General features: G+C 66.4%; 44 protein-coding genes and 2 tRNA genes. 32 read left to right on the top strand and 14 right to left on the bottom strand.

Annotated elements, in window-relative coordinates:
- The 3 genes from E6K79_01305 to E6K79_01295 all read left to right on the top strand — a co-directional run.
- The coding region (locus tag E6K79_01305) for an IMP dehydrogenase (protein TMQ66917.1) at positions 1-116 on the top strand (116 nt) is incomplete at its 5' end.
- Positions 117-494: 378 nt separating this feature from the next.
- Positions 495-944: a DUF3237 domain-containing protein gene (locus E6K79_01300; GenBank protein TMQ66916.1), complete on the top strand. Its 450-nt coding sequence runs from the start codon at positions 495-497 to the stop codon at positions 942-944.
- Positions 945-946: 2 nt separating this feature from the next.
- On the top strand, positions 947-1,498 hold the full coding sequence (locus tag E6K79_01295; GenBank protein TMQ66915.1) for a DUF3237 domain-containing protein: 552 nt from the start codon (positions 947-949) through the stop codon (positions 1,496-1,498).
- A gap of 224 nt (positions 1,499-1,722) precedes the next feature.
- Here the strand turns inward: E6K79_01295 and E6K79_01290 are convergent, their stop codons facing one another.
- A complete protein-coding gene (locus tag E6K79_01290; GenBank protein ID TMQ66914.1) occupies positions 1,723-2,424 on the bottom strand; it encodes a hypothetical protein in 702 nt (233 codons plus the stop codon).
- Positions 2,425-2,638: 214 nt separating this feature from the next.
- Between E6K79_01290 and E6K79_01285 the strand changes: the two genes are divergently transcribed.
- A tRNA-Lys gene (locus E6K79_01285) sits at positions 2,639-2,711 on the top strand.
- An 87-nt stretch (positions 2,712-2,798) separates the two neighbouring features.
- On the opposite strand, the gene E6K79_01280 is transcribed toward E6K79_01285, so the two are convergent.
- Genes E6K79_01280 through E6K79_01270 form a run of 3 tightly spaced genes read right to left on the bottom strand, consistent with a single transcriptional unit; the run spans position 2,799 to position 4,298 of the window.
- Positions 2,799-3,185 (bottom strand): DoxX family protein, encoded by a 387-nt coding sequence (locus tag E6K79_01280; protein TMQ66913.1) that lies wholly within the window; start codon positions 3,183-3,185, stop codon positions 2,799-2,801.
- Positions 3,186-3,237: 52 nt separating this feature from the next.
- The gene (locus E6K79_01275; protein ID TMQ66912.1) at positions 3,238-3,996 is read right to left on the bottom strand and encodes a bacillithiol biosynthesis deacetylase BshB1; all 759 of its coding nucleotides are present in this window, start codon (positions 3,994-3,996) and stop codon (positions 3,238-3,240) included.
- Entirely contained in the window at positions 3,993-4,298 is a 306-nt protein-coding gene (locus E6K79_01270; GenBank protein ID TMQ66911.1) for a hypothetical protein, read from the bottom strand. Before E6K79_01270 ends, E6K79_01275 begins: the two co-directional genes overlap by 4 nt.
- Positions 4,299-4,711: 413 nt before the next feature.
- Here E6K79_01270 and E6K79_01265 point away from each other — a divergent pair, with 413 nt between their 5' ends.
- From E6K79_01265 to E6K79_01230, 8 genes are read left to right on the top strand one after another with little or no spacing between them, the layout of a single operon-like run.
- The gene (locus E6K79_01265) at positions 4,712-5,329 is read left to right on the top strand and encodes a tetratricopeptide repeat protein (GenBank protein ID TMQ66910.1); all 618 of its coding nucleotides are present in this window, start codon (positions 4,712-4,714) and stop codon (positions 5,327-5,329) included.
- 27 nt (positions 5,330-5,356) lie between these two features.
- Positions 5,357-6,439, top strand: coding sequence for a redox-regulated ATPase YchF (ychF, locus tag E6K79_01260; GenBank protein ID TMQ66909.1), 1,083 nt, complete (start codon positions 5,357-5,359; stop codon positions 6,437-6,439).
- Between the two features lie 36 nt (positions 6,440-6,475).
- On the top strand, positions 6,476-7,399 hold the full coding sequence (locus E6K79_01255; protein ID TMQ66908.1) for a DUF4097 domain-containing protein: 924 nt from the start codon (positions 6,476-6,478) through the stop codon (positions 7,397-7,399).
- 17 nt (positions 7,400-7,416) lie between these two features.
- Positions 7,417-7,989 carry a hypothetical protein gene (locus E6K79_01250; GenBank protein TMQ66907.1) on the top strand — a complete coding sequence of 191 codons (573 nt, stop codon included), beginning with the start codon at positions 7,417-7,419 and terminating at the stop codon, positions 7,987-7,989.
- Between the two features lie 42 nt (positions 7,990-8,031).
- On the top strand, positions 8,032-8,313 hold the full coding sequence (locus E6K79_01245) for a hypothetical protein (protein TMQ66906.1): 282 nt from the start codon (positions 8,032-8,034) through the stop codon (positions 8,311-8,313).
- Positions 8,310-9,698 (top strand): replication-associated recombination protein A, encoded by a 1,389-nt coding sequence (locus E6K79_01240; protein TMQ66905.1) that lies wholly within the window; start codon positions 8,310-8,312, stop codon positions 9,696-9,698. Before E6K79_01245 ends, E6K79_01240 begins: the two co-directional genes overlap by 4 nt.
- A gap of 48 nt (positions 9,699-9,746) precedes the next feature.
- Complete coding sequence (locus tag E6K79_01235) at positions 9,747-11,009, top strand: MFS transporter (protein TMQ66904.1); 1,263 nt, start codon at positions 9,747-9,749, stop codon at positions 11,007-11,009.
- A complete protein-coding gene (locus E6K79_01230; GenBank protein ID TMQ66903.1) occupies positions 11,006-12,142 on the top strand; it encodes a hypothetical protein in 1,137 nt (378 codons plus the stop codon). Before E6K79_01235 ends, E6K79_01230 begins: the two co-directional genes overlap by 4 nt.
- 41 nt (positions 12,143-12,183) lie before the next feature.
- On the opposite strand, the gene E6K79_01225 is transcribed toward E6K79_01230, so the two are convergent.
- From E6K79_01225 to E6K79_01215, 3 genes are all read right to left on the bottom strand, one after another.
- Positions 12,184-13,350 carry an acyl-CoA dehydrogenase gene (locus E6K79_01225; protein ID TMQ66902.1) on the bottom strand — a complete coding sequence of 389 codons (1,167 nt, stop codon included), beginning with the start codon at positions 13,348-13,350 and terminating at the stop codon, positions 12,184-12,186.
- Between the two features lie 190 nt (positions 13,351-13,540).
- Positions 13,541-14,197 carry a hypothetical protein gene (locus tag E6K79_01220; GenBank protein ID TMQ66901.1) on the bottom strand — a complete coding sequence of 219 codons (657 nt, stop codon included), beginning with the start codon at positions 14,195-14,197 and terminating at the stop codon, positions 13,541-13,543.
- A complete protein-coding gene (locus E6K79_01215; GenBank protein ID TMQ66900.1) occupies positions 14,194-14,925 on the bottom strand; it encodes a hypothetical protein in 732 nt (243 codons plus the stop codon). Before E6K79_01215 ends, E6K79_01220 begins: the two co-directional genes overlap by 4 nt.
- Positions 14,926-15,334: 409 nt before the next feature.
- On the opposite strand from E6K79_01215, the gene E6K79_01210 reads away from it, so the two are divergent.
- The 3 genes from E6K79_01210 (at position 15,335) to E6K79_01200 (ending at position 17,693) form a co-directional block, all read left to right on the top strand.
- Positions 15,335-15,412, top strand: a tRNA-Glu gene (locus tag E6K79_01210).
- Between the two features lie 179 nt (positions 15,413-15,591).
- Positions 15,592-17,025: a PDZ domain-containing protein gene (locus E6K79_01205; protein ID TMQ66899.1), complete on the top strand. Its 1,434-nt coding sequence runs from the start codon at positions 15,592-15,594 to the stop codon at positions 17,023-17,025.
- Between the two features lie 146 nt (positions 17,026-17,171).
- A complete protein-coding gene (locus E6K79_01200) occupies positions 17,172-17,693 on the top strand; it encodes a ferritin (protein ID TMQ66898.1) in 522 nt (173 codons plus the stop codon).
- Positions 17,694-17,817: 124 nt separating this feature from the next.
- Here E6K79_01200 and E6K79_01195 read toward each other — a convergent pair whose 3' ends face one another.
- Positions 17,818-20,694 (bottom strand): insulinase family protein, encoded by a 2,877-nt coding sequence (locus tag E6K79_01195; protein ID TMQ66897.1) that lies wholly within the window; start codon positions 20,692-20,694, stop codon positions 17,818-17,820.
- Positions 20,695-20,965: 271 nt separating this feature from the next.
- On the opposite strand from E6K79_01195, the gene E6K79_01190 reads away from it, so the two are divergent.
- Positions 20,966-22,324 (top strand): hypothetical protein, encoded by a 1,359-nt coding sequence (locus E6K79_01190; protein TMQ66896.1) that lies wholly within the window; start codon positions 20,966-20,968, stop codon positions 22,322-22,324.
- Here E6K79_01190 and E6K79_01185 read toward each other — a convergent pair.
- The 4 genes from E6K79_01185 to E6K79_01170 all read right to left on the bottom strand — a co-directional run bounded on the left by E6K79_01185 (position 22,281) and on the right by E6K79_01170 (position 25,536).
- Positions 22,281-23,345, bottom strand: coding sequence for an ATP-grasp domain-containing protein (locus E6K79_01185; protein ID TMQ66895.1), 1,065 nt, complete (start codon positions 23,343-23,345; stop codon positions 22,281-22,283). The two genes, E6K79_01190 and E6K79_01185, sit on opposite strands and share 44 nt — an antisense overlap.
- 44 nt (positions 23,346-23,389) lie before the next feature.
- Entirely contained in the window at positions 23,390-23,764 is a 375-nt protein-coding gene (locus E6K79_01180) for a hypothetical protein (GenBank protein TMQ66918.1), read from the bottom strand.
- A 126-nt stretch (positions 23,765-23,890) separates the two neighbouring features.
- A complete protein-coding gene (locus E6K79_01175) occupies positions 23,891-24,751 on the bottom strand; it encodes an alpha/beta hydrolase (protein ID TMQ66894.1) in 861 nt (286 codons plus the stop codon).
- Positions 24,752-24,753: 2 nt separating this feature from the next.
- Positions 24,754-25,536: an SDR family NAD(P)-dependent oxidoreductase gene (locus E6K79_01170; protein TMQ66893.1), complete on the bottom strand. Its 783-nt coding sequence runs from the start codon at positions 25,534-25,536 to the stop codon at positions 24,754-24,756.
- Between E6K79_01170 and E6K79_01165 the strand changes: the two genes are divergently transcribed.
- Both E6K79_01165 and glpK read left to right on the top strand, forming a co-directional pair.
- A complete protein-coding gene (locus tag E6K79_01165) occupies positions 25,472-27,160 on the top strand; it encodes a glycerol-3-phosphate dehydrogenase/oxidase (protein ID TMQ66892.1) in 1,689 nt (562 codons plus the stop codon). The genes E6K79_01170 and E6K79_01165 overlap by 65 nt on opposite strands.
- Positions 27,157-28,728, top strand: coding sequence for a glycerol kinase GlpK (glpK, locus tag E6K79_01160; GenBank protein TMQ66891.1), 1,572 nt, complete (start codon positions 27,157-27,159; stop codon positions 28,726-28,728). The genes E6K79_01165 and glpK overlap by 4 nt, the downstream gene beginning before the upstream one ends.
- Here glpK and E6K79_01155 read toward each other — a convergent pair.
- A complete protein-coding gene (locus E6K79_01155; GenBank protein TMQ66890.1) occupies positions 28,682-29,554 on the bottom strand; it encodes a lysophospholipase in 873 nt (290 codons plus the stop codon). The genes glpK and E6K79_01155 overlap by 47 nt on opposite strands.
- A gap of 30 nt (positions 29,555-29,584) precedes the next feature.
- Between E6K79_01155 and E6K79_01150 the strand changes: the two genes are divergently transcribed.
- The 14 genes from E6K79_01150 (at position 29,585) to E6K79_01085 (ending at position 46,232) form a co-directional block, all read left to right on the top strand.
- Entirely contained in the window at positions 29,585-30,628 is a 1,044-nt protein-coding gene (locus E6K79_01150; GenBank protein TMQ66889.1) for a trypsin-like serine protease, read from the top strand.
- Positions 30,629-30,678: 50 nt separating this feature from the next.
- Positions 30,679-32,304 (top strand): TolC family protein, encoded by a 1,626-nt coding sequence (locus tag E6K79_01145; protein ID TMQ66888.1) that lies wholly within the window; start codon positions 30,679-30,681, stop codon positions 32,302-32,304.
- On the top strand, positions 32,264-33,487 hold the full coding sequence (locus tag E6K79_01140) for an efflux RND transporter periplasmic adaptor subunit (GenBank protein TMQ66887.1): 1,224 nt from the start codon (positions 32,264-32,266) through the stop codon (positions 33,485-33,487). Before E6K79_01145 ends, E6K79_01140 begins: the two co-directional genes overlap by 41 nt.
- Positions 33,484-36,723: an efflux RND transporter permease subunit gene (locus E6K79_01135; GenBank protein TMQ66886.1), complete on the top strand. Its 3,240-nt coding sequence runs from the start codon at positions 33,484-33,486 to the stop codon at positions 36,721-36,723. Before E6K79_01140 ends, E6K79_01135 begins: the two co-directional genes overlap by 4 nt.
- Positions 36,724-36,812: 89 nt before the next feature.
- Entirely contained in the window at positions 36,813-37,589 is a 777-nt protein-coding gene (locus E6K79_01130; protein ID TMQ66885.1) for a cytochrome c oxidase subunit 3, read from the top strand.
- Complete coding sequence (locus tag E6K79_01125) at positions 37,559-38,017, top strand: hypothetical protein (protein TMQ66884.1); 459 nt, start codon at positions 37,559-37,561, stop codon at positions 38,015-38,017. The genes E6K79_01130 and E6K79_01125 overlap by 31 nt, the downstream gene beginning before the upstream one ends.
- 10 nt (positions 38,018-38,027) lie before the next feature.
- Positions 38,028-38,738: a tetratricopeptide repeat protein gene (locus E6K79_01120; GenBank protein TMQ66883.1), complete on the top strand. Its 711-nt coding sequence runs from the start codon at positions 38,028-38,030 to the stop codon at positions 38,736-38,738.
- Positions 38,735-40,051 (top strand): hypothetical protein, encoded by a 1,317-nt coding sequence (locus tag E6K79_01115; GenBank protein TMQ66882.1) that lies wholly within the window; start codon positions 38,735-38,737, stop codon positions 40,049-40,051. The genes E6K79_01120 and E6K79_01115 overlap by 4 nt, the downstream gene beginning before the upstream one ends.
- Before the next feature lie 82 nt (positions 40,052-40,133).
- Complete coding sequence (locus tag E6K79_01110) at positions 40,134-41,396, top strand: Glu/Leu/Phe/Val dehydrogenase (protein TMQ66881.1); 1,263 nt, start codon at positions 40,134-40,136, stop codon at positions 41,394-41,396.
- Positions 41,393-42,556, top strand: a complete 1,164-nt coding sequence (gene hppD / locus E6K79_01105; GenBank protein TMQ66880.1) for a 4-hydroxyphenylpyruvate dioxygenase — start codon at positions 41,393-41,395, stop codon at positions 42,554-42,556. Before E6K79_01110 ends, hppD begins: the two co-directional genes overlap by 4 nt.
- Positions 42,557-42,563: 7 nt before the next feature.
- Positions 42,564-43,532 carry a fumarylacetoacetate hydrolase family protein gene (locus E6K79_01100; GenBank protein ID TMQ66879.1) on the top strand — a complete coding sequence of 323 codons (969 nt, stop codon included), beginning with the start codon at positions 42,564-42,566 and terminating at the stop codon, positions 43,530-43,532.
- A 21-nt stretch (positions 43,533-43,553) separates the two neighbouring features.
- A complete protein-coding gene (locus tag E6K79_01095; GenBank protein ID TMQ66878.1) occupies positions 43,554-44,744 on the top strand; it encodes a homogentisate 1,2-dioxygenase in 1,191 nt (396 codons plus the stop codon).
- Between the two features lie 4 nt (positions 44,745-44,748).
- Positions 44,749-45,405, top strand: coding sequence for a flavin reductase family protein (locus E6K79_01090; protein ID TMQ66877.1), 657 nt, complete (start codon positions 44,749-44,751; stop codon positions 45,403-45,405).
- Between the two features lie 32 nt (positions 45,406-45,437).
- A complete protein-coding gene (locus tag E6K79_01085; protein TMQ66876.1) occupies positions 45,438-46,232 on the top strand; it encodes a sulfur transferase in 795 nt (264 codons plus the stop codon).
- Here the strand turns inward: E6K79_01085 and E6K79_01080 are convergent.
- Positions 46,222-47,433 carry an aminotransferase class I/II-fold pyridoxal phosphate-dependent enzyme gene (locus E6K79_01080; GenBank protein ID TMQ66875.1) on the bottom strand — a complete coding sequence of 404 codons (1,212 nt, stop codon included), beginning with the start codon at positions 47,431-47,433 and terminating at the stop codon, positions 46,222-46,224. The two genes, E6K79_01085 and E6K79_01080, sit on opposite strands and share 11 nt — an antisense overlap.
- Positions 47,434-47,458: the final 25 nt, after the last annotated feature.

Below are 47,458 nucleotides of genomic sequence, written 5' to 3'. Positions count from 1 at the left end.
CAGGCACGCTCGACCCCTCACCCGTCTTCGACATGACGGTGGATCTGGACGGCGTACCCGGTGGATACGCGGCGATGGACAAACGCCAGGCCCTCAAGGTCATGGTCAGGGTGTGAGGCTGTGGTAACTATGCGGCCGGCCGCCTCGGGCCCCTTCGCGCGTTGCCCAGCAAGACTAGGTACGAAGTCGGCGCCCGCGGCCTTGGACCCTCCGAACCGGGAAGAAGCCGGGAACAGGGCCAAACTGCCGCCGAAGCAGCACTTCGCAGAAACCAGAGATGGCGGGTCAAGCCCCGGCGGACTTCCCGGCGGGGTTGGGGCGCCAAACGCGCCTTCTTGGGCCGTAAGCGGGGACAAGGCTGGAGGTTCTCGTCCTATCCACGCACCTCGTGGGCTTCGCAAAAGCACTCATCAATACCATCGTCCAATAGACCACCGAATCCAGCGGGTGTGATCTAGCGTCACAAGGTCATAGTTCCAGGAGGAGAACCGCGCATGACGTGCCGTCCTTTGATGAGGGTTGAGGTCGTGGTTCCGCCGCCGCAGAAGCTCGGCGTGGTGCCTCAGGGAACGCGCGTGATCGCGGCGATCGCGGGCGGGACCTTCGAGGGCCCTCGACTGAGAGGCAAGGTCCTACCCGGCGGAGGTGACTGGACGCTCCTACGGCCCGACGGTGTTCTCGAGCTCGATCTGCGGATCACGCTGGAAACCGATGACGGCGCGCTGATCGGCATGTCGTCCTTCGGCCTACGTCATGGTCCTGCCGAGGTGCTGGCCGCACTGTCCCGAGGAGAGCCGGTGGATCCGTCAGAATACTACTTTCGTACGGCTCCGAGGTTCGAGACCAGCGCGCCGCAATACGCGTTCTTGAACCGGGTGCTGGCCATCGCTTCGGGCGACCGCCGCGCAGGCGGACCGATCTACTCGATCGAGGAGATCCTTTAGCAATGCACGATGGGCGCCGCAGAGACGTTTTGAAGGCCGTGGCGGTCACGGCGGCGAGCGCGCTGGCCGGATTCGCGCCGGGTGTCGACGCCGAGGGCCGGGCTATCAGGTCGCGGCCCCTCATGACGGTAAGAATCAGCGCGGCCACGCGCCAAACGTTCGGTCCGGTGCCTCACGGCATCCGTACCTTCGTGCCGGTCTCGGGAGGCAACTTCGAAGGCCCACGACTTCGCGGCCGGATCGTGCCCGGGGGAGGGGACTGGCTGTTGCTGCGCTCGGACGGCGTTCTGGAGCTGGACCTGCGCATCATCCTGGAGACGGACGATCACGCCCTCATCTACATGACGTTCCAGGGACTGCGGCACGGTTCCCCCGACGTGATCGCGGCCCTCGGACGGGGAGAGGTCGTCGATCCCGCGCGTTACTACTTCCGGACGCTGCCGCGGTTCGAGACCTCGGCGGAGCGATATGCTTTCCTGAATCGCATCATCACGGTCGGCTCGGGTGAAGCTCGTCCGGACGGAGCGATTCACAGGATCGAGGAGATCCTGTGACCGGTGGTTTCCGAGGTCCCCGCTCGTCATCTGCCGCTGCATGTTGCTGGGCTTTCTCTCCGACCTGCTCGCGTGGCCGCTAGCTAGGTCTCGGGCCGAAACCCGGCAAACCGGGCACATTAAGTGAGGGAAATCCACCGCCGGCGCCGCATTTCCGATAGTGAGCACCTGCCCATTCGGTAGGTGCTCTGTGCTAAGTTACTCTACTTCCTCAGCATGGGCCGTTAGCTCAGGAGGTAGAACACCTGCCTTTTAACAACAAGACCCACAAACGAGCCCGCTCGGCCAAGCCGCACAACGCCAACGAAATACAAAGCGCCCCCGCGAGTTACCACTCTCGGGGGCGCAGCCCTTTGGCGCCCTTTGCGGTCCCTTGAACCCTCTGAAAGCCCTTTCAAACCGGGAACACCGGGAACGCCTTCTGCGGTGACAACCGCGTTCGACGGAACTAGAGCATCCTTCGTATTGAGGGCTGGCTGATACCCCCAACCAAGGATCCTCTGCCCGTCGTCGAGGGAGTTGGACACACCGACCTCCCCCGATGATGTTCGCCAGAAGCGAGACTTCACGAAGTAGGGCGAGTCCTGTCCATCGTCAACGAGAGGGCTTCCAAATCGGCCCGTATAGAACTTGTTCAAATTGTCGAACAAGGAGTCTCCGGAATCTGCAGGGAGCACCAGAGGTCCGAAGTTAACCGCATAGAGTGTGTCGTTGCGGAAATTGAATTCTGCGCGCGTGTGGTATCCGAGAACGTCGAGGGCGACCTCAGCGTCAGCAAGTCCTCGCGCCGGAAACCCTTCGACGCGGGGGGTCCCGAGGCCAGGCGCGACCCCCTTCACTTGGGGAAGAGTAACACCTAGCGGCACGTACTCGAAAAGCATCAGCTTCTGCTCGTCGGTCATCTGTGAGAGGGGTGTCTGAACCATTCTTCCGGGTCGCCCGCCTTGTTCGGGTGCGCTCCTCGAGCAGCCCTCGGTGATGGGAAGCAAGGCCACCAGGACCACGATAGCGATGACAGGCGGTCGCATACGAACTCCCCTCTTGGCCGAACCTCGTTGGACCGGTTCACCCAGCGGATCGATCACCCCACCCAAAGCATATCTCAAGAAAACGTGCTAGGTTACAAGTTGCAGTCTAGTTGGGCCGTTAGCTCAGGTGGTAGAGCACCTGCCTTTTAAGCAGGGAGTCGATGGTTCGAGTCCATCACGGCCCACACCTTCAAAAACGAGACGCGCCCTGGCCCTGCATCGGGACCAAGGCGCGCCCGCGCTACCTCACAGAAGGAAGCCGCTCGCGCTGCTCACCCCTTCTTCTTCATCAAGCTCTTCACGCTCAGCGTTCCCGACCCCATTGATGCGAAATACAAGAAGAGGAAGCAGTAGACCACCGCAAGCTCCCCGTGGTTCACGATCGGATAGAGGCCGCCCTTCGCGTGCACCATGAAATAGGCCACGGCCATCTCGCCGCTTGCGAGGAAGGCGGCGATCCTCGTCCCGAATCCCAACCCGATCATGAGCCCGCCGACGAACTCGATGATCGCGGCCGTCAGCATCATGGGGTTCCCGGTCATGGCGGGACCGGTGGGCCACCCGAACAGCTTCTCCGCCCCGTGCATCGCGAACATCAAGCCTGTGACGATGCGAAGCAGGCCGTAGATCTGCGCGGAGAACCTCGAAAGGATGATCATCGTCTCTCCTCCTGATACAGGGACACTCCGCCCCGGCGGCGTCGGGGTCAGGCTACGGCCGCGGTTCTACTCCTCGAACCAGCTCCATAGGGTCCTTGACCTTGAGTGCGGCGATTGAAAGAAAGGACTGCGCGTGGCCGGCCCCGACCATGAAGCCGGTCGCACGCGACGCGGCATCCACCAGCTCCGTCACGCCGGGGCTCTCTCCCTTCGGCTTGGGTTTCTCAGGATTCGAAAACTGCGTGCGGTGAACCGACAACGCCCGCATCCAGTCTTTGAAATAGGGCGAGACATCGACCATAAACGTGGGCCGCATCCCGGGCGGGATGAAGTAGTAGAAGATCGCCTTCACCTGGTACGGCTCCCCCTCGATCGGAGCCTTCCGCAAGTGGGCGAGGTTGAACGCCTGCGATACCAGAATCCCGGTCTTGAAGTGATCGTTGTGCCCGAGGCCGCGCCCGATCGGGAGGTCGTAGTAGGGGGCGAAGATCATCTCGGGGCGGTACTTTCGCAGGATCGCGGCCACCTTGCAGCGGTTCTCGAAGGTGTCCTCGATCCGGTTGTCCCCGAGATCCATGTTCTCGCGAACGTCGAGTCGGAGAATCTTCGCGGCCTCCTCGCTCTCCTTATCGCGCTCCTCGGGCGTGCCCCAACCCTCGCGCTCCTCGGGCGTGCCCCAACCCATGTCCCCGCGCGTCATGTCAATGATGCCGGTCGTATGACCCAAATCCTTCATCTTGAGCAAGAGCCCGCCGGCTCCGATCTCGGCGTCATCCGGATGCGGGCCGAACACGAGGATGTCGAGTTTCATTCGGGATTAGGCTCCTTGGGCTTGAAGAGCTGATCGAGCTTCGTTCGGGCGTCTTGGGCGCGGTTTGTTTTGATTCCTGTAGAGACCGCCGAATTCAAAGAAAAGTAGTCGCAGAAGTTCCGGCGGTCGCGGTCGGTGACCCACTCCGCATTGGGCTCGCGACACTGGTTGTGGGCGTTCCGATCGAAGTGGCGGCACTGGACACAGGCGTGGAGGTCGCGCTGGCAGCTGGGGCAGACGCTGTCGCGGACGATCCGCAGCTTGGGATCGAGCGACGTGTGGCAGAAATAGCAGGCACTCATACCGCGTGTCCCCCCTGCACGATACCCACATGATAGGGAGGGGACAGGCGCGCGGGCCAGCGGTTTCTCCGGGCAGCGCGGGCCCCCTCCAACCCGGGCCGCCGGGCCCGACCGGCCGCTTGACAGGGCACCGACCGCGGTTCCATCATCCCGCCATGAAGACAGCCTGTGGATGGATGGCTGGCGCGATGGCGTTCACGCTGATCGCCGGCGGCTGCGCGACCGCGAAAAGGGAAGCGCCGGCGACGATCACGTGGAATACCGCGATGGACGCCGCGCTTGCCGACGCGGGGAAGAGCGGACGGCCGATCCTCCTCGACTTCTACACCGACTGGTGAACTTGGTGTAAGGCTCTGGAAGAGTCTACCTACACCGATCCCAAGTTCATCGAGTTCTCCAAGCGGTTCACCTGCGTGAAGCTGAACGCGGAGGTGGACACGGCTACGTCCGCCCATTACCGCGTGCGGAGCTACCCGACGGTCCTCGTCCTGAGATCGGACGGCGTCGAGATCGATCGCGTCGTGGGGTACTACCGCGCTCCTGAATTCACGGGGCTGGTGGAGGACTACCTCGACGGAAGGAACACGCTCGCCTCGATGGCGGGGGCCGAGTCGACGCAGGGCTCTGACCCTGCGTTCCTGGCGAAGCTGGCCGACCGCTACTTTGAGCACGGCCTTTACGCAGACGCCAAGGCTAGGTATCTACGCCTCGTGGCGCTCGACCGGGCGAACAAGAGCGGCCTGGTGGACGACGCGCTCATGAGTCTTTCGCGGATGAGTCGGAAGGACGGGGACTATGCGACCGCGCGGAAATACGCGCAAAAGGTACTCGACCGATACCCGGACAGCGACAACATGAGATCCGCGTTCCTCCAGGTAGCGATCAACTGGAAGAAGGCTGGCGATCTCGCGAAGGCACGAAAGGTATTTCTGGACTACGCAGGCAAGTTCCCCGAAGACGAAGACGCTCCCTATGCCAAGGAGCAGGCAGACACCTTGGCCGTCCAAATCGCCCGCAAATCCGGCGCCTGACGCGCCGCTCGTTCCGACCCCCACGACATGAAACTCGGCATCCTGGGTCCGCCCCAGAGCGGTAAGACGACGCTCTTCACCGCGGTCACGCGCGGGCAGGCGGAGTCGGGCTCGGCGCGCGGGGAGAAGGTCCATCTAGGCTCGGTGCGGGTGCCCGACGCCCGTCTCGAAAAGCTCCGCGAGATGCACCAGCCGAAGAAGTTCACCCCCGCCAAGGTCGACTACGTGGACGCTCCGGCCCTCGAGACCGCTCGGGGCGAGCGCGGCGCCCTCTCGGCCCTCACAGCGCTCCGAGACGTCGACGCGTTCGTGCTCGTGATCCGTGCGTTCGAGGATCCTGCCGTGCCGCACTTCATGCAGACGGTGGACGCGGCGCGCGATGCGGCATGGCTCGCGGGGGAGCTTCTACTCGAGGACCTCGCGGTCGTCGAGCGACGCGTCGACCGGATCGAGAAGTCGCTCAGGGTGGGGAAGAAGCCCGAGGACGCGAACGAATACGAGGCGCTGAAGAAGGTCATGGCGGCCCTCGAATCGGAGCGGCCGGCCCGCTCGGCCGGGCTCAACGCGCCCCAGGAGCGATCGCTGCGCGGCTTTCAGCTTCTCTCGGCGCGACCTTGGATCGTCGTCGTGAACGTGGATGACGCGGCGCTCAAGCTGGGGGAGGACGTGGTCTGCGATCCGATCCGCCGCCGCCTCCCGGAGCCGACGCCCCCCGTGATCGCCCTCTCGGCGAAGACCGAAGCGGAGTTGGTCGCGCTCCCGGAGGCGGACGCGGCCGAGTTCATGGCGGACCTCGGCATCCAGGAGCCCGGACTCACGCGGATGATCCGGCTTTCCTACACCGCCCTGGGCTTGCTCTCGTTTTTCACCGTCGGACCGGACGAGGTCCGCGCGTGGACCGTGCGCGACGGCGCCCTGGCGCCCGAGGCGGCGGGCGCGATCCACAGCGACCTGGAGCGCGGCTTCATCCGGGCCGAGGTGATCGGCTACGACGATCTGATCGATGCCGGCACAATGGCCAAGGCCCGGGAGCGGGGCCTCTTGCGCACCGAGGGGAGAGACTATAAAGTTCGGGACGGTGACATCGTGAACATCCGCTTTAGCGTGTGAGGGAAACATCCAGGGACGGTCGAACGTAGGGATTTTATGGTGATTTTCGTTCGGAACCGGCCCAGGAGGAGCGGCATGTTCGGACCAGTGCGGATCGCATCGGCGCTCGCGGCATGGCTTTGCCTTTGCGTCTTTGGGTTGGCCCCGGCCGCCGAAGCGGCCCAGCTGCGCGAGGTGACGGAGCGTGTCTTCCCCTTCAAACCGGGGGGCGAGCTCGACATCTCGAGCCAGAACGGCCGGATTACCGTCGAGGCGTGGGACCGCCCGGAGGCGCGAATTCAGATCACGCGCACCGTCCGCGCCAACAGCGAAAGTCGGGCCGCGGAGCTGATGAAGGAGCTTCGCGCCGACGTGACGGTCGGCGACGGGCGGATCGAGATCGAGAGCCAGTACCCGAAGCGCTCCGAAAGCGTCGGGATCTGGGACGTGCTCGGGCAGCGGGTTACGTCCTTGAACATCCACTATTACGTGCAGGTGCCGGCGGACACCCGGCTCCACCTCGAGACTTCCAACGGGGAGTTGCAAGTCCGAGGCACTTCGGCGGCGCTCGTCGGGCAGACCGTGAACGGCAACGTGGAGGTGACGTCGACGAGCGGTTCGGTCGATGTCAGTACCACGAACGGGAACGTCCATCTGGTCGGGACTCGCGGCGCGGCCCAGGCCAGCACGACGAACGGCGCGATCGAGGTGGAGATCCGGAAGCTCGACCCGGGCGCGGGCGTCGAGCTCTCGACGACGAACGGGAACTTGACGGCCATGCTCCCGGCGGAGCTCAAGGCGCAGCTGGATGCCGAGACGACGAACGGGCGCGTCAGCATCGGTTACCCGATCGAGATGGTCGGGAAGTCGAGCTCGAAGATGGTGCGGGGCCGGATCGGCGGTGGCGGCGCCGTCGTGAGCCTCACGACGACGAACGGAAACATCGTGGTCACGCGGGTCGGCGAGAGCCGCCGCAACTGATCGAGGAAGGGGACTTCGTGGCCAGCACGATACCGCACAGCAACATCACCGCCACCGGGCCGATGACCCGTGGCGATTTCCTTTTGATGCTCTACTGGTATGCCGACACCAACGCGGTCCCGAACGTGGTGGGGATCCGGGGGCTCTCCGTCCTCACCCGCCTCGCGCTCATTCTGGGGAGCGAGGAGGGGCTCGACCGCGTCATCAAGCCGTTCTTCACGTTTCACGCGGCACCGAACGGCGGGGTCGCGAGCGCCGACGTCTGGACCGAGCTTCTCGGTCTGCGCGCCTATCAGATCGTCGTTCCCCTGCCGGTCGACGAGCCGATGCCGGCGGAAGAGCTGAGCGAGCGGCGGTTCATGCTCGACAAGCTCATCCCGGTCCATGAGAGGGCGCTCTACCCGATGCCCACCCAGTACGAGCGCGACGCTCTCACGAACAAGGGCACATTCTTCGCCGCGAAGCGGGAGGACCAGATGGTCGCGCGGCAGATCGCCGTTTTCAAGACGGTGGCCGACCTCGCCCGGCTTCCGCTGGTGGAGCTGACCGGGCGGGCGGTCCCGTACCTGCGCGTTCCGGCGGCGCGGTAGCGCCGCGCGGCGCGCCCGTCCCGACGCCGAAACGAGCCTGCGATGCTTCGATCCATCCTCTACGCGCTCTCCGTCCTTCTCGCGCTGCGCTTCGTATCGGTCATCGCAAGGATGATCACCGCGGGAAAGGGGCCGGGACCCCAGGGTAACGGGGGATCTCAGGGCAACGAGGGGTCTCAGCGCAACGAGGGGCCTCAAGATCGCGGGGAGGGGCCGCTCCGAACCGGCGAACGCCCGCCGCGCTCACGTGTCCAGCGCTCGGACGCGGTCGATGTGCCGTTCACCGACATTCCGCCCGACTCACCGCCCGACTCCCCGCCGTGAGCGACGACAAACCGCTCGACCTCTTTCCCGATCGCGCCGGCGGCCGCCGCGCCGCCCAGACGCCTCTCGCGGATCGAGTCCGCCCCACGACACTCGATGAGTTCGAGGGGAGGGAGGCGTTTCTTGGGCCGGGCTCGCTCCTCGGCTCGGCCATCGAATCCGGAGTTCTACCTTCCCTCATCCTCTGGGGCCCTCCAGGGAGCGGGAAGACCACGCTGGCGCGGCTCCTCGCCAAGGCGAGCGGCGCCGACTTCGTAGCGTTCAGCGCGGTCACATCGGGCGTGAAGGACGTGCGCGAGGTGATCGAGCGCGCGCGCGCGTCGCGGCGCGCGACCGGGACGGCGACACTCCTCTTCATCGACGAGATCCACCGCTTCAACAAGGCGCAGCAGGATGCCTTCCTGCCACACGTCGAGGACGGAACGATCGTGTTGATGGGCGCGACCACCGAGAACCCGTCGTTCGAGGTGAACAACGCCCTCCTCTCGCGGATGAAGGTGATCGTGCTCCCGATGCTGGAGCCGGACGCCCTCGTCCGGATCCTCCGCCGCGCGCTCGAGGAGAAGGAGCACGGGTTGGGCCGCTCCGGGGTCACTTCTTCCGAAGACACCCTGAAGCTCATCGCATCGATCTCGGGCGGGGACGCGCGGATCGCCCTTCAGACGCTCGAGATCGCGGCCGGGTTGGCTCTCGGGGCGAAGCGGAAGGAGATCGCCGCGGAGGACGTGCGCGAGGCCGCGCAGCGACGCGCCCTCCCCTATGACCGCGTGGGGGAGGAGCACTTCAACATCATCTCGGCGCTCCACAAGTGCATCCGTGGGAGTGACCCCGACGCGGGGCTCTACTGGCTCGCGAGAATGCTCGAGGCGGGGGAGGATCCGCTTTACGTGGCCCGCCGGCTCGTGCGCTTTGCCTCGGAGGACGTCGGGCTGGCCGATCCCGACGCGCTCCGGCTCGCGATGGCGGTTCGCGACGCCGTCCATTTCCTCGGGATGCCGGAGGGGAATACCGCTCTCGCGCAGCTCGTCGTTTACTTGGCCCTCGCGCCCAAGAGCAACTCGATCTATACGGCGTATCAGCGCGCCTCGCGGGATGCGCTCGAGAAACCACCCTACCCGGTGCCGCTCTGGATCCGGAACGCCCCGACGAAGCTCATGAAAGATCTGGGCTACGGCGAGGACTACGAGTACGCGCACGATTACGACGACGCGATCGTGACGCAGCGCTACCTACCGGACGAGCTGGGGGAGGCGCGCTACTGGAAGGGCGTTCCGCGCGGGGCCGAGAAGGAGCTGCTCGAGCGGTTGGAGCAAATCCGGGCGGAGAAGGCGCGGCGCGGCCAGGGGAAGCCGGAGCGCAAGGGCAAAGAGAAGGGGAAGAAGTAGCCGCCACGGCGTTGCCGCCTCCGCGCCGACCTGATAGGCTCCCGCCGCGTGACGCTTCCTCTCGATCGCCACTGGAAAAACGTCTCCTCGCTCCTCGGCGTCGAGGGTTTCTACGGCGTCGCCCTGTCGCTCATCTCGATGGTGGCGGTCCTCCCCGTTTTCCTGAGCCGGCTCGGCGCGACCAATACTGTCATCGGCGCGCTTCCCGTGATCTGGCTTCTCGCCACGAACTTCCCTGGCGCCTTCGCGGCCCACTTTACCGGCGGCCTCGCGCATCGCAAGCGGGCGGTCATCATCCTCCACCTGCTCGCTGGGATCCCGTGGCTGTTCCTCGCCGCGTGGTTCGGCATCCTCGGACGCCCCTCCGGAGCGGTGGATATTCTCGCTCTCCTCATCGGCTGGGGCGCGTCGTGGATCGTCATGGGCTTCACGATTCCAGTCTGGATCAACTTCATCGCAAAGGTGACGCGCCCCGAGCTGCGCGCGCGAACATTCGGGACGATCTTCTTCTTCCAGACGCTCATGGGCGCGATCGGAGGGTGGGTCGGGAGCCGGTTGCTCGGCTCGAGCCTTCCGTTCCCCCTGAACTACGCACTCGGATTTCTGGTCGCGGGCATCTGCATGAGCATCGGGAGCTTCTTCTTTCTCCCGGTCCGCGAGGACGCCGGCGGGACAACGAAACCGAGCCCCGCGTTCGCGACCGTGCTTCGCTATACCCGCGAGATCCTCGCCGACCGGACGGGCCTTCGGGTTTACCTCACGGTCCTGCTCCTCTCCGTGGGCCGCTTCATGCTGATCACGTACTATCCGGTCTTCGCCGAATCCCGCTTCTCACTCCAGCCGCGCGACTCGGCCATCTACACCTCCATTTGCATGGCGGGACAGATGATCGGTAGCGTTCTCGTGGGGACGATCGGGGACCGGTTCGGCTACTCGCGCGTCGCGGTGGTCGCGATGGCGGCTCTCACCCTCGGGCTCTCGCTAGCGATCTGGGGAAGCCATCCGGCTTTCTACTACTGCACCGCGTTCGTGCTCGGCATTTTCATCGTGTCCGACGTCCTGGCGCTCTTCAACCTATCGATGGCGTTCTCCCCGCATGAGGACAACACCGCCTACATCGGCATCATTCCCGCAATCGTGACGCCGTTCACGGCCCTCGTCGCCGGCTCCTCGGGAGCATTCATCGATCGCTTTGGATTCATTCCCATCGCGTGGGTTGGGCTTGCGGGCGCGGTGGTGTCGCTCTATCTTGTGATCTTCCGTCTTCCTGAGCCTGCCTACTCCCTAGCCGGAAGGAGGGGAACCTCGTGATCCGTCGACCACTCACTGTTCGGACAAATCTTGCGGCCCGGATCCTAGGGCTGCTCCTCGCCACTGCTGCCGCAGCCGCGGCCTTCACGACCCCCGCGCAGGCGCTTCCGCTCTACGCCTCGAGGGAGGGCAGGAACTGCATCTCCTGCCACTTCGATCCCAACGGCAGCGCGATGCGGAACGAATTCGGGTTCAACTACGGGAAGAACCGCCATTCGATGGGGGAAGAGGAGCGCTGGTCCAAGGTCACCGTGAATCCTCAACTCAACGACTGGATCCGTTTGGGGTTGGATACGAGGTTCATGTACTACGCGTCCCACCAAGAGGGGGTGTCGAATTTCACGGCCTCGACCTTCTTCCCGATGGAGGGAAACCTACGTATAGCGATCCAGCCGCACGACTACCTCACCATCGTCGGAACGCACGGGCTGGTGATTGAATATGCCAGCTTTCCGGCCCCCTACGTGGCCCGGGAGCTTTACGGGCTGTTCCACGGATTTGCAAAGGATCTATATATTCAGGTGGGCCGCTTCCGGCTCCCCTTCGGGCTTCGCCAGGAAGACCACACCTCGTTCACGCGGACGACCCTCGTGCTTCCGTACGACTCCCAGATGGAGGACGCTGGCATCGAGGTAGGCGCGATCGGGAACAATTGGTTTGGGGAGGCCTCCTTCACAAATGGTGGTGATCCATTTGGGCAGAATGCGAGCACTTACGCTGCGAAGTTCGGCCGGGCGTCCAGGGCATTCCAGTTCGGCCTGTCTGGGTACGACAGGGAATCGGCCTTCACGCCGGACATATACCGGTGGTCGCTCTATGCGTCGACCACGCGCGGCCGCTGGACGTTCCTGGGCGAATATGTCTCGAACGATTTCAATCCGGACGTGAGTCGCAAGGCGGCGTTCACGGAGGTCGTCTATCGACTGTCGCGAGGACTCGATCTCCGCGCGAAGATGGATTACTACGGGCCTCCGTCTGGGGTGATATTCAACGAAATCTGGCGCCGCTATCTCGCCGAGGTGGACATCTGCCCCATGCCGTTCACCGACATCAAGGTGTCGTACCGCCGCTACAACTATTCCATTAACAGGGACCAGGACGAATACTTCGCGATGCTCTTCATTCCGTTCTGAGAGGAAGGCGCGGTAGCGCGGGCGGGCCGAGTCCGGAAGAACTACTTGTACGCGGGGATCCCCGTGACGGCTTCGCCGAGCACGAGGGTGTGGATGTCGTGGGTGCCTTCGTAGGTGTAAACGCTCTCCAAGTTGCACATGTGGCGGCCGCACTGGTACTCGTCGGTAATCCCGTTGGCCCCGAGGATCGAGCGCGCGAGCCGCGCGCACTGTAGGCCAACGTCCACGTTGTTCATCTTCCCGAGCGAGACCTGGTGCGCCTTCACCTTGCCGGCGTCCTTGAGCCGGCCGAGCTGGATCGCGAGAAGCTGTCCCTTGGTGATCTCGCGAATCATCCAGGCGAGCTTCTCCTGCACCATTTGAAAGCCCGCGATCGAGCGATCGAACTGGATACGTGACTTCGAGCACTCCAGCGCCACGTGGTAGCAGGCCATCGCGGCACCAAGTCCGCCCCACGCGATCCCGTATCGGGCTTGGTTGAGGCAACCTAGCGGCCCTTTCAGCCCCTCGACGCCGGGTAGGATGTTGTCGAGGGGGACACGGCAATCCTGAAACGTCAGCTCCGAGGTCACGGAGGCGCGGAGCGACCACTTGCCGTGGATGTCCTTCGTGGAGTAGCCGGGCGTGCCCTTGTCGACGAGGAACCCACGAATCACGCCGTCCAGGCGTCCCCAGACGATCGCCACGTGCGCGATCCCGCCGTTCGTGATCCACATCTTGCTTCCGTTCAGGATGTAGGAATTGCCGTCTTTGCGGGCGGACGTGCGCATGCCGGACGGATTGGAGCCGAAGTCCGCCTCGGTGAGCCCGAAGCAGCCGATTACCTCTCCCTTCACCATCCCCGGGAGATACTTCTCCTTCTGCGCGTCCGATCCGTACGTGTAGATCGGATACATGCAGAGCGCGCCCTGGACGGAGACGAAGGAGCGAATGCCGCTGTCGCCGCGCTCCAGCTCCTGCATGATGAGCCCGTACGCGACGTTGTTGAGCCCGGCGGCGCCGTAGCCCTGCAGATTCGCTCCCAACATGCCCAGCTCGGCCATCCCTGGAATCAAGTCCGCGGGAAACGTGCCTTCGCGATTGTGCTTCTCGATGACGGGGAGCACCCGGTCGCTGACAAATCTCCGGACGGAATCGCGGACGAGAATCTCCTCGTCGCTGAAGAGGCCGTCGATCTCCAGGAAATCGACTCCGTCGAACTTCTGCATGATTCCTCCGGGTGAACCGAAGCGGGGCCGACGCTGCTTCGGAGCCGACGAGCATAGCGGCGGGGACCAGGGGGCGCAACGAGGGAGTTCGCGTCTCGGCGGCCCGAACGGCCGCCGCATCCCGACCGGAAATGTATAAGGCCGCCGGGAGGGGTGCCGGCGGCCTCGTTTGCGGGGAGGTGGCTTTCGCCTACCAGCCCGCCTTGCCTGCCGAGTAGCGGGAGAAGTGCCTGAGCTCGGTCATGACCCCGCACATATTCGCGGGGTAGGGCGCGGCGGCGGTCTCGGGGTTGTTGCTCAGGTCCTTGTCGCACACCATGTCGACCCACGCTCTGCCGGTCTCGTCGTACCAGTAGATCGAAAGCGTGTCGGTCGAGGTGTCGGTGTTGTTGATGGAGAGCGCAAGCTTGACCGGCTCGTGGAACTGGTTCAGCGAAGCAGGGAAGATGCTCAGATCGCAGATCATCACGGTCGAGTCTTCCATCGACATCGTCACCGATCCGCGTCCGTCGAACGCGCCCGGCGGGATCATGAGGTAGAACCTTCCGCAGCGCATCTTCGCGCCGACCGAGCCGTCCACCTCCTCCACAACGTCCACCATCCTGCTCGACGATCCGGAATCCGGGAGGACGCCGGCGGGTTTCGGTCCGCCGAGCGGGGACGCCGTCCAGCTCGTGGTGCCGTCCGGATGGACCACAAGGACATCCGGACCTGACCGGAAGGAAGGTTCGCCGCCGCCGCCGCCACCGATCGACGCCGGGCCGACCGGGGAGTTCCCGCAGCCTGAGAAGGCAGTGATTGCGAATGCGAGTAGAGCCCAGGTGGCGATCTGCCTGGAGATTCTCATGACGTCGGCCTCCGGTCGGGTGCGGGGGCCGCAGGACGGGCGGCCGCTTCGGTCTGGGCGACGTAGCGAATGTAGGCGTCGCGGATGAAATACGTGGCGATGACTGCCAGGAACGCGCTCATGTAGCCCCACGTCAGGAACAGGATCGCGAACAGGTATCCAAGGAGCTTCAGCACCACCGCGCCGACGAGCTCGTACGAGAAAGCGAAGCTCGTGCGCCAGACCGTCCAGATCGCCTCACGGCGATGGAGCGCCACGACGCCCGAGACCAGCCAGGTGTTGAGCAGGAAGTAGGTCAAGCCGGACAAGAGGAGCGGCACCGCGTTGAGCGGCGACAGGATCGCGTCCACGCTCGAGCTCATCCCGCCCGTATGCGAGAAGACCAGGGAGGCGGCGGCGACCGTCAACGCGCACGCCGCGGAATTGAAGAGCGCCTGGTACCACGCCCTCCGCCGGAACAGGAGGTCCGCGATGAGACCCGCCGTCGCCGTCACCGCGATCGCGGAGGAGGGCGACAGGAGGATCAGCGTGGCGAAGTTCGCGGCGTTCGCCATGCTGAGGTATCCACGCCCCTTGGGCGCCGGGAGCCAAAGCACCTCGCCCAGCAGGTTGGCCAGCAGCCAGAACCACAGAGACAGCCAGCCGATCGTAGGATCGGGAGCGCCCACACCCCAGAGCGCGATCCCTCCCGCCGCGACGACAAGTGCGATGTAGCCGGTGAGGAGCATCGTTTCTCCCTAGAAGGAGACGAGCCCGATCAACGTCGCGGCCGCAGCCGCGATCCGGAAGAGCACTTTCTTCGGCAACCGTGTCATCTGAGCCTCCCTTTTGTGCCCGGCCGAGCCCACCGGGCCGCCGGTTCTCACCCACTTACCCAATCCCACGACTACGTGGACGCATGGGCCGTGCCGGGAGGGGGTGTTCGCACAACGTATTTATTTACAGTAGGTTACGATATACGCCCGGAGATCGCCCGAGGGGCGGAGGGCGGAATCTCGCAGGGAGTGGTCGGATCGAACCAGGAACGGGGGCGGGGGCTGGGCCGTCTGGCGGGGTGCGCTTCGAATACGTTATAGTCCCACGCGCGTTGGCTAGGGATCATACCCGCCCGCCGTTGGACCTCGTGCAACCAAGGTTGTCCCCATCGTCTAGCCTGGCCTAGGACACCGCCCTTTCACGGCGGCAACAGGGGTTCGAATCCCCTTGGGGACACCACAATCAAACAGCAGTCGCTTGTCTTCCAGCCGAACTATGCCCATCGGATACCGTTTGTAGTTGGTGTAGAGCCGTGGATCCGCCTCGTTCGAGATTCGGGCTAGCGCGACAGACGGTCGGGGAGTAGCCTTCGCCCTCTCCCCCCACGATTTGGAGTAGCCAGCCCTTCGGAGGTGCCAATGCCTCAGATCCGGTCAGCGCTCGCGCGCCTCTCTTTATCGGCGATTCTTTTCATCCTCCTTGACCTGATGATCCCGTCATGCGCCCCTACGCTGAAGCAAATGCCCGTCAGCGAATCGGCCGCGCGGTCTGAAGCCGAAAAACAGCGGGAAATGGCGCTCGAAGTCTGGGTTAAGAAGCAGGACCGCTTGGGAGCGGTTTCCTACCGCCTGACTCGGGCATCAGCAGAGCTTTGCGGCGAACAGCGTGCCATTTATGGATTCGTTGCGCACGATGTCGGCTCCTATTCCAAGGACTACCGTGAAGCCGCTATCAAGTACTTCGGGTTGGGTGACTGCCCCGTGGTGCGCAACGTACAACCCAATTTCCCGGCTGCCCTGGCGGGTCTTCAGCCGGGCGACTCACTCAAGGCGATCAATGGAAAGAGTGTTGAGGGGAAGACGACTCTACAGGCCATGGAGATGCTCCTTAAGGCGTCCTCGAGTACTGATTCGCTAAAGCTCGATGTACGACGAAAGGGCCAGATTCTTAATCTCTCGATGCTCGGTGTGCCCGCGTGTGACTATCCGGTTCTCGCAACAGAGGACGACGTGGTGAACGCGTATGCGGATGGAGAGAAGGTCTTCATCGCAAGCGGAATGCTGCGGTTCACCGAAGACGATGACGAGCTGGCCTTCGTCGTCGGGCATGAGCTTTCCCATGATGCCCTCGGGCACATCGGGAAGAAGAAGGGGAACTCTCTGCTCGGTGCGATCCTGGACGTCGCCGTCGCTGCCACAACCGGGGTCAATACCGGGGGCATGTTCAGCAACGCCGCTGCAAATGCGTTCTCGCAGCGGTTTGAGGCAGAGGCTGACTACGAGGGTCTGTACATGGCCGCCAGGGCTGGATTCGATATCACGAAGGCTCCCAATTTCTGGCGACGGATGGCCGCCGAGCACCCCGGGAGTATCAAGAAAAACTTCACGGCATCTCATCCGAGCACGCCGGAGCGCTTCATAGCCATGGAGAACGCTGTCACCGAAATTCAATCGAAACGCAATAGGGGAATAGCTCTCGTCCCAGAGAAGGCCAGTGAAAGGGGCCCATCAACTTCGCGTCCCACGAGCACAATACCTACCCGACCGGACTCCGCGGAGCAGTCCAACGCCGGATCCTCCAGGGTCCCTTCGGATACCCTGACCACGGCACGTGCGACGAGGGACTCCACAAAGCAGCACGGCGACGCGCCTTTCAAGGTCATCCTGGGGGACGGCTCAGTGATCCCAGCGCGATCAGTCCGACCTTGGGGCGTTGGCCAGGTCAAAGTGACGAGCCCCATGGGTCAAAGTCAATACATTGACTCAAGTAGTATCAGGTCAATCTTGGACCAGGATGGTCATGACTGGACAGAGGATGTCGTGGATCGCGGCAAGCGGTTGCCGCGCGAGTAACCCTTACAACGGAGCCCCTTGAGGATCTCCCGATCGGGGTTCCAATTCCACCTGCACCGTGGCACTCTCACCTCCGCTCGAGAGCCCAACCAAGCTGACCATCGGGGGCGGTGAAGCCGCGCCCTCACCTCAAGTTAGGAGAACGCATGCTGATCAGCGACAAGATGGCGGCCGCCATCAATACGCAGATAGGAAACGAATTCGGGGCTTGCCTCCAGTACGTCTCGATCGCAGCCCACTTCGGCACCGAGAATCTGCCCGAACTCTCGAAGCACTTCCACAAGCAGGCGATGGAAGAGAAGGATCACGCGCTCCGGTTCGTGAATTACGTGGTCGACGCGGGTGCCCGCGTGGTGATCCCGGCCATCCCGGCGCCGAAGTCGGGATTCAAGACCGCCGAGGAGGCGGTTCAGCTGTCGCTGGATTGGGAGGAGACGGTCACGAAGCAGATCAGCGGCCTGGTCGATCTCGCGATCAAGGAGAACGACCACATCACGCGGAACTTCTTACAATGGTTCGTGAACGAGCAGCTCGAGGAGGTCTCGAGCATGGACCAGCTCCTGAGCATCGTGCGGCGTGCGGGCGAAAACGGGCTCCTCTTCGTGGAGGATTATCTGGCGCGTCGCGGAGGCATCTCGGTGCCTTCGGCTGCGGCGGACGCCACGTAGCAGCCACCTTCGACGGCTACGCGGGGTTTGATTTCCGCAGGATGCTGACCTGAAATATGAAGGGGCTGGCCCCGAGAGGGACCGGCCCCATTTTCATTCCGCCCTTACTGCGAGAGTCCGAAACCTAGTTTGACGTCGAAGGACTCCCCGAGCCGCTGGGCGCCGAGGCGACTTCCTTGCCGTCCGCGTCGCGGTAGGCGATCGAGCCCAGGTTCAACTTGGAGATCTGAGGCTCGATCTTGGCCCGATCCCCGACGGCCACGACCACCATCCGATCCGGAACCAAGTGCCGCTTCGCGACGTCCGCCACATCGGACACCTGAATCGCGTCCATCCGCGCCGGCAGCGTCTGGTAGTAGTCGAGCGGCAGATCGTAGAGGTAGATGCCGGACATCGTGCCGGCCGTGGAGGACGTGGTCTCGAAGTTCGCAGGGAGCGAGCGCACGATCGACTCCTTCGCGAGCTTCAGCTCGTCAGGTGTCACGCCGCCGTCCTTGATCTTCGCGACTTCCTTCAGGATCTCCTCGATCGACGGCCCCGTCACGTCGCCCCGCACGGCGGCACCCGCCATGAGCGGACCGACCGCCCGGTTCTGTCCGATGAACGAGAACGCGCCGTAGCTGTAGCCCTTGTCTTCGCGGAGATTCATGTTGATGCGGCTGGAGAAGAGCCCGCCCAGGACCGTGTTCATGACGTCGAGCTTCTCGTAGTCCGGGTCGGAGCGCTTCACGCCCATCTGTCCCGCGAGGAGCATCGTCTGATTGTTGCCCGGCTTGTCCACGATCACCACGCGGGAGGTCACCGTGGTCCCGGCCGCGGGAGTCAAGGCGGCGGTGGCTTCACCCTTCCACGAGCCGAAGGCGTCGGTGGCCAGCTTCTTCGCCTCGGCCAGCGTGACGTCTCCAACCAGGATCAACGCCGCGTTCTTCGGGCTGAACGTCGACTTGTAGAGGGTCGCGAGATCCGCGCGCGACATCTTCTTGAGCGATTCCTCGGTGCCGAGCGCCGTGTGGCCGTACGGATGCGTCGGGCCGAAGAGGCAGGCGTTCATGACGCGGAGCGCGGTGGGCCACGGCTGGTCGCGCTGCTGCATGAGCGCGGTCAGGCGATCGTTCCGGACCCGCTCCAATTCCTTCTCAGCGAACGCCGGGTTCTCGACGACGTCCGACAGGATGGCCAATGACGCCGACGCGTTCTGCTTGAGCGAGCGCACGCTGGCGTTGCTTCCGTCGGTCTGGGTTCCCGTGCTCAGCGAAGCCCCCAGCGCGTAGATCTCATTCGCGATCTGGAGCGCGTCACGCTTCGTCGTGCCTTCGTCGAGCATGGATGCCGTGAAGCCGGCGAGCCCGGGGAGGTCGGTCGGATCCGCGGCGCTGCCCGACCGGAACACAAGATTCGCCGCGACGATCGGCAGCTCGTGCGCCTCGACGACGTAGAGCGCCAAGCCGTTCGGAAGCTCCATGCGCTTCGCCGACGGGAGCTGAGCCTTCACCTCGGGGCCGGGGCTGGGCACCGTGTTCCGCCACGGCTCCTTCGACTCGACCTGGGTCGTCGCCTTTTCGGGCTTCGGCGGGGCAGCGGGGTCGGGCGGAAGCTTCTTGTCGCCCGGCACGGCGTAGACCACCACGCGCGCATTCTTCTTGAGCTGATCGCTCGCGAACTTCTTCACCGAGGCCGGGCTGACCGCCGCGAATCGCGCGAGGTCCTTGTTCAGGTAGTTCGGATCCTTCAGGTGATGGTTGTACTGGTTCAGGCGGTCCGCGACCCCGGAGAATCCGCCGAAGTTCTCGAGGCTGGTCACCGTCTCCGAGTAGATCGAGTTCTGGGTCGCGGCGACCTCCTCCGCCGTCGGGCCGTCCGCCGCGAAGCGCGCGAGCTCCTCGTCGATCGCCTTCTCGACCTCATCCGGGGTCTTGCCCGGCTTCACGGTCGCCGTGAGCTGGAAGACCGAGCCGAGGGAGTACGACTGCTGCACGACGGAGACGTCCTGGCAGATCTGCTTCTCGTAGACGAGGGACTTATAGAGCCGGCTCGCCTTGCCGCCGCCCAGGATCTGGGCCGCGACGCCTGCGTCGGCGTCCCCGGGCTTGAAGATCGGAGAGGTCAGCCAGGACATGTAGACGCGGGGGAGCGTGATCTTGTCGGTCACGGTCGCGCGCCGCTCCTGGGTGATCGGGGGCGTCGTCGCGGTGATCGGCGGCACGTCCGCGCCGCGCGGGATCGAGCCGTAGTACTTCTCGACGAGCGCCTTCGTCTTCACCTTGTCGATGTCGCCGACGATGACGAGGCTCGCGTTGTTGGGGCAGTAGTACCGGCGGAAGAACTCCTTCACGTCCTCGAGCTTCGCCGCCTGGATATCCTCGTGCGACCCGATCACGTACGGGTAATACGGGTGATCCTTGGGGAAGATCATGTGCCACATTTCTTCTTCGACGATTCCATAGGGCGTGTTCTCGCCACTCTGGCGGCGCTCGTTTCGGACCACGTCCTGCTGGTTCGCGAGGGACGCCGCGTCGATCTTGTCGAGGAGGAAGCCCATGCGGTCGCTCTCGAGCCAGAGCGCGAGCTCCAGCTGATTCGACGGCAGGTCCTCCAGGTAGTTCGTGCGGTCGAAGTCGGTCGTGCCGTTGATGAAGGACGCGCCGGCCCCTTCGAGGTACTTCCAGATCTGGTCCTCGCCGACGTGGCCGGAAGACTGGAACATCATGTGCTCGAAGAGGTGGGCGAAGCCGGTGCGGCCGGCGGTTTCATTCGCCGGGCCGACGTGGTACCAGGTGTTCACCGCGACCAGCGGGAGGCGGTGATCTTCGCGGAGGATCACCTCGAGACCGTTCGGGAGCGTATATTTCTCGACCTCGAGCTTGACCGCCGGCGGCTTGACGCCGGCGGAATGGGCGGGCGCCGCGGATGCGGTTACCATGGCGGCGGCCAAGACGAGACCGACGGCGAGCGGGGCCCGGCCGTGGCCTCGGATACGACGAAAGCTAGACTGCGAGTCCATTCAGTTTCTCCTTAGGTATATGGGGGTCGCCAGCGCGGGAATGACATCCATACCGGGAAAGTGCTCCCGATGTTCCGAGAATCCCGCCTTCCTGTCAAGGATCGCCCTCTTCCTGCTTCCTCTCCTCCTGCTGGCTGTCCGCGCTGCCCCTGACTCGAATGCTCGGAGCAACCCGACCGCGCTCGAGAATGCGCGCCCGGGAACCCGAAATTGGGGACTATCGAAACCGGCAACAAACAGGGAGATAGAGGGTTACGCATCGGCCTCGAGCGTGGCTCCCGGCGGAAGCCTCCCGCTCCACGTCAGCGCGAAATCCCACCTGTTTGATATCGATGTCTACCGACTTGGTTGGTACGGCGGCCTCGGTGCGAGGCGGGTTGCCGAGGCCAGGGGACTTAAGGGGGCGCGGCGGGGGACGCCGCCCCCGCGGGCGGGCGACGGGCTCGTCGCCTGCGATTGGCCGGTCTCGTACTCGGTCGCCGTAGGGTCCGATTGGGTAAGCGGCATCTACCTTGCCCGGCTTACCGGGAAGGACGACGGCAGGCAGGCGTTCGTCCCGTTCGTGGTGCGCGAGGGCGCGGGCGGGACGCAGGGCCGCGAGGACGCCCCCTGGGATCGCGCGGGCCTCCTCTTCCAGAGCTCCGTCACGACCTGGCAGGCCTACAACAACTGGGGCGGGAAGAGCCTCTACGACTTCAACAGCAGCGGAGGGAAGCGCGCCCGGCGCGTCTCCTTCGACCGGCCTTACGGATCCGGCGTGGGCGCCTGGACGGGCCTCGGGGCCGGCGAGCTTCTCACCGTGGCCCACGCCCCGCGTCCGGCGGGGTGGGAGTACCCGATGCTCCGCTGGCTCGAGCGCTCGGGGTACCACGTGGGGTACGCGACCGACCTCGACGTCCAGAGGGATCCTGGGTTGCTCCAGGGAAGGCGCGGATTTTTGATCGTGGGGCACGACGAGTACTGGTCTCGTGTCATGCGGGATCGGATCGAGGCGGCCCGCGATCGAGGGACGAACCTCGGGATATTCGCGGCGAACGTCGGCTACTGGCAGATTCGCCTCGAGGCTCCGTCGGCTGGTGGAGAATCCCGAATCATGTTTTGCGCCAAGGACGCGGCCCTCGACTCGCTCTACGACACGGACGCGGACAAGGACCTGACCGTCCGATTTCGGGATCTCCACCCGAGGAGGCCGGAGGTCGCGCTCGTCGGGATGATGATCTCGGGGGAGAACGTGGAATCCGATTTCGTCCCGCTCCCGGAGCAGCGGAAGCACTGGGCGTACGATGGGACCGGGATCGCGCGTGGGACGACCAGCAGCCTTCCCGGCCTGGGCGGCTATGAGGTGGATCGCTCGTTCGCGGACGATTCGCTATACGGCCGGTGGTCTCCCAAGGGATTGACGGTGCTCGCGCGCACCCCGATCGCGCCCCCGAACGGGCACCGTTCGGTCACCGAGACTTCTGTCTACACCGCACCCTCAGGGGCGATCGTTTTCTCGACGGGGACGATGCAATGGTCCTGGGGTCTGGACGACTGGGGGGCGCCAAGGCTCCGGCCGAAGCGAAGCCATCCCGACGTGGAGCGGATTACGAGGAATGTACTGAAAGCGTTTTTCCGCGGTAGCGGGTGATCGCGAGGTCGACGATCTCCTCGATGAGCCCACCGAGATCCCGCCCCGACTCGCGCGCCGCGGTCGCGAACTCGGCCGTCGAGTGGAGCCAGGGGTTCGGGTTCACCTCGAGGGTGTAGATCGTACCGTCCTCCGTGAGCCTGAGGTCGACGCGCCCGTAGTCCCGGATTTCGAGCGCGCGGAACGCCGACATGGCGGTTTCCTCAATCCGTTTTCGCGTCTCCTCGGACAGGTCTTTCGGGACGCGGAGCTTCGTCCGCTGGTAGGCCTCCGTGCCGCGCTCCCACTTCACCTCGGTTCCCGCGATGCGGGGTGTTCCCGCGGGCAAATCCGAAAGGTCGAGCTCGATCGCCGGGAGCGCTTCAGGCGGGTCGTTGCCCAGCACGGAGACGTAGAGCTCCCGCCCCTCGATGTACTCCTCGATCAGGACCGGCGTGTCGAGATCGGCGTGGAGGGCGTCGATCCGCTCCATCATCTCCTTGATGGAGCCGACCACGGCGTTGAACTCGATGCCGATCGATCCGTCCTCGCGCTTTGGCTTCACGATGACCGGAAAGCGAAGGTCGTCGGACCACTGGAGCCGGCCCCGGTAGACGGTCGCGAAGTGGGGCGTGCGGATTCCGTGGAATTGGAAGAGCCGCTTCGCGACCGATTTGTCCTGCGCCAGGTGAAGGCCCGACGGTCCGGAGCCCGTGTAGGGAAGGCCCAGCAGATCGAGGTAGGCCGCGATGTTGATGTCCTTGGTATCGTCGCCGGCATACGATTCGGTGAGGTTGAAGATGAGATCGAAATCGACGCCGGCCAGGCCCTTGAGCGAGCGGACCCGTCCGTCGAGGCAGTAGTACTCGGGTTGGTGTCCCCGTTTCGCGAGCGCGTCGAAAATCTCCTCGCGATCGGACTTCAAGCGCTTCCGGCGGGGCCCTTTTCCGGCGCCCTCGGGGGGCGCGACGCGCTCCTCTTCCTGGGCCTCGTGCCAGGCGTCGTAGAGGATGCCGATCTTGAGCGGGGCCGCGACGGTCATGCGCCGCGAGTCTACCATCGGGCCGGCTCGTGAAAAAAAGTGCTTTACAAAAGGGGCTCCAGGACCGATAATTCTCCTAGTTGCCTGACGGTAGTTAGTAGCACGGACTGTGCATGACTGGTACGCCGCGGGGTTAACTTTCCTGCGGCTTTTCTTGTATCTGGGCGATTCGTCGCCCGGATAGCCCGACCAAGGTGGCCGGGCAGTGCCGCCCGCGAGGCGGCGTGGTGGGGTGTTGCACCCCGTAGTAGAAGGAGCAGAAACAGTGGCGAACGGAACGCGGCGTTGTTGACCAGGATGTCGAGCTTCGAGAGGAGCGTCTTCGCTTCCGCCAGCGCGTGCGACACCGCCTTCCGGTCGCGCACATCGAAGGCGAGCGGTTGGAGTTCGACATCGTCCGGGGCCCGAAGGGCCTCCAGGCTGCGAACGTCCGCAAGGCGTAAGTAGCCGAAGAATCACCGAACCTCGGTAGTGAGACGGGGCGACGCCGCGAGGCGCCGCCCCGATCTCGTTTTTACGGCGCGGGGCCGCTCCGGCGCACGCCTCTACTTCTTGAGGGTCTCGGCGAAGTCGGAGATCGCGGCGGCCAGCGAGTCGGGCTGGTCAAGCTGAACGAGGTGGGCCGAGCCCCAGATCCGGTGCCCGATGGCGGGGCCGGCGGTCTCGTAGCCAAACCGCTTCCTCGCGCTGGTCCAAGATTCCTGTGGCGGCCACGTGGTGTCGATCGACACGACCATGATGGGAGCCTTGAGGGTCCGGATGCTGGGTCTTAGGTCGGCCCGCCAGGCATCGCGGAAATATTCCACGAGGACATCGCGAGGCACCATGCCGGCCTTCGCGATGACCGAGTCGATCTGGCTCGAGTCGCGTGTCATGGGCTCGAAGACGCCGCGGAGAAAGAGCGGATAGCGCTGCGTCATGATCTGCTCGAGATTCGCGACGCGCTCCGAGGCGACCTCGGCCTCGGCGTAGGTCTCCGTCTCGATCGTGACGACCCCGACCGCCCGGTCGGGATGCTTGGCCGCCTCCTCCAGCGCCACGAGCCCGCCATAGGAGTGACCCACCAAGAGCGCCTGCTTCACCTTTCGCTCCCGGAGCGTCCGGTCGAGCGCCTCCGTCACCGAGGCCACCGACACGTTTGGGATCGAGGCGCTCTGGCCATGTCCCGGCAGGTCGACGAGCAGGAGCTTGTAGCGCCCTTCGAGTCTCGAGGCGAGGCGGTTCCATACGGTCCGGTCCTGGCCGAGGCTGTGGATGAGGACGAGCGTCGGCTTTCCGCTCCCGCGCTCGGCGACGGCGAGCGGCGGCGGACCGGGGAGCGCGGTGGAGGGCAAGAAGGGCCCGAGGAGGAGGGCCAGCAGCGCCGCGCCCAAGGCTCTCCAAGGTCGGAGCGGGGATCGATTCATGGTCACGTTCCTGCCTTCCTCCGGTGGAGCGCGGGGACCGCTGCCTGATCGGTGGGCATCAGCAAGATCGATTGCACGTTGACGTGCTGCGGCCGCGTCACCGCCCAGTGCACCGCGTCGGCCACGTCCTCGCCTCGAAGCGGTTGGACTCCTTCGTAGACCGTCGAGGCGCGCGCCTGATCTCCCTTGAACCGCACGATGCTGAATTCGGTTTCCGCCAGCCCCGGCTCCACGTTGGTGATCCGGATTCCGGTGCCCAGCACGTCGTATCGGAGGGCGTCCGAGATGGCCCGGACGGCGAATTTCGTGGCGGAGTAGACCGCGCCGCCGGCGTAGACCTGGTGTCCCGCGACGGAGCCGATGTTCACGACGTGTCCTCGTCCCCGCTCGAGCATGCCGGGGAGAGCCGCGCGCGTGACGTAGAGGAGGCCCTTCACGTTGGTGTCGATCATCTGGTCCCAGTCGTCCGGGTTTCCCGACTGAATGGGATCGAGCGCGAGGGCGAGGCCGGCGTTGTTGACCAGGATGTCGAGCTTCGAGAGGAGCGTCTTCGCTTCCGCCAGCGCGTGCGACACCGCCTTCCGGTCGCGCACATCGAAGGCGAGCGTCGCGACCTCCACCCGATGGCTCGATCGGATCTCCTTCGCGACGCGCTCGAGCCGGTCCGTGCGGCGTCCGGTGATCGCCACGTGGCACCCGGCGGCGGCCAAGCGGCGGGCAATGGCCTCGCCGAATCCGCTCGTCGCTCCCGTCACCAGCGCCCAGCGGCCCTGGAGCTCAGACATGAGAATTCCTCCCGGCGTCCTTCGAAGTGCGCGCGAGCGGCGAGGATACCATCGAAGCGGCTGGCGGGGCGCCGGAAGGTGCCCTAGACTCCCGCGGCGCGCCGTGCGGCGTCCCGCTCCAGGGAGGGTGGTCGCGATCTTCGACGTTCTCGTGGTGGGTGGTGGGATTCATGGCGCGGCCGTGGCTCGCGACGCCTCGCTCCGCGGCCTCTCCGTGCTCGTGCTCGAAGCCGGCGATCTCGCATCCGCCACGAGCAGCCGCACGTCGAAGCTGATCCACGGCGGAATCCGCTATCTCGAGACCGCCCAGTTCGGATTGGTGCGCGAGGCGCTCCGCGAGCGGGCCGTCCTCCTCGAGACCGCGCCGGCGTTCGTCCGGCCGCTCCCCTTCATGATCCCGCACTACCGTGGCGAGGGTCGTCCCGCCGCGTGGGTCGCCCTCGGGCTCGCGCTCTACGCCGCGCTGGCCGGGCGGCAGCCGCTGGCCGGCGGGCACTCCCTGACGGAGCACCGCCGCCTCGGCGCGTCGGAGACGCTCTCGATGGAGCCGGGGCTCCGGCGGGACGGCCTCGTCGGGAGCTCCCTTTTCTGGGATGCGCAGATGGACGACGCGCTCCTCTGCGTCGCGATCGCGGTGGATGCGGGGCGGGCCGGCGCGGAGGTGAAGACGCATACCGCGCTCACCTCGCTCCGGCGCGAGGGCGGGATCTGGAAGGCACGTCACAAGGACACGATCGACGCCACGGAGGGTGAGTCCGCCGCCGGGGTCGTCGTGAACGCGGCGGGGCCGTGGGCGGACGAGATCCGAGCGATGGCGGTCGGCGCCCGGCAGTCCACCGTCCGGCGCACGCGGGGGACGCACATCGTGCTCCCGGGGATCGCCGGGGAACGGGCGCTGCTCCTGACCGCCCGCCGGGACGGCCGGGTATTCTTCGTGCTCCCGTGGGGGCGGTATTCCCTGATCGGGACGACCGACGCGGACGATGAGAGCCCGCCCGAGAAGGTCGCGCCGCCCAGGGAGGACATTCGGTACTTGATCGAGGAGGCGGGCCTGGCGTTTCCCGCGGCCGCCGCCGGCCGCCCCGTCCGCGCGTTCGCCGGGCTCCGTCCGCTCGCGAGGAGCCGGGCCGGGAACCCGTGGTCCAATCCACGCGGATACCGGTTGATTCTCGAGGAAGGGATGATCTCGGTCGTCGGCGGGAAGTACACGACGCATCGGAGTCTCGCGGAGCGCGTCGTCGATCGCGTCGTGGAGATGTCGGGGAGGCCCGCGGGCGAATGTCGCACCGCGAAGACGCCCATCGGAACGGATCGCGCGGGCCGCATCAACGCGCTCCGCGAGCGGCATCCCGGGACGTTGAAGCTCGGCGAGGGTCTCGTGCTCGACGAGGCCGAGGTCGTCGACGCCGTGATCGCGGAGAAGGCGCGACGGCTCGAGGACGTGCTCCTCCGTCGCACCCGGCTATGGCTCGACGCGCGGGCGCTCCGACGCGCCGCTGCCCCGGTGGCCGCGTGGATGGCGCAGCGCTTGGGATGGGGCGCGGCGCGGTCTGAAGAAGAGATCGGGCGGCTCACGCGCTCGCTGGACGATGAAGAGCGGAGGATCGAGGAGGGAACGCGATGAGCGGAGCGGGAGACGTCCGGGTGCTCGCGATTGACCAGGGAACGACCGGGAGCACGGCGATGCTTTTGGACGGGGAGGGCGCGGTCGTCGCGCGCGGCTACGCCGAGCTGCCGCAGCACTTCCCGCAGCCGGGCTGGGTCGAGCACGACGGCGAGGAGATCTGGGAGGCGACGCTCCGCGCGGTCCGGGACGCCCTCGCCCGCGACCCGAGGGCGGGCGCCGCTCTCACGGCGATCGGAATCACGAATCAGCGCGAGACGACGCTCGTGTGGGATCGGCAAACCTCGCGGCCCATCGCGCGGGCGATCGTGTGGCAAGACCGCCGCACCGCTCCCAAGTGCGAGGCGCTCCGCCGCGCTGGGCACGAGCGCGCGATCTCGCGGCGGACGGGTCTCAGGCTCGATCCCTATTTCTCGGCGACCAAGCTCGAGTGGCTCGTCGACCACGCGCCGGGCGCCCGCGCCCGCGCGAGGAAGGGCGAGCTCGCGTTCGGGACGGTCGACTCGTGGCTTCTCTGGAAGCTCACGGGCGGGCGCGTCCACGCGACCGATCCCACCAACGCGAGCCGGACCCTGCTCTACGACATCCGCCGCCACGGCTGGGACGACGGACTCCTATCGTTGTTCCGGGTTCCGCGGTCGTTGCTCCCCGAGGTGCGCCCATCGGCCGGTGATTTCGGCGTCACGCGCGGCCTTCTCGGGATTCCCGACGGCGTCCCGATCCGCGGCATGGCGGGGGACCAGCAGGCCGCCCTCTTCGGGCAGGGGTGCGTCGCGGCGGGGGGGCTCAAGAACACGTACGGGACAGGCTGCTTCCTCATGCTCCACACCGGCAAGAAGCCGGTGGCCTCCCGCAGCGGCCTTCTCACAACGGTCGCGTGCGGTCCGAGGGGGGAGGGAGCCTACGCGCTCGAGGGGAGCGTGTTCGTGGCCGGCGCGGCGATCCAGTGGCTTCGCGACGGCCTTGGGATCCTGGCGTCCGCCGCCGACTCGGAGCCGCTCGCTCGGTCGGTCCCTGACACGGGCGGTACCTACCTCGTCCCCGCGTTCGTGGGGCTCGGCGCGCCGTACTGGCGCCCCGATGCGAGGGGCATCTGGTGCGGGCTCACGAGGGGCACGACGCGCGCCCACCTGGCGCGCGCGGCGCTGGAGTCGATCGCGTTCCAGTCGAGGGACGTGGTCGAGGCGATGAATCGGGAGGCGGGGGTCAGGATCCGCCGCCTCCTCGTCGACGGGGGCGCGACGCAGAACGACTTCCTCATGCAATTCCAGGCCGACGTCCTGGGAGTGCCGATCGAGCGGCCTTCGATGGCGGAAGCAACGGCGCTCGGCGCCGCGCATCTGGCGGGAATTGGGATCGGGCTCTGGCCGCACGCGGGCGCGATCCCGGAAGCGGGCGGATCGGCGAAGATGTTCCAGCCCGCGATGTCACGCGCGGAGCGCGACCGTCAGGTCGCGGGCTGGCGGGACGCGATCTCGCTCCTCCTCAACGCCCCGCGACGCTCCGGCGCCCCGCGGCGCCCTAGCGCCCCGGCACGCTCTCGAGCCAGTCGATCATCGAAGCGATGATCTTCTCGCGTCCGATCTCCATCAGCACCTCGTGATAGAGGGTCGGGTAGAGGCGAAGGGACACCATGCCGGGCGGCGCGGACTCGGCCCACCGCCGGCTTCCCTCCGGGTCCGCGATCGGGTCGGCGGCTCCGTGCAGGAGCAGCGTTGCGATCGGGAGATCGTGCGCGCGCTTCCGAAGCGTCGATCGCATCGCCTGGAATTCGAGGAAGAGACGCGCGCTGATCTTGTAGTGGACGAGCGGATCCAGCGAATGCTCTCGGACGACCTCGGGATCGTGTGACAGCATCGAGGGGAGGATCATGTTCCCCTGCGAGAATCCGGGCCAGACGCGCACGAGGAGCTGAGCCGCCTTCACCTTGAGCATGGAAGGCGTAAACGCGAGCTGGAACGGGGGCGCGGAGAGGACGAGCCGCTCGACGCGTCCCGGGTTCATGAGCGCCCAGTCGAGCGCGACGAACGCTCCCATGCTGTGACCGAGGAGTGACCACCGCCGGGTCGGGACAGCCGCCTTCGCCCGGTCCATCCAAGCCGTGACCGCCGACCGATACTCGTCCCACGAGTCGACGTGGCCGCGCTTGCCGTACGACTTTCCGTGGCCCGGGAGGTCGATCGCTTGGGCCGCGAAGCCGCGGGCCCCGAGCGCGGCGCCGATCGGGATGTAACGCCCGGCATGGTCTCCGAGCCCGTGCAGGATCCCGATGCCCTTCGGCGCGCCCGGATCGCCCATTTCCCAGCCGGCGATCTCGCCGCGCGGCAACTCGATCCGAAATTCCGAGATCGTCTCGCTTGTCATTCCAACCCCGTGGAGTCCCGAACGTTGCATCGCCTGGATGGTTCCAGCATCCTAAGCTGCATGATACCGCATGAGCCAGAAAGGGCCGTCCCGGACACCGCTCCGAGCGCCGCGCCCGACGTCGCCCCGTTGGTTGTGCCCCCAAGGGATGATTCGGCGGAGCTCCTCGACGCCTACTCGCGGGCCGTCACCAGCGCCGTGGATTCGGTCGCCCCCTCCGTCGTTTCGATCGAGATGGAGCGCCGCGCGCGGGGAGGGTCGCGACGGGGAGGAAACGGGGGCGCCGGCTCCGGCTTCGTGTTCACGCCGGACGGGTTCATCCTGACCAACAGTCACGTCGTACATGACGCCGCCCGCATCGTGGTCGCGTTGCCCGACGGGCAGCGCCATGAAGCGGATCTTGTCGGCGATGACCCCGAAACGGACCTCGCGGTGGTGCGCATCACCGCGGCCCAGCTCACGCCCGCCCGCCTCGGCGATTCGCGGGACGTCCGCGTGGGTCAGCTGGTCGTCGCGATCGGCAGCCCCTACGGATTTCAGGCGACGGTCACGGCGGGAGTGGTGAGCGCGCTCGGCCGGTCGCTTCGGTCCGTGTCCGGAAGGCTGATCGACAACGTGATCCAGACCGACGCCGCGCTCAACCCTGGAAATTCGGGCGGCCCTCTTGTCACGACACAAGGAACCGTAATCGGTGTAAACTCAGCCGTCATTATGCCCGCGCAGGGCATCTGCTTCGCCATCGCGGTCAACACGGCCAAGCTGGTGGCGGGGCAGTTGATCCGTGATGGGCGCGTTCGCCGGAGCGCGATTGGAATCGCCGGCCAGAGCGTGCCGATCGCCCGGAAGGTGACGCGCTTCTTCCACCTGCCGTTCGAAAGCGGCGTGCGCGTGGAGGCCGTCGAGCCGGGAAGTCCTGCGGAGCAGGCCGGGTTCCGACCCGGCGATGTGATTGTGGCGTTCAGCGAAGCGCCCATTCGTGGGATCGACGACCTTCAGGCGAAGCTCACCGACCGTGAGGTCGGGGTCAGCTCCACGGTCAAGATCATTCGAGGAGTCGAGCGGCTCGACTTGGACGTCGTGCCCCGGGAATCCAAATCTTCTTGACGATCCTCTAAGAGACGCGTTCGCGCCTTAGAGACCTTAGGGAGGAACGCGTGTCGTGTGACATCCGGGGCGTCCCCTGCGGCGTCGCGCTCAGCTGCTTGCTACTATTCCACACGGCCATTCCCGCCCCGGCGCTCGCGGCGCAGACCAGCACGGCCTCCACGGTGAACCCCGACAGCGCTCTCGCGGGCGCCATGGCCCGGATCGAAGGGGCGCCCCTTACGCTCCAGGAGGCCATCAACGCGGCACTCCAGGGCGGCTCGACCGCGGCCCGGGCCGCCGCGGCCGCGCTCGCTGCGGCGCGGGGCACGCAGCGGCGGGAGCGCGGAGCGTTCGACCCCGAGCTGTTTCTTACCGGCGCGCGGACGAAAGACCATCAGCCGACGACATCCCCCTTCTCGGGCGCGGACGTGCTCGAGACGAAGCGGACCGCCGGCACCGGCGGGGCGAGGATCACGCTCCCCTTCGGCACCGACATCGAAGCCATCCTGGACGCCTCGAGGAGCGAGTCCAACTCCGCGTTCGCGGCGGTGAATCCCCAGTACGACGCGAACGGACGAATCCTGGTGCGCCAGCCCCTCCTCAAGGGTTTCGGTCCCGGTACCGGGAGCGAAGCCAAGGCCACGAAGCGCGAGACCGAGGCCGCGATGGCGCGCTACGACGACGTGATCCTCGGCGTGGAGGCTCTGGTCGAGCAGGTCTATTGGGATCTCTACGCCGCGGAGCGCGACCTCGCGGTCGGACGTCTCATCCGCGACCAGGCGCAGGCGCTCGCCACGCAGTCCGAGGTGAGGGCGCGCACCGGTCTCGTCGGGCCCAACGATCCGGCGAACGCCCGCGTCTTCCTCGCCGAGCGGGAACAGGCGGTGCTCGACCGCGAGGAGGATCTCGATCAGATCTCCGACCGGCTCGCGGCCTTGATCGGCCGCCGCCCATCCGGCGGGCTGCCCCGATATCATCCTGTCGACGACCCGCCCTCGAGCTTCGCGATCGAGCCCGAGGATTCCGTCGTCGCGCGCGCGCTGCGCGAGAACCGCGAGCTCCGGGCGAAAGAGCGCGATTGGGCCGCCGCGAAAGCCCGGACGCAGGGCGCCGCATGGAACCGGTTTCCCACGCTCAACTTCGTGGGGACTCTCGGTGGGCGAGGCCTCGCCGGCAAGGGACGAACGGTGATCTTCGGGACCGACACGCTCGTGACCAACATGAACGGAAACTTCGGCGACGCCTGGTCGCAGGTGAATCAGCGGGACTTTCCGACGTGGAGCGCGGGACTCGAGTTCTCGTTCCCGCTGTTCCTGCGCGAAGGGAGAGGGGAGCACGATCGTCTGCGCGCCGAGTCGGATCGGGCGGCCGAGGACTACGAGTCGGCGCGCCGCGTCCTGGAGGACGATGTTCGAAGCGCGCACCGGGCGCTCGTCCGGGCGGGGCGCCGGTTCGAAGCCGCGCAGAGCGGGGCGCAGGCCGCGCGAGAACAGGTGCGCATCGGCGTGCTTCAGTACAATAATGGACGTACCACCGCGTTCGAGCTGGTCCGTCTCGGGGCGGACCTGGCGTCGGCCCAGCAGCGGTACTCGTCCGCACTTGTGCGCACGGCAAAGGCCGCGGCGTCACTGCGATTCCTGACCTCAGGCACGTATCCGGCCAGAGCAACCAGCGGAGGGAATTCGAAGCCATGATCCTGGTCCCAAGTTTCTCGCGCGTCCGACTTCGCGTCGCGTTCGCGGTCATCGCGCTCGCCGCGGTCGGCTGCGCCCGCGGCGGGCCGGGGGGCGGTTTCTCCATGCCCCCGATGCCGGTCGAAACCGCCGTCGCTTCCAAAGAAACCGTCTTCGATCGATTCGAGGCAGTCGGCAGCATCGAGGCCGGGGACGCGATCACGGTCGCGACGGAAATCGCCGCGAACGTCGTCAGCCTTCCGTATCGAGAGGGGAGGCCCGTGGAGAAGGGAGCGCTCCTGGCGCAGCTCGACGACGCGCAGCCGAAGGCGGAAGTCGACCGGACCTCCGCGATTCGCGACCAGGCCCGCTCGACCTACGAGCGCGTAAAGAGCGTGGTCGAGCAGGGCGCCGGATCGGCGCAAGATCTCGACGACGCCGGGGCCGCATTGAAGGTCGCCGAGGCGAACCTCGCCCTCGCCGACACCCGGCTCTCGAAAGCTCAGATCAAGGCTCCCTTCGACGGCGTCGTCGGCTCGAAGCGCGTGAGCCCGGGCGCGTACTTGAAGGTGGGGGACGCGATCACCGACCTGGCCCGGATCTCCGAGCTGAAGGTCATCTTCTCGGCTCCCGAGCGGTACTTGGGAAGCTCAAGGCTGGCGCGCCCGTGTCGGTCTCGACGACCGCCTATCCCGGCTACGCCCTCTCGGGCCGGATCGACGTGATCGATCCCGTCCTCGACCCGGAGACCCGGAGCGCCCGCGTGACCGCGCGCGTGAGGAATCCGGGCGGCAAGTTCCGGCCGGGCATGTCGGCCAACGCTTCGGTCGTGCTGAGCGAGCGGATGAACGCGCTCACCATCCCGAACGAAGCGGTGTTCGCCGAGGGGAATCAGACGCTCGTGTACGTCGTGCAGGCCGATAGCACCGTCTCGCGCCGTGCCGTGACGCTCGGCACCCGCCTTTCCGACGAGGTGGAGGTGGTCCAGGGCCTGGAGCCTGGCCAGCGCGTGGTGGTGGCCGGGCACCAGAAGCTCTTCGAGACGGCCAAGGTAATCCCGATCCAGTCGCAGGGCGGTGGAGGCGCGGGCGGTGCGGGCGGTGGCGCGCCCGGCGGCGCCGCGGCCGGCGGCGCCAATGCGGGCAAGGGCGCGGCGCCCGGGAAGAGCCCCGCCGCGAAGCCGGGGGAGAAGAGCGGCAAATGAAGCTGAGCGAAGTCTCGATCCAGCGTCCCGTCGCCGCGACGGTCATGAGCCTCGCGATCATCCTGTTCGGGGTCATCGCGTTCTCACGCCTCCCCGTGCGCGAGTACCCCGACATCGACCCGCCGATCGTCTCGGTGACTACCTTCTACCGCGGCGCCAGCCCGAATGTCATCGAGACCGAGATCACCGACGTCCTGGAGGAGCAGTTCGCCACCCTGGAGGCGGTGAAGACCATCAATTCGTCGAGCCGGGAGCAGGGCTCGGTCATCACGATCGAGTTCGAGCTGTCGCGCGACGTGGAGCAGGCGGCCAACGATGTCCGCGATCGAGTGGCGCGCGTCCGAGGCCGGCTGCCGCGCGAGGCGGATGACCCGATCGTGGCGAAGGTGGACGTGAACGCGCAGCCGATCTTCTGGATCGCCCTGTCGAGCGACCGTCACAGCGGCCTCGAGCTGAGCGAGATGGCCGACGTCGTGCTCAAAGAGAGGCTCCAGCGGCTCCCCGGCGTCGGATCGGTGTTCATCGGCGGCGAGCGGCGTTACGCGATGCGCGTCTGGCTCGACTCGCAGCTCATGGCGAGCCATCGCGTCACGACCCAGGACGTCGAGCGCGCCGTCAGCTCCGAGAACGCGGAGATTCCGGGCGGACGCGTGGAGGGCACGAACCGCGAGTTCGCGGTCCGCACGCGAGGCGAGCTGACCAAGCCCGAGGAGTTCGCCTCGATCGTCATCGCGCAGCACGGTACCGACATCGTCCGCCTGGGCGACGTGGCCAGCGTCGAGGTCGGGCCGGAGGACGAGCGCACCGCGGCCCGCTGGAACGGGCAGCAGGCGGTCGGGCTCGGCATCGTGAAGCAGAAGAACGCGAGCACGCTGGAGGTGGCGGGCGAGGTTCGAAGGTCGCTTCCGGAGCTCCAGAAGCTCGTCCCGGCGGGAATGAAGCTCGACGTCGCCTACGATTCCTCGTCGTTCATTCAAGATTCGATCACCGAGGTCTCGCACACGATCGTGGTGGCGATGTGCCTCGTGGTGCTCGTCATTCTGATCTTCCTAAAGAGCTTCCGCGCGACGTTCATCCCCGCCGTCGCGATCCCGGTCTCGATCGTCGGCGCGCTCGCGGTGGCCTACTTCCTCGGATTCACGATCAACATCCTGACGCTGCTCGCATTGGTGCTCGCGATCGGGCTCGTGGTCGACGACGCCATCGTCATGCTCGAAAACGTCTATCGGCACATGGAGCTGGGAAAGCCGCGCCTCCGCGCCGCGCTCGACGGCGCCAACGAGATCGGCTTCGCGATCATGGCCACCACGATCTCGCTCGTCGCGGTCTTCATCCCCGTCGCCTTCCTGCAAGGAACGGTCGGCCGCCTCTTCAACGAGTTCGGGCTCACGGTGGCGGTCGCCGTTCTGATCTCGGGATTCGTCGCGCTTTCGCTCACGCCGATGCTCTGCTCGCGCATGCTCCGGCCGCTGCACGGCGGCGGGGACTCGTGGGCCTCGCGCACGTTCGACGGCTTCTTCCACTGGCTGAACACGTTCTACGACCGCCTCCTCCGCGGAGCGATTCGGAGCGCGTGGCGCGTGTTGGTGGTGGCGGGGATCTTCGTCGCCGTGAGCGTCGTGGCGTTCTTGCACATGCGGCAGGAGTTGGTCCCGGTCGAGGATCGGGGCGTGGGCTTCGGCATCGTGATCGCGCCGGAGGGCTCGACCCTCGAGTACACGGACCGCTACATGCGTGAAGTGGAGTCGATCCTCATGCCGCTCCCGGAGCGGAGGGGGCTCTTCACCGCGACCGGCCTTGGGTTCGGAGGGCCGGGCCGCGTGACGAACGGGTTCCTCTTCCTGAGCTTGAAGCCGATAGCCGAGCGGCCGAAGCAGTGGATCCCGACGCCGCTCCCGATCCTCTCCATGATCCAGGTGCCGATCTACCGCGCCAGGTCGCAGCAGGAGATCGTCCAGCAGCTCTTTCCCAGGCTCCTCGGCATCCCGGGCGTGCTCGCCTTCGTGATCAATCCGCCCAGCCTGGGCGGCAGCTTCTCCTCCTCGCCGGTCGAATACGTCCTCCAGGCGCAGGACTACGAAACGCTCGGCCAGGCCGTCGGGACCATGATGGGCGAGGCCCAGAAGCTCGGCTACCTCGTCAACCTCGACACGGACCTCAGGCTGAACAAGCCCCAGCTCGACATCGCGATCGACCGCGACCGCGCCGCGCAGGTCGGGGTCTCGGTGACCGACATCGGCGGCACGCTCGAGACCTTCCTGGGCGGCAAGGCAATCTCCGAGTTCAAGCGGGGAACCAAGCAATACGACGTGATCGCCCAGCTCAAGCCGACCGATCGGTCGACCCCGGCCGCGATCCCCGAGATCTATCTACGCGGGAACGGCGGGCTGGTGCAGCTGGCCAACGTGGTCAAGGTCCAGGAGACGGTGGCGCCGAAGGAGCTCAATCACTACAACCGGCAGCGGTCGGCGACGATCACGGCGAATCTCGTCCCAGGGGTCAGCCTCGGGAAAGCGCTCAACGATCTCGACCTGATCATGAGCACGAAGCTCCCGGCCGGAGTGAAGCGGGAGCTGGGCGGACAGTCGAAGGAATTCCGCGAGTCGAGCGGCAGCCTCTACTTCCTCTTCCTCCTGGCCGTCGTGTTCATCTACCTGGTGCTCGCGGCGCAGTTCGAGAGTTTCATCCATCCGCTCACGATTCTCCTCTCGGTTCCGCTCGCGGTCGTCGGGGCGATTATCTCGCTCTTCGTCTTCGGGCAGAGCATGAACATCTTCTCGCAGATCGGGCTCATCATGCTCATCGGGCTCGTCACGAAGAACTCGATTCTGATCGTGGAGTACGCGAACCAGCTTCGCGCCCGTGGGCTGGAGGTGACGGAGGCGGTCGTCGAAGCTTCCAAGATCCGGCTCCGCCCGATTCTCATGACCTCCTTCGCGACGATCTTCGGAGTGCTGCCCCTGGCGATGGGCCTTGGGGCCGGAGCCGAATCGCGTCGCCCGCTCGGCGTCGCGGTGGTCGGCGGGCTCCTCTTCTCGACCTTCCTGACGCTCCTTCTCGTTCCGGTCGTTTACCGGATTCTCGCGCGGTTCACGCACGTCCAGGCGCCGGAGATCGCAGCCGGCGTGAGCGGGGAGCCCGCGCGCCAGCGCGCCGCACCCAGCGGACACCCGGCGGGCCCGATCCCAATGGGCGAGCCGGCCGGCTCGCTCGGCGGCACTCGCAAGATCGACTGACGCCCGGTCGGCCGAAAACCCTTGCGGGACCGTCTCCTCCGGGGCAAGATAGCGGGCCGATACCGATCGTTCCCTCGCGAGGAGAATCGATGGTCGCGACCGTAGAGCATCACTCCCACGATCCCGTCCCGAGCCACTGGCCGATCATCACCGCGATCGGAGTGGGACTCATCCCGGTCGGCATCGTCGCGAGCGCGCACGGCTGGAAGGGCGGCCTCGCGGTGATCGCCGCGGGCCTATTCGTCGCCCTGAGCGGCGCCGGCCGCTGGTGGGGCGAGCTTCTGCGGGACAAATTCTTCGGACGGGACGCGGTGGAGGCGGATTCCCGCCTGAAGCGTATGTTCGCGTTCTTCATCGCTTCCGAGGCGATGATCTTCGGCGCCTTCTTCGCGGCCCTCTTTTACGCGCGGCACCACGCCAAGATCTGGCCGCCGGAAGGGATGCCGCACTTCGAGATCCTCGTCCCCGCGGTGAACACCGTCATCCTCCTCTCCAGCAGCGTGACGCTCCACCTGGGACACGTCGCGCTGGAGAAGGGCCGCAAGGACGGGATGATCGCCGCGCTCCTCATGACGATCTTTCTCGGCGCGCTCTTCCTGTGCGGCCAGGCCTACGAGTACGGATTTCTGAACGGCCTGGGATTCAACGTGAAGAGCACCATCTTCGGCACGACCTTTTTCATGCTCACCGGATTCCATGGCCTCCACGTGCTGGTCGGGATCATCTTCCTGAACGTGGTCTACGGGGCCGGGATCCGGAACCTCATGACGCCGGAGCAGCACTTCCCGTTCCTGGCCGCTTCCTGGTACTGGCACTTCGTCGACGCGGTGTGGATATGCGTGTTCACGATCGTCTACCTGCTCTAGCCCTCGCGGGCGTCCTCGCGCTCTCGCTCTGCTCCTGCCAGACGCTGGCGGGAAAGGGCGGCTCGCCCAAGGAGTTCGAAGAGCTGAAGCAGGCCCTGGCGGACAACCGGGCCGGGCTCAACCGCGCCGTCGCCGCGGGCGAGATCGACGGCGTGTCGCGCAGCCTCCAGGGGATCAGCACCCGCTTCGACGAGATCTGGGCGAAATCCTCGGCGATGAACCTCGTCGACCGGGAGCACCTGGCGATCGAGCTTGCGTCGGGCCGGAGGATGCTCACGTCGATCAACCAGTGGGTCAACTCGACTGACATGGACGCGATCCGGTCGGAGGTGGAGAAGCTGAATCCCGTTCTGGACGACGTCGACACGCTCCTCGACCACACCATCCGCGCCACCGCCGCCGACAACCCGGCCCCGGAAGGCTCCTAGGCAGGTTTCGATGGCCCCCGAGCCCACCGTCGACGCTCTGATCGACGAGGGGGACAAGGCGCTCGAGGCAGGCGAGTACGAGCGCGCCCTCCAATTGTTCGAGCAGGCGCTCCAGGCGGATCCCGAGCACTGGGGCGCCGCGCTGGGCAGGGTCGAAGCCCTCGAGATGCTCTGGCGGACCGCCGAGGCGCTGCGCTACGTGCGCGCCCTGACCCCTGCCACGACCGAGGAGGACGATCCGGAGCGCGTCGATCTCGAGGCCCGGATTCTCGAGGCGCGCGGCGAGTTCGCGGACGCTGACAAGCTCTTCGCCCGCGCGCACGAGCTTGCCCCGCGCGAATACCCCCTTCCCGTGCGGACGACCGCGGCGGACTTCCGCGCGATCCTCGACAAGGTGCTGGAGTCGCTCCCCGAGGTGATCCGCTCGGCGGTCGCGCAGGTTCCCGTCCTCGTGGAAGCCAAGCCGACGGCCGCGATCGCGGAGCGAGCCCCTCACATCACGCCGGAAGTGCTTGGGCTCTTCGTGGGCACGACCGTCGGAGAGATGGTCGTCGCTCCGTCCGGGTATCCGAACGTCGTGCTCCTCTATCAGCGGAACCTCGAACGGGCCGGGCGGTCGCGCTCGGAGGTGTCGAAGGAGATCAAGATCACGCTCCTCCACGAATATGGCCATTACCTGGGATTCGACGAAGAGGAGCTGGAGCACCTGGGGCTGGGATGATCCGGAGCGCGGATGAGATGAGCGGGCGATCGGTCGCGATCGTGGGCGGCGGCCCGATCGGGATCGAGGCGGCGCTCGAGGCGAGGCGGCGCGGATTCGACGTGACGGTCTACGAGGCCGATCGCGTCGGGGGCCATTTGCTTCGGTTCGGCCACGTCGGGCTCTTCACCCCGTTCCGGATGAATTCCACCGAAGCGGGAAGGGAAGCGTTGCGGGCGGCGGGCGTTTTGATTCCCGGGGACGATGATCTCCTGACGGCGTCGGAGCTGGTGGGGCGCTACCTCTCGCCGCTCGCGGGCCTGCCGGAGCTTCGGGGCTCGATTCGCGAGGGCGAGCGCGTGACGCACCTGGGCCGCGAGGGCTTCTCGAAGCCGCGGGGAATCGCCTCAACGGGTGATCGGGGCCGGGAAGGGGCGCCGTTCCTGATCCGCGTCGAGACACCGGATCGGCTGGCCCGGCTCGATCGCGCCGACTTCGTGATCGATGCGAGCGGGGTCTACGCGAATCCGAACGCCACGGGGCCGGGTGGGCTCCCGGCCCTCGGCGAGGACCGGCTGGGCGATCGGATCGATCGGTGGATTCCCGCGATGCGCGGCGAGGCGAAGGATCGGTACCGAGACAAGACGATCCTCCTGATCGGCGATGGCCACTCCGCGGCGACCTTCCTCGCGGAGATGGGCGCGCTCGCGCGAGAGGGGCGGACCGGTGGAATCCAGGTCCACTGGGTGCTCCCCGAGCGCAACGGGGAAGAATTCTTCCCCGCGATCGAGGACGACCCGCTTCCCGCGCGCCGCGATCTGGCGGCGAGCGCGAACTCGGTGGTCCGCTCCGCGGCCTGGATCACGCGCCATCCGGGAGCGATCGTCGACTCCTACGACGACACGTGGGGCGGCCGCCTGCGCGTCCGGCTTCGATATCCGGCCGGCGAGGAGCGCCGGATCGAGGTGGACCGCGTTCTCGCGCTCGTCGGTTACCGGCCCGACACGGCGATCTACCGGGAGCTTCAAGTCCATCTCTGCTACGCGTCGGAGGGTCCGATGAGCCTGGCCGCGGCCGTCCTTAGTGCGGGTCTGAAAGCTCCCGGCCAGGCCGGCGACTGCCTCTCCCAGGTCGCCCACGGGCCCGAGTCGTTGAGGACTCCCGAGCCCGGGTTCTTCATCCTGGGCGCGAAGAGCTACGGGCGGAATCCCGCGTTCCTGCTCACGATCGGGCACCGGCAAATCATGGACGCACTTTCGCTTCTGGGCGCGGAACAAGCGCTTCCCGGCCGTCCTCTTTCACGGTTGCGCCCCCAGGGCCGGGGCGTACAATGATCGGGTTAAACCGCAATCTGGCGCCCTGCCGCTAACCACCAGGCAGGGCGCCGTTTCGCCAGCCAAACAGGGGGTCCGCGCAATGGCCTTAGTTGCCGAAGAAATTCGAAATCCCTTCCAGATCGCCCAGATGCAGTTCGATATCGCCGCCAACATGCTCAACCTCGAGGATGGAATCCGGCTCAAGCTGCGCGTCCCGCGGCGCTGCCTGACCGTCTCCGTCCCCTTCGAGATGGACGACGGAACGTGGCGCGTCGTGACCGGCCACCGCGTGCAGCACGACGTCTCCCGCGGTCCCGCGAAGGGCGGCATCCGGTTCCACCCGCAGGTCACGCTGGACGAGGTGAAGGCGCTCGCCGCGTGGATGACCTGGAAGTGCGCTGTCGTGAACCTCCCGTACGGAGGCGCGAAGGGCGGCATCGAGGTCGATCCCAAGGTGCTCTCGATGCACGAGCTGGAGCGGATGACCCGCCGCTACACGAACGAGATCGCGATCATCATCGGCCCGGAGAAGGACATCCCCGCCCCGGACGTCTACACCGACGCTCAGGTGATGGCGTGGATCATGGATACGTTCACCATGCGCCAGGGCTTCGCGTCCCCGGGCGTTGTGACCGGGAAGCCGATTTCCCTCGGCGGATCGCTCGGCCGGCGCGAGGCGACGGCGAGGGGCTGCACCGTCACGATCGAAGAGGCGTGCAAGCACCTGGGTCTCAAGCTCGCGGGTCTCACCGTGGCGATCCAGGGATACGGGAACGCCGGCTCGATCGCGCACGATCTGCTCCACGCGCGCGGCGCGAAGGTGGTCGCGGTGAGCGACTCCCGCGGCGGGATCCAGAGCTCGAAGGGGCTCGACCCGGCGGCGGTGCAGGCGCACAAGAAGAATGCGGGGAGCGTCGTCGGCATGCCTGGAACCGAGAAGATCACGAACCACGATCTGCTCGAGCTCAAGGTCGACGTCCTGGTCCCGGCCGCCCTGGAGAATCAGATCACCGAGGAGAACGCGCCCCGGATCCGTCCCAAGATCCTGGCCGAGGCCGCCAACGGGCCGACGACGCCCGAGGCCGATCCGATCCTGCACGAGAACGGTGTCTTCCTGATCCCGGACATCCTGGCGAACGCGGGCGGCGTCACGGTCTCCTACTTCGAGTGGGTACAGGACCTCGCGAACTATTTCTGGAGCGAGGAAGAGGTGAACCAGAAGCTCGAGACCGTCATGCGCCGGTCGTTCGCGGATGTGTCCGCGCTCGCGCAGAAGCACCATGTCCACATGCGCACCGCGGCCTACATGCTGGGCGTCGGGCGGGTGGCGGAGGCGACGCGGCTCCGAGGGCTGTACGGATGAAACCGAAGACGGGCAGCACAGCCGCGCCGAAGCCGAGCAGCGCCGCGGCGCCCAAGGCCAAGCCAAGCCAGAGTGCCCCGGACGACTTCCTGAAGATCCGCGGGACCGACCACGTCGAGTTCTACGTCGGGAACGCGAAGCAGGCGGCGTACTACTACGCGCACGCCTTCGGGCTCTCCGCCGCGGCGTACGGCGGCCTCGAGACGGGGCTCCGAGACCGCGCCTCGTACGTGCTCCAGCAGGGGAAGGTCCGGCTGGTCCTGACCGCGGCGCTCGGGCCGGACGGTCCGATCGCGGACCACGTCCAGCGGCACGGGGACGGCGTCCGGGACATCGCGCTTGACGTCGAGGACGTCGACCGGGCGTGGGAGGGCACCACGAAACGCGGCGCACGCTCGATCCAGGAGCCCCACGACGTCCAGGACGAGCACGGCGTGATTCGCCGGGCGGCGATCGCCACCTACGGCGACACGATCCACTCCTTCATCGACCGGTCGAACTACAAGGGCGCGTTCCTTCCCGGCTATCGCTCGACCGGCGCCAGGGTCGAGCCCGGCCCGCTCCTCTACATCGACCACATGGTCGGGAACGTGGCGCTGGGGGACATGAACCGCTACGTCGCCTACTACCGCGACGTCATGGGGTTCAGCCAATTCCAGCATTTCGACGACAAGGACATCTCCACCGAATACTCCGCGCTCATGTCGAAGGTGATGGCGGACGGATCGGGCCGGATCAAGTTCCCGATCAACGAGCCGGCCGAGGGAAAACGGAAATCCCAGATCGAGGAGTACCTCGATTTCTACCGCGGCCCGGGCGTGCAGCACATCGCGCTCGCGACGGCGGACATCATCGACACCGTGGCGCGGCTTCGCGACAGCGGCGTGGCGTTCCTCACGGTTCCGCCCGCGTACTACGAGATGCTCCCGTCGCGCGTCGGGACGACCGAGAACATCGACACGCTCGCGGGCCTGGGAATCCTCGTCGACCGGGACGAGGAGGGCTACCTCCTCCAGCTGTTCACCAAACCGGTCGAGGACCGTCCGACCGTCTTCTACGAGATCATCCAGCGAAAGGGAAGCCGCGGCTTCGGAAAGGGGAACTTCAAGGCCCTCTTCGAGGCGATCGAGCGGGAACAGGCTCTCCGAGGCAACCTCTAACTCCCCGATGCGTCTGGTCTCCTTCTCTCCGAAGGGGGCGGGCTCCCGTGCGTTGGGCGCGCTCGAGGACGGCTCCGTTCTCGAGCTGGCGCGAGCCGCCGCGGCCCTGGATATTCCCGATTCGGGCCCCGCGCTCCTCGCCACGATGGAATCGTTGCTCTCGGACTGGGACCGGGGTCTCGCCGCCGCGCGCGACACCTTCGCCCGCGCGGAGCGCGCGGCCGGGGAGCGGCTCGATCTCCTGTCCGCGGCCCGGCACGAGCTCCAGTCGGTCGTGTTCCATTCCCCCGTCGCCCGCCCGCCCACCGTGCGCGATTTCTACGCGTTCGAAACCCACGTCCGAAACGCCCGCGCGCGCCGCGGGCTGCCCGTGCCGCCCGAGTGGTACGAATTCCCGGTCTTCTACTTCTCGAATCCCGGCGCGCTCATGGGGCACGGCGAGCCGGTCCGGAAGCCCGCCACGACCGAGGCGCTCGACTATGAGCTCGAGATCGCCTGCGTGATCGGCAAGCAGGCCCGGGACGTGCGCGCCGAGGACTGGCGCTCGGTGGTGGCGGGCTTCACGATCATGAACGACTGGAGCGCGCGCGACGTGCAGCGCCGCGAGATGGCGGTCGGCCTGGGCCCGGCCAAGGGGAAGGACTTCGCGACCTCGCTCGGCCCGTCGCTCGTGACGCTGGACGAGCTGGAGCCGCGCCGCCAGGGAGATCGGCACGATCTCGCGATGGAGGCGCGCGTCAACGGGCGGACGCTCTCCACGGGGAACGCGCGAGACATGCACTACACGTTCGGGCATATGATTGCGAGGGCATCGCAGGACGTGTATCTTTTTCCCGGCGATGTGATCGGGTCGGGCACCGTGGGGGGCGGGTGCCTCCTCGAGCTGGGACCCGAGGTCCACCGCTGGCTTCAACCCGGCGACGAGGTGACGCTCGAGATCGAGCGCCTGGGCGCCCTGACGAACCGAATCGTCTGATCTCCCTCGCGAGGTAACGTCATGCCGATTTATCACACCCTGGGGCAGGTCCCGCACAAACGACACACCCAGTTCCGCCGCCCGGACGGGAAGCTCTACACCGAGCAGCTGATGGGATCGCGCGGATTCTCGGGACGCTCCTCGTTGATCTACCACTACAACATGCCGACCCAGGCCCGCCAGATCCGAAAGATCCAGGATTGCCGCGTGACCTATTCGGACGAGCAGGGCCTCCGTCACCACCACTTCAAGACCAAGGACCTGAAGAAGAGCGGGGACCCGGTGAGCTCGCGCGTCGTCCTTCTCCACAACAACGATGTCTCGATGGCGATCGCCGTCCCCGACCAGAAGATGACCTACTACTACCGGAACGGGCAGGGCGACGACATGTACTACGTCCATGAGGGGACCGGGCGAATCCAGACGATCTTCGGCGAGCTCCACTATCGGCCGGGGGACTACGTCGTGATCCCGCGCGGGACGAGCTACATGTTCCACCCGAGCGGCGACGCGCAGCGGTATCTGGTGATCGAATCGGCCTCCTCGATCGAGACCCCGAAGCGGTATCGGAACGAGTACGGTCAGCTCCTCGAGCACGCGCCGTTCTCGGAGCGCGACATCCGGAGGCCGGAGCGCCTCGAGACGTTCACGGACCAAGGCAAGTTCGAGGTCCGGATCAAGGCGCGGGACCAGATCACCGCGTACGAATTCGATTTCCACCCGCTGGACGTCGCCGGCTGGGACGGATTCCTCTATCCCTACATCTTCAACATCGAGGACTTCGAGCCGATCACGGGTCGGGTCCACATGCCGCCGCCCACGCACCAATGCTTCGAGGGTCGGAATTTCGTGGTCTGCTCGTTCGTGCCCCGCATGTACGACTACCATCCGCTCTCGGTGCCCGTTCCGTACAACCACTCCAACGTGGACTCCGACGAGGTGCTCTACTACGTGAACGGGAATTTCATGAGCCGGCGCGGGATCGAGGTCGGCTCCTTCACGCTTCACCCGTCGGGGATCCCGCACGGGCCCCACCCGGGCGCGGCCGAGGCGTCCCTGGGCGCCAAGGAGACGAAGGAGCTCGCGGTGATGCTCGACACGTTCTACCCGCTCAACGTCACGAAGGACGCCGAGTCCTACGACGACAAGGCCTATCCCTACTCCTGGCTCGAGCCCACGGGCGGATTCACGGGCGAAGGCGCGACGGGGTGAGGCCATAGCCGGTGGGAGCTCCACCCCCGGCGACTTCCGGGGGATCGACCCCAAAGGGGTCCCGCCGGGAGAGTTTTATTCCCTTCTGACGGCCTGCGTCGTCCCGCGGCCGATCGCGTTCGTCTCCTCCCTGTCGAAGAACGGCATCCCGAATCTGGCGCCGTTCTCGTTCTTCAACGCGGGAGGCGCCAACCCACCCTCGGTCGTCTTCATGCCGGTCACGAGCGGCGTCAGCCGGGACAAGGACACGCTCCACAACGTGCGCGCGACCGGGGAGTACGTGATCCACATCGTCCGGTTCGAGATCCGCGAGCGGATGAACCAGGCCTCCGCCGACTATCCGCCCGAGGTGGACGAGTTCGTGGAAGCCGGTTTCACGAAGGCGCCCAGCGTCAAGGTGAAGCCGTGGCGCGCCGTCGAGTGCCCGATCGCGATGGAGTGCCGCCTCTTCAAGATCGTGGAGCACGGCGCCGGCCCCTACCATGCGAACTACGTTATCGGGGAGGTCGTCTTCCTCCACATCGCCGAGGCGGTGTTCACCGAGGGCCGCGTGGACGCCGCCAAGCTCGACGCGATCGCGCGGCTCGGCGGGCCGCTCTACACACGCGTGACGCGGGAGACGATCTTCAGCATGCCGAGGCCGACCATCCCGGGCGGATGACCCCTGACGGTGTCAACGTAAGGAGGAGAGAGATGACCCTTCGGATCGTTTTGTCGGCGCTCACGCTCCTGGGCTCGGCCGCCGCCGCGCCGGTCGTGCCCGCGGAGACCATCACCCAGGCGACACTCGGCGAGACCGGCCAGAAGACGGAGGAGATCTCGACCGAGGAGCTTAAGCAGGTCCTCGCCGACAAGAGCGCCACGGTGCTCGACGCGCGCCCGTCCCGGGAATTCGCGATGAGCCACATCCCGGGCGCCCTCAACGTGGCGGCGAAGCCCGGCGTTGCGATGTCCGCCTACGTATCCGACGTCGCCGAGATCAGCCGTCTCCTCGACGGGAAGAAAGACGCCCCACTCGTGCTTTACTGCAACGGTCCCTTCTGCGGGAAGAGCAAACGTCTCGCCGACGAGCTCTTGGCCGCCGGCTTCACCGACGTTCGGCGCTATCAGCTGGGCATTCCGGTCTGGCGGGCCCTCGGGGGAGTGACCGTGATCGAGCCGGAGGGGCTCCAGCACGTGATCGCGGACGACCGGACGGCGGTCCTGATCGACGTGCGCGAGGCGGACGCCTTCCGCGCCGGCTCCCTTCCGGGCGCCCGGAACATCCCGCGCAGCCTGGTCCTCGAGGGAAAGGACGTCGGCGAGGTCAAGCGGGCCAAGGACGACGGGCGGCTGCCGATGGAGGACCACAACACGCGGATCATCGTCTTGGGGGGCGATCCGGGAATGGCGCGCACGGTGGCCGAAGCGATCACCCACGAGGCGTTCCAGAACGTGGCCTACTTCGCCGGGACGTACGCCGAGGCTAAAGCGGCCGCTAGGCCTTGACGGCCGCGCACGAGCGCGCGAAGGACACGAGGCGGGTGAGCCCCTCCTGGAGCTCCGCCTCCGAAACACAGAACGCGATCCGGACCCGGCTCCGGGCCTTCGGATTGATCGGGTAGTCCGGGGCGCCGGCGGCGGTCATCTCGCCTTCCGGGAGCCCGTCGGGCCCGATGCGCGGCGCGAGAGCGAACCCCGAGGCGGGCGCCACCGCCACCCGATGCTCCCGCAAGAGCCGCACCGCGAACTCGTCCGCGTCCAGCCCCGTCGACCGGACGTCCGCGAGCACGTAGAAGGCGCCCTCGGGGGTGTAGTCGACCAGCCCCGCCGGTCGGAGGATCGACAGCGCGAGATCACGCCGGCGCCGGTAGGCGTCCCGCATCGAAGCGATCGTCGTCTCGTCGGGGAGCACCGCCAGCCCTCCCCATTGGATCGGCGTGGCGGTCGAGGCCACCAGCGGCTCCTGGATCTTCCGGAGAACGTTGGCGATCAGGAGATTCGGAGCGGCCATGTACCCCAGGCGAAAGCCGGTCATCGCGTACGATTTCGAGAACGTGAAGAGCGAGAAGACGCGCCGCGCCGACTCGGGCAGATCGCGCTCGAACGAGGCGAGCGAGACGTGCGCCGCGTCGAAGACGATGTCCTCGTACGCCTCGTCGCTGATGATCCAGAGATCGCGCTCCCGTGCGACGGCGTAGAGCGCGCGGAGCGTCGCCTCGGGAATCACGGCTCCGGTGGGGTTGCTCGGGCTGTTGATCAGGATGGCCCGCGTCTTCGGCGTGATCGCGCGGCGCACGCCCTCCACGTCCGGCTGGTAGCCCGCCCCGAGGGGATAGAAGATCGGGATCGCGCTCGCCAGGAGGGTCTGCTGGACGTAGTTGGGCCAGTAGATCTCGGGGAGGAGCATCCCGTCGCCGGGATGGAGCGCGATCTCCATCGCGGCGAGCAGCGCCTCCGTCGAGCCGGGCGTGACGACGATCTGCTCCGTGGCCGCGGCGATGCCGTTCTTTCGCGTCACCTTCCGCGCTAAGGCGACGCGCAGCTCATGGACGCCGACGCTCGGGGGGTAGTGTGTCTTCCCCTCGCGCATCGCCCGAGCGGTCGCCTCGATGGCGGCCTCCGGCGGCGCGAAGTCGGGATCGCCGACGTGGAGACGGATGACGCGGCCGCCTCCCGAGCGCTCGAGCTCGTCCGCGAGGCGAAACATGACGCGGATCGGGGAGAAGGGAATC

The sequence above is a fragment of the Candidatus Eisenbacteria bacterium genome, from assembly GCA_005893305.1.
Taxonomy (GTDB): Bacteria; Eisenbacteria; RBG-16-71-46; order SZUA-252; family SZUA-252; genus WS-9.
This window is presented reverse-complemented; position numbering and strand designations above follow the sequence as displayed.

Excerpts from the sequence above, each read along its gene's own strand:
- E6K79_01135 (TMQ66886.1), top strand. The coding sequence starts at position 33,484 with ATGAAGCTGAGCGAAGTCTCGATCCAGCGTCCCGTCGCCGCGACGGTC.
- E6K79_01295 (TMQ66915.1), top strand. The coding sequence starts at position 947 with ATGCACGATGGGCGCCGCAGAGACGTTTTGAAGGCCGTGGCGGTCACG.
- E6K79_01080 (TMQ66875.1), bottom strand. The coding sequence starts at position 47,433 with ATGTTTCGCCTCGCGGACGAGCTCGAGCGCTCGGGAGGCGGCCGCGTC.
- E6K79_01195 (TMQ66897.1), bottom strand. The coding sequence starts at position 20,694 with ATGGACTCGCAGTCTAGCTTTCGTCGTATCCGAGGCCACGGCCGGGCC.
- E6K79_01255 (TMQ66908.1), top strand. The coding sequence starts at position 6,476 with ATGGTGATTTTCGTTCGGAACCGGCCCAGGAGGAGCGGCATGTTCGGA.
- E6K79_01100 (TMQ66879.1), top strand. The coding sequence starts at position 42,564 with ATGCGTCTGGTCTCCTTCTCTCCGAAGGGGGCGGGCTCCCGTGCGTTG.
- E6K79_01275 (TMQ66912.1), bottom strand. The coding sequence starts at position 3,996 with ATGAAACTCGACATCCTCGTGTTCGGCCCGCATCCGGATGACGCCGAG.
- E6K79_01095 (TMQ66878.1), top strand. The coding sequence starts at position 43,554 with ATGCCGATTTATCACACCCTGGGGCAGGTCCCGCACAAACGACACACC.
- E6K79_01125 (TMQ66884.1), top strand. The coding sequence starts at position 37,559 with ATGCGTGTTCACGATCGTCTACCTGCTCTAGCCCTCGCGGGCGTCCTC.
- E6K79_01270 (TMQ66911.1), bottom strand. The coding sequence starts at position 4,298 with ATGAGTGCCTGCTATTTCTGCCACACGTCGCTCGATCCCAAGCTGCGG.
- E6K79_01110 (TMQ66881.1), top strand. The coding sequence starts at position 40,134 with ATGGCCTTAGTTGCCGAAGAAATTCGAAATCCCTTCCAGATCGCCCAG.
- E6K79_01215 (TMQ66900.1), bottom strand. The coding sequence starts at position 14,925 with ATGCTCCTCACCGGCTACATCGCACTTGTCGTCGCGGCGGGAGGGATC.
- E6K79_01155 (TMQ66890.1), bottom strand. The coding sequence starts at position 29,554 with ATGCAACGTTCGGGACTCCACGGGGTTGGAATGACAAGCGAGACGATC.
- E6K79_01175 (TMQ66894.1), bottom strand. The coding sequence starts at position 24,751 with ATGAATCGATCCCCGCTCCGACCTTGGAGAGCCTTGGGCGCGGCGCTG.
- E6K79_01220 (TMQ66901.1), bottom strand. The coding sequence starts at position 14,197 with ATGAGAATCTCCAGGCAGATCGCCACCTGGGCTCTACTCGCATTCGCA.
- E6K79_01205 (TMQ66899.1), top strand. The coding sequence starts at position 15,592 with ATGCCTCAGATCCGGTCAGCGCTCGCGCGCCTCTCTTTATCGGCGATT.
- E6K79_01245 (TMQ66906.1), top strand. The coding sequence starts at position 8,032 with ATGCTTCGATCCATCCTCTACGCGCTCTCCGTCCTTCTCGCGCTGCGC.
- E6K79_01115 (TMQ66882.1), top strand. The coding sequence starts at position 38,735 with ATGATCCGGAGCGCGGATGAGATGAGCGGGCGATCGGTCGCGATCGTG.
- E6K79_01170 (TMQ66893.1), bottom strand. The coding sequence starts at position 25,536 with ATGTCTGAGCTCCAGGGCCGCTGGGCGCTGGTGACGGGAGCGACGAGC.
- E6K79_01150 (TMQ66889.1), top strand. The coding sequence starts at position 29,585 with ATGATACCGCATGAGCCAGAAAGGGCCGTCCCGGACACCGCTCCGAGC.
- E6K79_01290 (TMQ66914.1), bottom strand. The coding sequence starts at position 2,424 with ATGGTTCAGACACCCCTCTCACAGATGACCGACGAGCAGAAGCTGATG.
- E6K79_01300 (TMQ66916.1), top strand. The coding sequence starts at position 495 with ATGACGTGCCGTCCTTTGATGAGGGTTGAGGTCGTGGTTCCGCCGCCG.
- E6K79_01120 (TMQ66883.1), top strand. The coding sequence starts at position 38,028 with ATGGCCCCCGAGCCCACCGTCGACGCTCTGATCGACGAGGGGGACAAG.
- ychF (TMQ66909.1), top strand. The coding sequence starts at position 5,357 with ATGAAACTCGGCATCCTGGGTCCGCCCCAGAGCGGTAAGACGACGCTC.
- E6K79_01225 (TMQ66902.1), bottom strand. The coding sequence starts at position 13,350 with ATGCAGAAGTTCGACGGAGTCGATTTCCTGGAGATCGACGGCCTCTTC.
- E6K79_01165 (TMQ66892.1), top strand. The coding sequence starts at position 25,472 with ATGGCCTCGCCGAATCCGCTCGTCGCTCCCGTCACCAGCGCCCAGCGG.
- glpK (TMQ66891.1), top strand. The coding sequence starts at position 27,157 with ATGAGCGGAGCGGGAGACGTCCGGGTGCTCGCGATTGACCAGGGAACG.
- E6K79_01200 (TMQ66898.1), top strand. The coding sequence starts at position 17,172 with ATGCTGATCAGCGACAAGATGGCGGCCGCCATCAATACGCAGATAGGA.
- E6K79_01280 (TMQ66913.1), bottom strand. The coding sequence starts at position 3,185 with ATGATCATCCTTTCGAGGTTCTCCGCGCAGATCTACGGCCTGCTTCGC.
- E6K79_01130 (TMQ66885.1), top strand. The coding sequence starts at position 36,813 with ATGGTCGCGACCGTAGAGCATCACTCCCACGATCCCGTCCCGAGCCAC.
- E6K79_01185 (TMQ66895.1), bottom strand. The coding sequence starts at position 23,345 with ATGACCGTCGCGGCCCCGCTCAAGATCGGCATCCTCTACGACGCCTGG.
- hppD (TMQ66880.1), top strand. The coding sequence starts at position 41,393 with ATGAAACCGAAGACGGGCAGCACAGCCGCGCCGAAGCCGAGCAGCGCC.
- E6K79_01085 (TMQ66876.1), top strand. The coding sequence starts at position 45,438 with ATGACCCTTCGGATCGTTTTGTCGGCGCTCACGCTCCTGGGCTCGGCC.